66 protein-coding genes and 3 pseudogenes (1 of these 69 only partly in view) are annotated in these 54480 nt (G+C 56.8%); 22 read left to right on the top strand and 47 right to left on the bottom strand.

The features are described 5' to 3' along the window. The 8 genes from K8374_RS26165 to K8374_RS26130 form a co-directional block, all read left to right on the top strand. Positions 1–752, top strand: the 3' portion of a protein-coding gene (locus K8374_RS26165) for a helix-turn-helix transcriptional regulator (protein ID WP_049275859.1). 91 nt of this gene lie to the left of the window's left edge; 752 of the gene's 843 nt are visible here — the last part of the coding sequence; its start codon lies beyond the left edge, outside the window; the stop codon is at positions 750–752. A gap of 398 nt (positions 753–1150) precedes the next feature. After that, the gene (locus tag K8374_RS26160) at positions 1151–1528 is read left to right on the top strand and encodes a type II toxin-antitoxin system RelE/ParE family toxin (protein ID WP_003151133.1); all 378 of its coding nucleotides are present in this window, start codon (positions 1151–1153) and stop codon (positions 1526–1528) included. Next, the gene (locus K8374_RS26155; RefSeq protein ID WP_001172026.1) at positions 1509–1844 is read left to right on the top strand and encodes a helix-turn-helix domain-containing protein; all 336 of its coding nucleotides are present in this window, start codon (positions 1509–1511) and stop codon (positions 1842–1844) included. Before K8374_RS26160 ends, K8374_RS26155 begins: the two co-directional genes overlap by 20 nt. Before the next feature lie 14 nt (positions 1845–1858). Further along, entirely contained in the window at positions 1859–2194 is a 336-nt protein-coding gene (locus K8374_RS26150; RefSeq protein ID WP_000741275.1) for a hypothetical protein, read from the top strand. Between the two features lie 23 nt (positions 2195–2217). Beyond that, positions 2218–2544, top strand: a complete 327-nt coding sequence (locus tag K8374_RS26145) for a hypothetical protein (protein ID WP_000091614.1) — start codon at positions 2218–2220, stop codon at positions 2542–2544. Then, positions 2541–2921: a hypothetical protein gene (locus K8374_RS26140; protein WP_001054412.1), complete on the top strand. Its 381-nt coding sequence runs from the start codon at positions 2541–2543 to the stop codon at positions 2919–2921. The genes K8374_RS26145 and K8374_RS26140 overlap by 4 nt, the downstream gene beginning before the upstream one ends. A 156-nt stretch (positions 2922–3077) precedes the next feature. Then, complete coding sequence (locus K8374_RS26135) at positions 3078–3425, top strand: DUF3391 domain-containing protein (protein WP_263498547.1); 348 nt, start codon at positions 3078–3080, stop codon at positions 3423–3425. A 91-nt stretch (positions 3426–3516) separates the two neighbouring features. Then, complete coding sequence (locus K8374_RS26130) at positions 3517–4386, top strand: HD-GYP domain-containing protein (RefSeq protein WP_223198360.1); 870 nt, start codon at positions 3517–3519, stop codon at positions 4384–4386. A gap of 773 nt (positions 4387–5159) precedes the next feature. Here the strand turns inward: K8374_RS26130 and K8374_RS26125 are convergent. The 7 genes from K8374_RS26125 to K8374_RS26095 all read right to left on the bottom strand — a co-directional run bounded on the left by K8374_RS26125 (position 5160) and on the right by K8374_RS26095 (position 10739). Continuing rightward, positions 5160–5567, bottom strand: a complete 408-nt coding sequence (locus K8374_RS26125; protein WP_023383747.1) for a hypothetical protein — start codon at positions 5565–5567, stop codon at positions 5160–5162. Positions 5568–5603: 36 nt separating this feature from the next. Next, positions 5604–6296: a hypothetical protein gene (locus K8374_RS26120; RefSeq protein WP_023383746.1), complete on the bottom strand. Its 693-nt coding sequence runs from the start codon at positions 6294–6296 to the stop codon at positions 5604–5606. 1088 nt (positions 6297–7384) lie between these two features. Continuing rightward, positions 7385–8806 carry a group II intron reverse transcriptase/maturase gene (gene ltrA, locus K8374_RS26115; protein WP_024718247.1) on the bottom strand — a complete coding sequence of 474 codons (1422 nt, stop codon included), beginning with the start codon at positions 8804–8806 and terminating at the stop codon, positions 7385–7387. Positions 8807–9273: 467 nt separating this feature from the next. Then, complete coding sequence (locus K8374_RS26110; RefSeq protein ID WP_023383744.1) at positions 9274–9456, bottom strand: hypothetical protein; 183 nt, start codon at positions 9454–9456, stop codon at positions 9274–9276. A gap of 20 nt (positions 9457–9476) precedes the next feature. After that, entirely contained in the window at positions 9477–10058 is a 582-nt protein-coding gene (locus K8374_RS26105) for a hypothetical protein (RefSeq protein WP_054895136.1), read from the bottom strand. 137 nt (positions 10059–10195) lie between these two features. Continuing rightward, a complete protein-coding gene (locus K8374_RS26100; RefSeq protein ID WP_023383743.1) occupies positions 10196–10462 on the bottom strand; it encodes a hypothetical protein in 267 nt (88 codons plus the stop codon). 1 nt (position 10463) lies between these two features. Beyond that, complete coding sequence (locus K8374_RS26095; RefSeq protein ID WP_135002417.1) at positions 10464–10739, bottom strand: hypothetical protein; 276 nt, start codon at positions 10737–10739, stop codon at positions 10464–10466. 422 nt (positions 10740–11161) lie between these two features. On the opposite strand from K8374_RS26095, the gene K8374_RS26090 reads away from it, so the two are divergent. Continuing rightward, a complete protein-coding gene (locus K8374_RS26090; RefSeq protein ID WP_023383741.1) occupies positions 11162–11599 on the top strand; it encodes a hypothetical protein in 438 nt (145 codons plus the stop codon). Between the two features lie 128 nt (positions 11600–11727). On the opposite strand, the gene K8374_RS26085 is transcribed toward K8374_RS26090, so the two are convergent. The 6 genes from K8374_RS26085 to K8374_RS26060 form a co-directional block, all read right to left on the bottom strand. Continuing rightward, positions 11728–12357 carry a hypothetical protein gene (locus tag K8374_RS26085; RefSeq protein ID WP_224459415.1) on the bottom strand — a complete coding sequence of 210 codons (630 nt, stop codon included), beginning with the start codon at positions 12355–12357 and terminating at the stop codon, positions 11728–11730. Between the two features lie 157 nt (positions 12358–12514). Then, positions 12515–13003 (bottom strand): hypothetical protein, encoded by a 489-nt coding sequence (locus K8374_RS26080; RefSeq protein WP_023383739.1) that lies wholly within the window; start codon positions 13001–13003, stop codon positions 12515–12517. Continuing rightward, the gene (locus K8374_RS26075) at positions 13000–13692 is read right to left on the bottom strand and encodes an N-6 DNA methylase (protein WP_023383738.1); all 693 of its coding nucleotides are present in this window, start codon (positions 13690–13692) and stop codon (positions 13000–13002) included. The genes K8374_RS26080 and K8374_RS26075 overlap by 4 nt, the downstream gene beginning before the upstream one ends. A 115-nt stretch (positions 13693–13807) precedes the next feature. Next, positions 13808–14662, bottom strand: coding sequence for a hypothetical protein (locus K8374_RS26070; protein ID WP_023383737.1), 855 nt, complete (start codon positions 14660–14662; stop codon positions 13808–13810). Between the two features lie 105 nt (positions 14663–14767). Then, the gene (locus K8374_RS26065) at positions 14768–15067 is read right to left on the bottom strand and encodes a hypothetical protein (RefSeq protein ID WP_023383736.1); all 300 of its coding nucleotides are present in this window, start codon (positions 15065–15067) and stop codon (positions 14768–14770) included. Between the two features lie 13 nt (positions 15068–15080). Continuing rightward, positions 15081–15479 (bottom strand): hypothetical protein, encoded by a 399-nt coding sequence (locus K8374_RS26060; RefSeq protein WP_060495350.1) that lies wholly within the window; start codon positions 15477–15479, stop codon positions 15081–15083. Between the two features lie 210 nt (positions 15480–15689). Here K8374_RS26060 and K8374_RS26055 point away from each other — a divergent pair, with 210 nt between their 5' ends. Continuing rightward, positions 15690–18032: an autotransporter domain-containing protein gene (locus K8374_RS26055; RefSeq protein WP_054895137.1), complete on the top strand. Its 2343-nt coding sequence runs from the start codon at positions 15690–15692 to the stop codon at positions 18030–18032. Between the two features lie 112 nt (positions 18033–18144). On the opposite strand, the gene K8374_RS26050 is transcribed toward K8374_RS26055, so the two are convergent. Next, positions 18145–18801, bottom strand: coding sequence for a hypothetical protein (locus tag K8374_RS26050; RefSeq protein WP_060495349.1), 657 nt, complete (start codon positions 18799–18801; stop codon positions 18145–18147). Between the two features lie 25 nt (positions 18802–18826). Beyond that, positions 18827–19075 (bottom strand): hypothetical protein, encoded by a 249-nt coding sequence (locus K8374_RS26045; protein WP_224459414.1) that lies wholly within the window; start codon positions 19073–19075, stop codon positions 18827–18829. Positions 19076–19229: 154 nt separating this feature from the next. Here K8374_RS26045 and K8374_RS26040 point away from each other — a divergent pair, with 154 nt between their 5' ends. The 4 genes from K8374_RS26040 to K8374_RS26025 all read left to right on the top strand — a co-directional run bounded on the left by K8374_RS26040 (position 19230) and on the right by K8374_RS26025 (position 22329). Then, a complete protein-coding gene (locus tag K8374_RS26040; RefSeq protein ID WP_224459413.1) occupies positions 19230–19781 on the top strand; it encodes a site-2 protease family protein in 552 nt (183 codons plus the stop codon). Positions 19782–19840: 59 nt separating this feature from the next. After that, positions 19841–20254 carry a hypothetical protein gene (locus K8374_RS26035; protein ID WP_023383730.1) on the top strand — a complete coding sequence of 138 codons (414 nt, stop codon included), beginning with the start codon at positions 19841–19843 and terminating at the stop codon, positions 20252–20254. 123 nt (positions 20255–20377) lie between these two features. Continuing rightward, complete coding sequence (locus K8374_RS26030) at positions 20378–21190, top strand: hypothetical protein (RefSeq protein WP_023383729.1); 813 nt, start codon at positions 20378–20380, stop codon at positions 21188–21190. A gap of 152 nt (positions 21191–21342) precedes the next feature. Continuing rightward, positions 21343–22329: a ParB/RepB/Spo0J family partition protein gene (locus K8374_RS26025; RefSeq protein WP_023383728.1), complete on the top strand. Its 987-nt coding sequence runs from the start codon at positions 21343–21345 to the stop codon at positions 22327–22329. A 416-nt stretch (positions 22330–22745) separates the two neighbouring features. Here the strand turns inward: K8374_RS26025 and K8374_RS26020 are convergent, their stop codons facing one another. The 29 genes and pseudogenes from K8374_RS26020 to K8374_RS25880 form a co-directional block, all read right to left on the bottom strand. Next, positions 22746–23387 carry a helix-turn-helix domain-containing protein gene (locus K8374_RS26020; RefSeq protein ID WP_023383727.1) on the bottom strand — a complete coding sequence of 214 codons (642 nt, stop codon included), beginning with the start codon at positions 23385–23387 and terminating at the stop codon, positions 22746–22748. A gap of 5 nt (positions 23388–23392) precedes the next feature. After that, a complete protein-coding gene (locus K8374_RS26015; RefSeq protein WP_023383726.1) occupies positions 23393–24187 on the bottom strand; it encodes a hypothetical protein in 795 nt (264 codons plus the stop codon). Positions 24188–24531: 344 nt separating this feature from the next. Beyond that, positions 24532–24936 (bottom strand): hypothetical protein, encoded by a 405-nt coding sequence (locus K8374_RS26010; protein WP_023383725.1) that lies wholly within the window; start codon positions 24934–24936, stop codon positions 24532–24534. A 10-nt stretch (positions 24937–24946) separates the two neighbouring features. Beyond that, positions 24947–25444 (bottom strand): hypothetical protein, encoded by a 498-nt coding sequence (locus tag K8374_RS26005; RefSeq protein ID WP_054926275.1) that lies wholly within the window; start codon positions 25442–25444, stop codon positions 24947–24949. A 203-nt stretch (positions 25445–25647) separates the two neighbouring features. Continuing rightward, positions 25648–26280, bottom strand: coding sequence for a hypothetical protein (locus tag K8374_RS26000; protein ID WP_224459412.1), 633 nt, complete (start codon positions 26278–26280; stop codon positions 25648–25650). Between the two features lie 105 nt (positions 26281–26385). After that, entirely contained in the window at positions 26386–27006 is a 621-nt protein-coding gene (locus tag K8374_RS25995) for a hypothetical protein (protein ID WP_054895178.1), read from the bottom strand. Continuing rightward, the gene (locus tag K8374_RS25990; RefSeq protein WP_135002420.1) at positions 27007–27252 is read right to left on the bottom strand and encodes a hypothetical protein; all 246 of its coding nucleotides are present in this window, start codon (positions 27250–27252) and stop codon (positions 27007–27009) included. Between the two features lie 141 nt (positions 27253–27393). Next, on the bottom strand, positions 27394–27924 hold the full coding sequence (locus K8374_RS25985; RefSeq protein WP_023383720.1) for a hypothetical protein: 531 nt from the start codon (positions 27922–27924) through the stop codon (positions 27394–27396). Between the two features lie 115 nt (positions 27925–28039). Then, entirely contained in the window at positions 28040–28981 is a 942-nt protein-coding gene (gene lepB, locus K8374_RS25980; RefSeq protein WP_023383719.1) for a signal peptidase I, read from the bottom strand. Beyond that, positions 28978–29238, bottom strand: a complete 261-nt coding sequence (locus tag K8374_RS25975) for a hypothetical protein (RefSeq protein WP_023383718.1) — start codon at positions 29236–29238, stop codon at positions 28978–28980. Before K8374_RS25975 ends, lepB begins: the two co-directional genes overlap by 4 nt. 2 nt (positions 29239–29240) lie before the next feature. Beyond that, a complete protein-coding gene (locus K8374_RS25970) occupies positions 29241–29981 on the bottom strand; it encodes a hypothetical protein (RefSeq protein ID WP_023383717.1) in 741 nt (246 codons plus the stop codon). Positions 29982–29989: 8 nt separating this feature from the next. Continuing rightward, entirely contained in the window at positions 29990–30229 is a 240-nt protein-coding gene (locus K8374_RS25965) for a hypothetical protein (protein ID WP_023383716.1), read from the bottom strand. Positions 30230–30377: 148 nt separating this feature from the next. Then, on the bottom strand, positions 30378–30626 hold the full coding sequence (locus tag K8374_RS25960; protein ID WP_023383715.1) for a hypothetical protein: 249 nt from the start codon (positions 30624–30626) through the stop codon (positions 30378–30380). A 320-nt stretch (positions 30627–30946) separates the two neighbouring features. Then, entirely contained in the window at positions 30947–31423 is a 477-nt protein-coding gene (locus K8374_RS25955) for a hypothetical protein (protein WP_023383714.1), read from the bottom strand. Positions 31424–31651: 228 nt separating this feature from the next. After that, positions 31652–31810, bottom strand: a complete 159-nt coding sequence (locus tag K8374_RS25950; protein WP_023383713.1) for a hypothetical protein — start codon at positions 31808–31810, stop codon at positions 31652–31654. Next, the gene (locus tag K8374_RS25945) at positions 31807–32076 is read right to left on the bottom strand and encodes a hypothetical protein (RefSeq protein WP_023383712.1); all 270 of its coding nucleotides are present in this window, start codon (positions 32074–32076) and stop codon (positions 31807–31809) included. Before K8374_RS25945 ends, K8374_RS25950 begins: the two co-directional genes overlap by 4 nt. Before the next feature lie 158 nt (positions 32077–32234). Continuing rightward, on the bottom strand, positions 32235–32558 hold the full coding sequence (locus tag K8374_RS25940; protein ID WP_041925835.1) for a hypothetical protein: 324 nt from the start codon (positions 32556–32558) through the stop codon (positions 32235–32237). Positions 32559–32660: 102 nt separating this feature from the next. Next, entirely contained in the window at positions 32661–32819 is a 159-nt protein-coding gene (locus K8374_RS25935; protein ID WP_156342200.1) for a hypothetical protein, read from the bottom strand. Between the two features lie 151 nt (positions 32820–32970). Then, complete coding sequence (locus K8374_RS25930; protein WP_054895177.1) at positions 32971–34446, bottom strand: DNA cytosine methyltransferase; 1476 nt, start codon at positions 34444–34446, stop codon at positions 32971–32973. 166 nt (positions 34447–34612) lie between these two features. After that, positions 34613–35533, bottom strand: coding sequence for a recombination-associated protein RdgC (rdgC, locus tag K8374_RS25925; RefSeq protein WP_023383708.1), 921 nt, complete (start codon positions 35531–35533; stop codon positions 34613–34615). Positions 35534–35644: 111 nt separating this feature from the next. After that, positions 35645–36433 carry a hypothetical protein gene (locus K8374_RS25920; RefSeq protein WP_054895176.1) on the bottom strand — a complete coding sequence of 263 codons (789 nt, stop codon included), beginning with the start codon at positions 36431–36433 and terminating at the stop codon, positions 35645–35647. A gap of 183 nt (positions 36434–36616) precedes the next feature. Continuing rightward, positions 36617–36766 (bottom strand): annotated as a pseudogene (locus K8374_RS26650) (Arc family DNA-binding protein); the annotation flags it as partial. Between the two features lie 50 nt (positions 36767–36816). Next, positions 36817–37221, bottom strand: coding sequence for a TraR/DksA family transcriptional regulator (locus K8374_RS25910; RefSeq protein WP_023383705.1), 405 nt, complete (start codon positions 37219–37221; stop codon positions 36817–36819). A gap of 248 nt (positions 37222–37469) precedes the next feature. Continuing rightward, complete coding sequence (locus tag K8374_RS25905; protein WP_023383704.1) at positions 37470–37976, bottom strand: hypothetical protein; 507 nt, start codon at positions 37974–37976, stop codon at positions 37470–37472. A 112-nt stretch (positions 37977–38088) separates the two neighbouring features. After that, complete coding sequence (locus K8374_RS25900; protein WP_176483548.1) at positions 38089–38634, bottom strand: hypothetical protein; 546 nt, start codon at positions 38632–38634, stop codon at positions 38089–38091. 10 nt (positions 38635–38644) lie between these two features. Beyond that, positions 38645–39520 (bottom strand): SprT-like domain-containing protein, encoded by an 876-nt coding sequence (locus tag K8374_RS25895; RefSeq protein ID WP_224459411.1) that lies wholly within the window; start codon positions 39518–39520, stop codon positions 38645–38647. A 605-nt stretch (positions 39521–40125) separates the two neighbouring features. Beyond that, on the bottom strand, positions 40126–40350 hold the full coding sequence (locus K8374_RS25890; RefSeq protein ID WP_041925831.1) for a hypothetical protein: 225 nt from the start codon (positions 40348–40350) through the stop codon (positions 40126–40128). Between the two features lie 46 nt (positions 40351–40396). Beyond that, complete coding sequence (locus tag K8374_RS25885) at positions 40397–40750, bottom strand: hypothetical protein (RefSeq protein ID WP_023383699.1); 354 nt, start codon at positions 40748–40750, stop codon at positions 40397–40399. Positions 40751–40947: 197 nt separating this feature from the next. Then, positions 40948–41163, bottom strand: a complete 216-nt coding sequence (locus K8374_RS25880) for a hypothetical protein (RefSeq protein ID WP_224459410.1) — start codon at positions 41161–41163, stop codon at positions 40948–40950. A 221-nt stretch (positions 41164–41384) separates the two neighbouring features. Between K8374_RS25880 and istA the strand changes: the two are divergent. Then, positions 41385–42898, top strand: a pseudogene (gene istA, locus K8374_RS25875) (IS21-like element ISPpu23 family transposase). A gap of 17 nt (positions 42899–42915) precedes the next feature. Next, positions 42916–43669, top strand: a pseudogene (istB, locus tag K8374_RS25870) (IS21-like element ISPpu23 family helper ATPase IstB). Positions 43670–43847: 178 nt separating this feature from the next. Here the strand turns inward: istB and K8374_RS25865 are convergent. Next, positions 43848–44198, bottom strand: coding sequence for a mercuric transporter MerT family protein (locus tag K8374_RS25865; RefSeq protein WP_003089115.1), 351 nt, complete (start codon positions 44196–44198; stop codon positions 43848–43850). A 74-nt stretch (positions 44199–44272) separates the two neighbouring features. Between K8374_RS25865 and merR the strand changes: the two genes are divergently transcribed. Beyond that, positions 44273–44671 (top strand): Hg(II)-responsive transcriptional regulator, encoded by a 399-nt coding sequence (merR, locus tag K8374_RS25860; RefSeq protein WP_003089120.1) that lies wholly within the window; start codon positions 44273–44275, stop codon positions 44669–44671. A 165-nt stretch (positions 44672–44836) separates the two neighbouring features. Here the strand turns inward: merR and K8374_RS25855 are convergent, their stop codons facing one another. Continuing rightward, a complete protein-coding gene (locus K8374_RS25855) occupies positions 44837–45862 on the bottom strand; it encodes a DNA-binding protein (RefSeq protein ID WP_023383815.1) in 1026 nt (341 codons plus the stop codon). Positions 45863–46824: 962 nt separating this feature from the next. Between K8374_RS25855 and K8374_RS25850 the strand changes: the two genes are divergently transcribed. From K8374_RS25850 to K8374_RS25835, 4 genes are all read left to right on the top strand, one after another. After that, on the top strand, positions 46825–47493 hold the full coding sequence (locus tag K8374_RS25850) for a hypothetical protein (protein WP_023383816.1): 669 nt from the start codon (positions 46825–46827) through the stop codon (positions 47491–47493). Continuing rightward, positions 47490–48641, top strand: a complete 1152-nt coding sequence (locus K8374_RS25845; RefSeq protein ID WP_054893896.1) for a tyrosine-type recombinase/integrase — start codon at positions 47490–47492, stop codon at positions 48639–48641. The genes K8374_RS25850 and K8374_RS25845 overlap by 4 nt, the downstream gene beginning before the upstream one ends. 382 nt (positions 48642–49023) lie before the next feature. Beyond that, entirely contained in the window at positions 49024–50145 is a 1122-nt protein-coding gene (locus tag K8374_RS25840) for a ParA family protein (protein WP_023383511.1), read from the top strand. Beyond that, on the top strand, positions 50142–51179 hold the full coding sequence (locus K8374_RS25835) for a ParB/RepB/Spo0J family partition protein (RefSeq protein WP_023383512.1): 1038 nt from the start codon (positions 50142–50144) through the stop codon (positions 51177–51179). The genes K8374_RS25840 and K8374_RS25835 overlap by 4 nt, the downstream gene beginning before the upstream one ends. 1603 nt (positions 51180–52782) lie before the next feature. Here the strand turns inward: K8374_RS25835 and K8374_RS25830 are convergent. Next, positions 52783–53043, bottom strand: a complete 261-nt coding sequence (locus K8374_RS25830; protein WP_023383513.1) for a xenobiotic compound monooxygenase A subunit — start codon at positions 53041–53043, stop codon at positions 52783–52785. A 356-nt stretch (positions 53044–53399) separates the two neighbouring features. On the opposite strand from K8374_RS25830, the gene K8374_RS25825 reads away from it, so the two are divergent. Continuing rightward, positions 53400–53867 carry a hypothetical protein gene (locus tag K8374_RS25825; RefSeq protein WP_023383514.1) on the top strand — a complete coding sequence of 156 codons (468 nt, stop codon included), beginning with the start codon at positions 53400–53402 and terminating at the stop codon, positions 53865–53867. Positions 53868–54480: the final 613 nt, after the last annotated feature.

Raw genomic sequence — 54480 nt, 5'->3', positions numbered from 1 at the left:
CGGCGCCGCATGGCTATATCCATCTGGTGCGGCGCGGCCCGATTACGGTGCGTTCGCCCGTGCATGAAGATCTGCTGGTTACCGAGCCGAGCCTGCTGTTTTATCCGCGCGTGGCGTCGCATCGTTTTGTCGCCGCCCCCGGCGATACCGCTGAGCGGTTGTGTGCGGAGGTCGACCTGGGCGCTTCGACGGGCAATCCGTTGGCCATGGCCTTGCCGTCGATGCTGCTGATTCCGTTGGCGGACTTGCCCGGCCTCGGGCCGACGCTAGAGTTGCTGTTTGCCGAAGCCGAGCGCGACCAGTGCGGTCGGCAGGCCGCCATCGACCGCTTGTGCGAGTTGCTACTGATCCAGTTGCTGCGTTATCTGATGGATGGGCGGCTTGGCGCCACCGGACTGCTGGCGGGCCTGGCCGACCCGAAACTCGCGCGCGCCATAACCGCCATGCACGATGCGCCGCAGACCGCGTGGTCGCTCGAGGCGCTGGCGGCGAAGGCGGGCATGTCACGCGCGCGCTTCGCCGCCGCGTTCAAGGACGCGGTGGGCGTCACGCCGGGCGACTATCTGGCCGACTGGCGGATGAACGTCAGTTGCACCCTGCTCAAGCAGGGGCGGCCGGTGGCGGTGGTGGCCGACCGCGTCGGCTACGGCAGCCCGAACGCTCTGGCGCGCGCCTTCCGCGTGCGCATGGGCTGCGCCCCGCGCGACTGGCTGGCGCAGCAGCGCGGTGACGCGGCGCTCAGCGGTTCGTGAGTTTGAGTTCGATTCGCCGGTTCTTGGCGTAGGCGGCGCCGGTGTTGCGCTCGTCGAGCGGGTGAAATTCGCATCACGCCGGAACAACTGGCGGAACTCCAGGTGGCGATCCGTCAACGGCTGGTCAGTCTGTTCGTGCGGCGCGGCCGGCTGGACAAGGCTGAGTCAGTGGCGCAGGTAGCTGGATGACGCTGTCCCGCCCTGAGCCGACGCTCACAGGCGGGGATTTCCAGTGTCGTCATTGTCGGCTATTGGCCGGCAGCAGCCCGTCGTTGCCTGATGGATCCAACCCCTCCGCTGCTATAGTGCAGTCGGCTTCTGACGTTCAGTGCAGCCGTCTTCTGAAAACGACAGTTGCCGCGTTTACATCATTACCTGAACAGGTATAAAATTCCGTCATGACAAACAAAGAAAAACCGCTCGAATGGATCGCGAGCAGCCACAAGGATTTGATGGCGTTGCCGTCCGACGTGCGTCGCCGTTTCGGTTACGCGCTCTCGTTGGCGCAGATAGGCGATCAGGATGACGCAGCAAAGGTGCTCAAGGGGTTCGGTGGTGCCGGCGTGCTGGAGGTCGTCGAAGACGATGCCGGCGGCACCTATCGAGCGGTATACACGGTCAAGTTTGCGGAAGCGGTGTTCGTCCTGCACTGCTTCCAGAAGAAGAGCAAGAGCGGAATCGCCACGCCAAAGGCCGACATGGACATCATCCGCGCTCGGCTGAAGGTGGCCGAGGTATTGGCACAGGAGCTACGAAATGCAAAAACGAATCATTGAAGGCGTCGAGGTTCAGCGCAGCTCGGGCAACGTCTTTGCCGACCTTGGACTGCCTGACGCTGAAAAGCTCAAGATCAAGACCGGCCTGGTGGTCGAGATCAGGAGGGCCATGCGCGCCCTTGGGCTGACTCAACAAGCGGCGGCCAAACGCATGGGCATCCCGCAACCGAAGGTGTCGGGCATGATGCGCGGCGACTTCACCAATCTATCCGAACGCAAGCTGATGGATTGTCTGAATCGCCTCGGCTACGACATCGAAATCAAGGTACGGCCAGCAGCCGAGCCGATCGGGCATCTAACGCTCGCAACCGCTTAATCGGAGCTCTCCTGATGGCAGCCCGCATCACCGACGACGAATGGGACGAACTGACTCCCGAGAATTTCGATACCACGGCACTGCTGCGTGCAGTCGATGCCGTGGACGTGCTGCGCGGCGATTTGAATGACAGCGCAGACGGCGCACCTCCGCAACTGCGCACCGACCTGTTGAAGCTGCATCAACTGGCAATGGCCGCGTTCAACGAGGGATCACGCAGCCGAGTGGCTGAGCTATTTGATCTCGCCGTGGATCTTCAGGATCAGGTTGATCATCTGATGACCTCGCTGGAACAAGTGCAAGAAACCCTGTCCCGGTTGACGGCGCTCTACCCAGAAAGCCTGTCCTGAATGTTCTTGGAGACAACCACATCATGAGCCGCAGCCGCCGCAAAACGCCCATCGTTGGGCACACGACCTGCCGTAGCGAGCGCGAGGACAAGAAACTCTGGCATCAGCGCTGGCGAACCCACGAGCGCACCGCGCTGGCCAGCGCGTCGCCGGAAGCTCTATGCGCCCATCTGCCTCTACTGGAAAACCAGGTCAGCAACGTCTGGTCGATGGGTAAGGATGGCCGCTCCTACTGGCCCATCAAGCGCCAGGCCGCCACGGCGGATCGCATTGCCAACCACAAGGGACGCAATCCGCAAGAGCGCGCCTCCCTGAAAAAGCGTCTGCTGCGCAAGTGGATGAGCAAATGAACCTGTCCACCATCGAGGCGCTGGCTATCGCTTGGGCGCGAATCGCTGAAGAAGCAGAACTCCCAGCCGGCTACGAGGGCACGGCGACGCCAGAGGCGCATCGGGCCTGCGAGGTGATCCAGGAGCGGATTCGAGAGCACGTCGTCGCCACCAATGACATGCGGCTGTTCGGCCTGCTGCACCTGCTTGGGCAGGCGTCGCTGCGCATGGAGCAAGCGCTGTGGCCGGAAGAATATGCGCGGATGACCCGCGAGGTCGAGGAAGCTCTCCGAGAGGCCGACGACCCCAACGCCAAGTCGTACACCCACGAAGAAGTCATGCAGGCGATGCAGGAACGCATCGACCGAGCGCGAGACAAAGCCATGTTGATCGGCTGACGGAAATTTCGGCGGTTCCGGCTGATCCAAGAATCTTGGCGTGACCTTACCTCCGCTCTACCGCTGGGTGCCAGCCTCGGCGCACGCCTAACCACCCAACTCAGAAAGGAAAATAAGTTGGTAAAACGCATTCCCGTATCCGAGCTTCGTCTCGGCATGTACATCCACAAGCTCGCCGGCTCTTGGGTTCGACACCCATTCTGGCGCGGCAGCTTCCTGCTGACCGAGCCTCAGGATCTCTCTGCCATTCGAGAATGTGGCGTCGGGAGGTCTGGGTCGACTTGGCCAAAAGCCAAGTCGACCCAGAGAGCCCAGAGAGCCCAGAGCCCAGAGCCCAGAGCCCAGAGCCCAGAGCCCAGAGCCCAGAGCCCAGAGCCCAGAGCCCAGAGCCCAGAGCCCAGAGCCCAGAGCCCAGAGCCCAGAGCCCAGAGCCCAGAGCCCAGAGCCCAGAGCCCAGAGCCCAGAGCCCAGAGAATTGTCGGAGGAGCAATCTCTGCCGTCTAGTCCACTAAGCAAGAAAAGTGACGGCGCAACCTCAATGGAGAGCGAAATGTGTTATGCACGGAAACTCTGTCTTGCGGCCGAGTCCCAAGTCATGGACATGTTCCAGGAAGCCCGGCTTGGCAAGGCCGTCGACCCAAGCACGACGTTGCCGCTGGTCGGAGAAATCGCTGCCTCGGTGCTGCGCCAACCTCATGCCCTCATCAGCGTCGCACGCATCAAAACGCACGACGATTACACCTACCTGCACTCGGTTGCCGTCTGCGCCCTGATGCTATCGCTGGCCCGGCATCTCGATCTAGACGAGGAGCAAACGCGCCTGGCTGGCATCGGCGGACTGATGCACGACCTAGGCAAGGCCGCGATGCCGCTGGAAGTGCTTAACAAACCAGGCAAGCTCACCGATGCCGAGTTCGCCATCATGAAGCGCCACCCTGTGGAGGGCGCAAAGATGCTGCGCGCAGGCGGGGCCGAGCCCGGGGTGGTGGACATTGCCCTGCACCATCACGAGAAGATCGACGGAACCGGCTACCCGGATCGCTTGGCCGGTGACGCCATTTCACTCCTGGCCCGCATGGGCGCAATCTGCGACGTCTATGATGCCGTGACGTCGGAGCGAGCCTACAAAAAGCCGTGGGACCCGTCCGCGGCGATGCGGCAGATGGCCAAGTGGGAGGGCCATTTCGACAAACGCATCTTCCACGCCTTCGTCAAGGCCGTGGGCATCTACCCCGTCGGCTCCTTGGTTCGCCTGTCCTCTCAGCGTCTGGCCGTTGTCGTTGAGCCGGGAATGGAATCACTGCTGACTCCCAAGGTTCGCGTGTTCTTCTCGCTACGCTCGAGAGAGCCGATCCCGATGCAGACCATCGACCTGGCGGCCACGAGTTGCAAGGACAGTATCACTGGCCCCGAAGACCCGACGCTCTGGAACTTCAAGAACCTCGACGACTTGTGGATGGAATAGCCCCCACAAAACGACGGCCCCGTGAGGGAGCCGTTGAACATCGTCGAGCGATGCCCGTCCAGGGAGGGATGGCCGAGCTCGATTCTCCAGAAGGTAGCTGGTGACACGAGTGTTGAGCCCACCCAACTAGGGTGACGGAAATTTCTGGGGTTCCGGCTTACATCCCCTGCATGACTCTCCTGAAAGGTAAGCCAGGTGTTGCGAAGACCTGGTACCGCAGGAATGCGTCACACGGGTGTGGAAGGCGGCAGGCGGGGCGGCTTTATCATTTTCACGATAGTTTGAATTTTTTTCAGGCTTTCTGAACCGGGCACAGGTATGGTGCGCCGGCTTGCATGTGGACCTGCAATTCAAGAGGCCCTTGGGTGGTTATGTCCTCTGCTCGGTAACCCGAGAATCTCGATGTTCCGAGGATGAGATACCCCCTTCGACACGGTGTTTAGACCGTGCCGGTTTGCTGCATTCGTTGGGCCACCTGGGCCTCTTCTGGAATGCACCACGTGCGTTCTGAAAGCGCTGAAGTGCCGGTTAGGCGTTGGAAGATTGGCCTTCCTGAAACGGAGGTCAACGATTATGAAGCGTATGCTGAATATTCTGAGCCACGTACTGACCATCTACCGGCTTTTATCGGCCGTGTGGGGGTTGATGCGTGACCACTGTGATGCGGTCTAAACGCCCGTCCAGTGTTGAGATGTAAAAAGGCCACCCGAGCGTAAGCAGAGGTGGCCTTTCTGTTTCCGGAGTGCAACTCAGGAAGGCAGGCCGGGTACGACTTACGAAGGTGCGTACCAGCGACGTTCGATGTTCAGCTGATGCTCACGCTCGTAGACACTCACGGTTCCAGCATGCTCATGTCGACCGCCCTCGTACTGGTCCGGATCGCTATCCAAAAGCTCATCGAGTATTCCCTTGACCCTGAGAGCGTGAGCTGCGCGCTTTGCTTTGATCGCCTTGCACACGTCTACAAAATCGGGATCAGCTTCCCCATGGCGGCGGTAGGAAGCCGCCATCTTTTGAAAGATCTGCATGTGCTGGTCATCCAGGTTACGCAGGCCATTGGCATCCATGGGGTAGGCAGCGCCGGCGTACATGGCCATCGCGAACGACTGAAGAAAGCCCGCGGCCGCATAGTCGCTGTCGACCAACACTGCCCGGTGGGTGGCGAATGGAGATTCTGTCATCTGTAGAGATCCTGGAAGGTGGCGTGAGGTCGATGATTACCAGCCGGCATAGTGGGACACGAGGTGGCCCCAGTCAGCGAGAGCCGAGTTATCGCGCAGGATGGTCAGCGCCTCGGCAGCGAGAATTTTCGTTGGGCAACCGCCGGTGAGGAACACGTTGTCCTTACCTTGGTTGTACAGATGCATAAGGCTCAGAGTCATCACCCTCTGAAGCGGGGTCATGGCCCTATACGCCTTACGCATCGCAGTTAGCTTTTCCGGGATCTCAGCGTAGTCCCTTGCCCAATCACACCCCTTGGGCCGGAGACTGTAATGATCGCCTATAGCCTGGAACGGCTTGTTGTGGCGCTCAAAGCACCCATGCAGCTGATACTTCTCAACGATAGCCCAGGCGGCCTCGCCGAAAATGCGTGCCCGCTCATCTGAACCCTTGAAAGAAGGCAGCTCAGCCCCGCACACGATCGCCAGGGCAGCATATTCCGCATAGTCCAGGCTCGGGATCTTGTCGACCAGGTCCACCAACGTATATCCAGGAAAGCGCCCGGCTGCGAAGGTAGGGTTAACCGCAGCATATGCTGCGAGGGCTGCGGGCTTCTGCGAGTGGTGGATATAGCCGTGACTGGCCGTTCCCACATCACTCAGCGACCACGTGCTCAGTGCACCTTGGTGGACGCCGAAGGCGGTCAACAGCTCTGTGGCTTTCACGTGATAGTGGGCTGCATCAAACATCGTTCGTCCTCTGAAACAGTTGATTGCAAAGCTTGTGGTGGATGGGGTTCTGCACCGCCAGATCTGCGGCTATGCATTCCTCTGCCAGGTTCGGCCTCGCTTCATCACTGCAACCCTAGAACGTCGGTGTGGGCTTCGCAACCCCTAGAAATATGGCCGAACAAGGCTAAATCGCAGGCACAAAAAAAGCCGCCTGAGAATGGGCGGCTTTCTTAGGCCAAATGAGCTGAGAGGATCATCTGGCATGCGCGTACTGAAACGGTCGAACCTCAAAATAATATCCGAATTGCAATCTAGTGGGCAACCTGACCTGCCCCACCTTTTCACTAATGAAAAACCCGACCACTAGGGCCGGGTCTGTGCTGCGTTTGGAGATGATCCAGCCTAAGCCGGCAGATACTTGACCTCGGTCTCCGACCTCACCAGCTCTTGGATCACTGGGCACGTGGAAAGGCCGGTATTGACCATGTATTTCGCTGCACTCAACAGGTAACGTCGCTCTGCCAGGTACTCGCAAGGCTCAAGACCGTTGGCTCCATGACATTCGGAGAGGAAGCATTGGTAGAACACGACCTCACGCATGTCAGGGTCAGATTTGAACTTCGGTTTCACACCTACGACACGTGCTAGGTGGAATCCTGTTGGGATCACCGAAGCCCCGTGGGCAGCAGTAAGGGTTTGCAGCATGGTGGCCCCCTGGGCATTGCCTGTGATTGCGATCAAGCTTCTGAACAGGTATCTAAGCGGCTACATAGGGCACGCCAGTAACGGGCATCCTGCATCGACTCCCTCCTCATACGGCGGTATTCGGGCCTATAGCGGTGCGGTTCTGTACGAGCGGAGAGCGAGTTTTCCTTTGCCATTCGTAGACAGAAATTCAACTTGAACAGGGCATGTGCTTTCGGTCGGGTTGACTGCTGTGTTGTTGCGGTGGTCATTGGAATTGCTCCTTTGATTTTTGGCCTAGTGCGTGGAGATGGCGCACATCGATCACCACGCAAGCAGCTCGGCCGCGGGATCGAGTAGGAGGCGGCTTCACAGCCGCCGTCCTCTCACACCACCGTGCGTACGGTTCCGTACACGGCGGTTCAGGTTATACGGCTAAGCCGGTTTATCGTATCCAGTATCGAGACCAGTCCGAACCTATCCCATAGCCTCTTCGGTAGCGCCTGATTCACATGAGATGCTCCCGAGTTCCACCACGGGCCTCGGCCATTAAAGGCCGATTTACAGGCACGTTCTTCGCTCAGGCCCAGGCGCATCAGGTTGCGCGCCCTCGTTGAGGGCCGTTTCCATTGACGCCAGATGACGCAGCGAAGTTTATGCCTGACCCAACCATCCAATTTCTCAAGTGGGCGTTTGCTCTGGCTGAGCTTGAAGTAGCCAGCCCAGCCTCGCAGGACAGGGTTGATTCGCTCAATGACAGTCGCCACTTTGCGGGCCCTTACACTGCGTAGCAATATTCTGAGTCGGTCGCGTAAGCGCCCCAGGCTCATCGTTGCCACACGCAGCCTTGGTTGCTGGTGCCTGCTCATCCCGTAACCCAAGTAGTCACACTTCCAAGCCCCTGCTACTTGGCTCTTCTTCCGGTTCACCGTCAGTTTCAAACGATGGCACAGGAAGCGCTCGATACTGGCCAACACCCGCTCGCCCGCCCGAGGACTGCGCACATAAATGTTCGCATCATCGGCGTAGCGCACGAAGCGATGACCCCGCCGTTCCAATTCGCGGTCGAGCTCATCCAGAAGGATATTCGACAGCAACGGCGAGAGTGGGCCGCCTTGCGGTGTCCCCTCTTGCCGTTGGCTGACGATACCGCCCGACATGGCCCCAGCTTCAAGGTAGCGGCGGATGAGCCTAAGCACTCGCTTGTCTTCGACGCGACGCTGCAAGCAGGCCATCAGGATGTCGTGGTTGACCCGATCAAAGAACTTTTCCAGATCAAGCTCCACGCACCAGCGATGCCCCGCCGCCACATGGGAGCGGGCCAGTTCAACGGCTTGGTGAGCGCTTTTGCCCGGACGAAAACCGTAGCTGTAGTCCGAAAACAGCGGATCGAAGAGTAGCGTGAGTTGTTGCTGTAATGCTTGCTGGATCAGGCGATCCACGACGGTGGGGATTCCCAGTTGCCGTGTGCCGCCCTGCGGCTTGGGAATTTCAACCGCTCGCACTGCTTGGGGATGGTATTCACCGGCCAGCAACCTGGCCTTGAGGGTTGGCCAATACTGTTTCACGTAGCCCGCCAAGTCAGCGACCGTCATGCCATCGGCACCCGGAGCCCCCTTGTTGCTAACCACGCGTTGATACGCACGCCTGAGGTTGGCCGGTGCAAGCACCCGCTCCATCAGCGTGTCCGGCTCCGCGTTCGTCCACGTCGCTGACGCCGCCGGCACCTTTGCACTGTCAGGCATCACCCTCGGCTTCTGGCCGGGATTCGGAGTGACAGATTCCGTTGTAGGAAATTTCTGCATTACGGCTACCAACGAGACAGTGACGCCTACTGGCGGCATAACCTGTTCGGCCCTTGGTGGCGCGGTTAACCGCCACTTACTACGGCCTCGGCTGACTTCTGCACGCTCGTCCCGTCGCCTCTCGACGCTCGGTAGCACAGTGGCAAACGTGCAGATCTCCCAGGGTAATTCGCGTGACCTTCCTGCTTATGCCTGTCGGATTTACGTCACAGCGTCCCGTGCAAGTACTGGGCTTTGACGATTTGGGCCGCCTCACCCCGCTGTGCCGCCTCTATCCGCTTCCTGTTCGTCAGGCCAGCAGTTTGCCTCGGGCTTCCTTCAGATTCGCGGTCGCCCACGACACCCTTGCCTCTGGCTAACACTTCCCCTTGCCGGGTGTGTAGAGGACTTTCACCTCCAAGTCACCCGCTTTGGCCACCACAACCAAGCGGGTTGCGCTACGCGCAACGCGCCATGCCTGGCGCACCCAAAAAAAAAGCCCGACTAGGTCGGGCGTGGGTGTAGCGTTAAGCGGTCTGGTAGATCAGTTCCGCCGGGTAGACGAAGACCTGAAGTTTTCCCTGCAGACATGACAGCTCATACACCTGCTTCGCTGGTGTCCGGCCGGGGCCTGGCAGATGACGTTTTCCGACTTCAGACCAGCCCAAGCGTTTCAGTTCAGCAACCTTCTGCTCCTGGTAATGCGACATTGATGGATCCCCCTTCGTGATCACAGTCGACCAGCTGGTTCCATCTCACCAAAAATCCCGAACTCAACAAGCGTGCTGAATGCGATTTCGAGGGCCGGCTTTTGGTGGGCGAGATCCAATGCTCTCTCCCCTGCAGCTTTCCCTTTCTCCGCCTGCCAATCACACAGGAAGTCGGAGAACCGACGGTATCTGTGGAAGTCGATAAACCGGTCGAAGCAGACCTCTTCTGAGGCTGCCAGGGCGGTCATCGCCGTGAGCAGATCTTCAAATGCAGGGAGTTCACTACGTTTCAATGTGCCATCAGCTAAGAGCTGGTCGACCGTGGCTTCAAAGCGTTGCTGGTGTTCTTCCAGGCTACCGCTCACGATCCGAAGCGCGTGATCCTTCGCGACAAACTGATTTCGCCCATCGCGGTGATAGCGCGGATCGAACTCAGCGAAGCTGGTCTGCTTGAGTGAAAGCCCAGAGGTGACTCCCTCACGATCTGTTTCGATGTTCAGGCGATCAACGAATGGGGTCGACCACCGGATGCCGGTCAGCCCCTGGCGACCAGTCTGGACCATCACCATCATTCCATCAGTCAGTTCAAGTGTTGCGAGCATGAGTGTGTCCCCTTAGAACGTTGATCAAGTCCAGGGGGATGAGTCACATGAACCACGAAACTCACCAATTTTGTCTGATCGGGCACACTCCCGGGGCACCGAAAAAAACCCGGCACGTGGCCGGGTTGGGTGTAGCTTTAGGATACAGAGGGCCTGGGAGCGATAGCAGGCTCACAAGCGCGGACCACCACTTCGTAAACCAGCTTCGGCCGAGGGCAGTTCCACTGGTTTTTGAAGAAGACCCCGTTGGCGTTGTGACACCCATAGCTGGCCGTCAGTCCATCGAGCTTGCCGAGCTCCTCCAAACGCTTAGTCAGGTCGAAGGCTCTCTTACCGGTGACATGCCAGAAGCCACGCCTGGCCACCGTTTCCCGCATTTCCTGCTCAGTCTTGGATACAGCCATTTCAGCACCCCTTCCCGGCCGCAATCTGGCGCTTAACAGGCACCTTGTAGGCGTAGTGGGTGACCACGTCGCAGCGCCGCATTCCACGTCGAAGCATGTTGAGTGCAGGCTGATGCTCACGAGTATGGAGGCAGTAGCGTGTGCCACCCTCTAGTCGACGGAGCTCGCCCATTTCATGATTGATCAGCGCAATGTTCAGCTCATCCTGCAGCTGTTCCCGCTCCGGGCCTGTGGCGTTATTGACGCGATTCTGCAGAGTTTCGATGATAAGGCTCATGGTGCTCCCCATAGGTGTTGGTCTAGTTCTGGGATATGCATCACAGGCAACTGGAACAGCACCAATCGAGGAGATCCCATGGCTTGGGATGTTGAGGTAGACGCTAGCGAACGAGCGCCAGGCTCATTGAAACCGGTAGATGATCTTCTCTGTTTTGCAGAGGGGGCATCGCTTGGCGATCCTCACCACCTCGCCAGAATACTCCCGTGTCACGATACGCCCAGGATGGCCGCGCAATCTGCAGATTGCTCTCCTGAATTTCTGATACAACCCACTCATCAAACGACAACCGTGCCCGCACTTTATGGATGGCACAATCGTATCATGTACAGCCCGACTGCCGGCGGTGCACCTCATTGACGACGTATCATCAAGGTCCAAAAATGGGGCCTCGAACACTGCCCTCCTTCGAGACTCAACCCATGCAAGCAAAAGCGAAGATCGACCGCGCAGCTCTTGAGGCAATAGCCGAATCAACCCGCCGCGGGCTGTTGCTTCTTGTCGACAAACCCGGTTCTACCTTCAATGGTTTTCCGCGAGGAACCTGCGGTCCTGCCTCGGACATCCTAGGTCGACTCATCAAAGAACAACTCGGTGCTGATGGTGTGTATGTGTGGGCTGAAGACCATCCGAACCTAAAAAGGGAGCAGTCTCACGCCTGGTTCGAGGTCGACGGGTTCATTATCGACCTCACCTATGATCAATTCCCAGATACCGGGCTTACAGGTTGGGTCTTCGATCAGGGCAACGAGTGGCACGCCAAGTTCGCCGAGCAGGAACGTCGGCAGGGCTTCTGTCCTCCCAGCGGCTGGCCTGAATATCCACTCGATGGTTATGCCGCCGCTAAATCACAGATCTGAACAGGCAGGTCCCGGTACGGTCCACATGCACTGGTCCCAGGCGAAAAAAAACCCGGTCTAGTGACCGGGTCATGTGCAGCGTTTGGAGCGCGAGCATCAAGCTGGCGCTAAAGCCTGAAGTGCAGCAGTCATGCCGACTCCAAGATTTGTTCACCGGAGTGACAAGTCGAGAGATCGATCTCTACTGGCTTTTGGTCAGATTTTGCGGTCACCACGAAGGTGCACGCGCTGTCCTGTTCACCGGCGGCAATGTGGCTGCGGAAGTACCGGTCTGCGACGGCCTGGGCTGCCGCATGGTGATCCCCCTCAACCTCAACATCAGCACTCCAAGTAACGAGATACTGCCGTTCACCGCCAGCTTCAAGTTCAGTTGTGCCTCCGGCCAAGTGGAAGTGACTCTGCAGTTCAGCGATCGGCTGACGTGCGCTGACAACCTCGACGTCAGAATGTCTGATGAATCCCGAGAACCAGAAGCTGGACGCATCCACATTTAGACAGCCGGCCTTCAGTAACACATCGTTGTCGCAGCCGATCTCCTCCGCCTCTTCAGTGCCAGGAGCGTACTGATGGAATGAAGCAGTGCTGTCAAACGTCTCCACTTTGTGAAGCCCATTCTCTTTAACCAGTCGAGCTAGATTGATGATGCGTTGAGTTGCAGCCAGATCGATGCTGAAGGATGCAAATTCTGGCGTATCTTCTGCGCCGTTGGTGGCGCGGGTTTCAACGATATAGGCCTTTGCGGTGCTGGACGAATTCATAGCGATACCCTCAGGTGTGTTGGTCTAGTGAAGGGAGATGCATCACAGCCAACATGAACCGAGGACCCCAAGGACTGAGACGCCCCGCAATGCGGCGTTGCCCCACTGAATGACGCCAAAAAGAAAACCCCGTCGCTAGGACGGGGTTTGATGGGGGTTAACGGCGATGAGAGCAGATGCTCTTCAAGGCCCTGTCGACCAGGTCACCTTCGTAACTCAAGATGACCTCCACGTTGCTGCACGAGCGCTGGGAAGGTCCCAGAGCACGTGCTGCGATCAGGTAACCGTTGGGGTCCACTTGCGATGCAGCGCCGAACAGAACCGCATTATCGACCACTGCGCGGAGAACATCCCCGGCGCCATCGTCTTCGGTCCAACTGGGTGACACGGTGTTGCGAGCACTGACCTGGTTACCGCATACACGGAAGTGCTCAAAGCGCCCGGGGGCATTTTGAATCGAGACCGAGTCGCAGCCTTCAAATTTACCCACGTAGATGACCGGCCGTGTGGCGCCGTTGATGCGAGCTACGGTGGACATTTTTGAGGCAGCAACCGACAGAACAGCATCTGAAGCCTCCGAAGCACTTGCCGCATGCGGTAGCACCTGGAAGGCTAAAGCCGCGGCGATCGTGTACCAGCGTTTCATGAGGCGACCTCAAGTTTCGGAATTGAATTTTGACGTGAACGCATCAGCGTCGGAGAGGTTGCGTGCAAGATCTGCTGCTTGGGGTCCGAGCTGAGCGTATCACCAAGGAGCACTATGATCTCCCCGATTTCGACTCTATGAATGGCACAATTCGCGGCCAGCTGAATCGCAACCATGCGAGCGCAAATGCCATCGATATCGCATGCGTGAAAAAGCCATTGCTGGAGCTCCCCAGGACCTTTCGTTTCGAGCAGGTAGTTTGCTTTTGCCAACAGCATAACTCCACTGCCACAAGCCGGATCTGAGTAAGCTTTGAGATCACCGGCGCGAGGCAGGTCGATGTCACCATCGCTCATCCTGACCATCAGGCTTGCCAATGACCAGGGCGTGAAGAACTGCCCCAGCATTTGCTTGCCGCCATGGCTGGCCAGCTCTTCGTAGAGTGGGCCTAAAATGTCCTTGAACGGTTCTTCATTGGCCACCGCCTGATCGTACAGCGTGATAACTCGTCCTATTTTACCGCGGACATCATCAGGTATGGGATACCAGGGCTGAAACCCCCAAAGCTCCATCACTGCCCCTAGGAAAAATCGAAACATCTCCGCCGGCGGATACCGGTGGCCATCACACAGTGCTTCTGCCAGTGGCTTGATGGTGGGTGGTACCGCGCGTGCTAGTTTGCTTGCCATGGGCAATCTCCAGAGAGGTTGGTCGTATGCATTGGGATGCATCACAGCGACCTACAACGCCGGCCGGCGCCTGGGCATAAAAAAACCGCTCCGGTTAGGGAGCGGTTGCGTAGCGTTAATCAGCGGACTCTTCCGGATCAGCAACGTCCGGAATGGAATCACGCGGCACCCATGTCCAGGTTGCGACAAATGCGCCATCTTCACACAGCGTTACCTGGGCATCTTCATTGACCTGCAGATCATCATTGGCGATGTTGTCCAGCGCCCATGAACGGTACCGGTCCTTGAGAGCGTTCGAGTCCACTGCCTGCTGATCCGGCTCTTCTTGCGCCAGCAGTTTCTTTTGAGCGAGCTCATCGAGCAACTGAGCAGAGGGAGCGCACTGCGACAGACCGAAGTGAACTCCCTGGAGCCCGTAGCGTTTGGAAAACTCTTCTGCCGTCATCTTGGCCAGCACCTTCTCGATGCAATCACTGCACAGACCGTGACCAGCATCTTGATTGCCCCATTGCCGACCTGTGGTACGAGCACCACAGCACGGGCACAACAAGCGCACTGGGGCATCAAGATGCCCGGTCAGGTCGACTTGTGCATATGGAACATCACGGAGCTCACAGTAGGCTTTCTCATCGCCATCGGCGTCATACAGGCCCAATGTGCACTCATCCCACTCCTCAGGTTCAGCGATGGACACCTCGATCGAAAGAAGCAGGTATTGACCGTTGCAGAACTCCTTCCGCAAAGCCATGCAACCGCCTCCGGTGTGATAAACCTCGAAGCCATACGCCTGTACGGGGTCAACAACAGTTGTTCCGCACGGTGAAAAGTAGGGGTTGCGAATCTCCACGTCGTTGAACATGAAAGCCATCTCCGACGGTGAATACGGCCGCTTGAGTTCCTCGCCATTCGGCAGGACCTCGGTCATGACCATTTCTTTGGTATCAGCTGCGTTGTTTGCAATTACGTCCATGGTGCTGCGCCTCTTTGGGTAGTCATCTTGGTCTGAGATGAAGCACAGCCAGCTGTAACGACAGGCAAAAAAAAGCCGCCCCATAGGGAGCGGCGGTACAGCGGTTTAGATTCGAGCAGAGACCTGGTAACCCTTGCCTCCTTCAGCCTGCGTCACGCCGGCTTCAAGAGTGATGGTCACATCTTGCAGTCCTGCATTCTTGAACATACTCGCCACAGTTTCGGCTACCGGCTGCATTTCAAACGGCAAGACGGTGAACCAAGCTTTCGAAAACTTGCACCATCGGCACCCGTATCCAGCGAACCAGCCATTCTCGCGATTTCCAGGAACCGGATCAGGCATTTCCAGAATCTTGTTGATGCGGGTGGCAAAGGCTTCCGGGAATTCCTTCAGAACTGAAGACATAGGAACCTCTCGATCAAGCGGCTTGGTTGTGCTGTTGCTGTTGCTGGCGCTTGCCCAGCTCATTAAGGGTGTCCAGTTTTGCGATGAATCGCTCAGCCGCAGTGGTGCTGGCCAACTCAGAGACCGACTCATAACGGTTCATTCCGCCTGAATAGTCCTTTCGGCCCTCACAGGATCGGTAGAGCACTTTGAGCACTCGATCTGAACCTAGATGAACCATCAGATAGAGATGATCGCTGTGCAGGATCACCTCCCCCATGACTGCGTTCCCGCCTTTACACGACCGAATTTCGTAGCTCGTTTCTGGAAGCTTCAAACGGCCGGCGATCTCTTTGAGCAATCGCTTGCCAGAGCGGTGAAGGCTTTCTTTGGTGATGCGTTTTTCGAGCAGCGCTTTAGGGATTTGCAGCATGACGTTTCTCCACAGGGAATGACGGTCTCTTGCGAAGACCTGGTGACGGGAGATGCGCAACACAGGCATGCAAAACAATCGCGGCCCTTTCCAAGAGCACTCAACAATCCATAACACGTATGTATGTTTCTATTGATTTGCTTTCAATCCTGACAGTATTATCCGGCCATCCAATTGATATCACCTAACAAGGTCAGGACGAATCAGCCCATGCACAACAATGCAACCCCCTTCAAGCCACGTCTCTCCCTGCTTGTCGCCTCCATCGCACTGGCCATGAACGCTGGCACTGCGCATGCCGCTTACGCCGGCATTGATGTCTACGCACCAACGCTGGGCTCCTCCAGTACCACCTATGATTCGCACATCGGCGGCTCTGGTGATGGCTCCACCCTGGTTGGCGCCCAGTTCAACCCGAGCACCGAAACTACCGAGGCCTTCAAGTGGACATTGCTGGGTGGCAAGCAACTGCTGGCCAGCCTTGGGACCAATGCCGCCGCCTACGCTGTGTCGAACGAAGCTGACGTCATCGTCGGTAGCTCTGTCGACAGCGTCACGGACAACGAAACCGCCGTGTACTGGAACAACGCCGGCATTCACAAGCTGGACTTCCTGAACGGCGGTGCCGAAGCTGAAGCACGCGCCGTTTCGGCTGATGGCAGCGTCATCGCCGGTTCTGCCGACGACGGTCTGACCGGCAACCGATCGGCAGTAACCTGGGACCTGGCTGGCGCTGTGACTCAGCTGGGCTACCTGAACGACGGCACCTACAGCTACGCCATGGGCATCAGCGCTGACGGCAAGGTGGTGGTGGGGTACGCACAGAACGGCGCCGGCAATGGTGATATCGCCACTCGATGGGTGGGCGGCGGTAGCGCCGAGAGCCTCGGCACCTTGGAGGGTGGTACGCAATCCATCGCCACGGCGACCAGTGCCGATGGCACTTACATCGTCGGTGCGAGTGACTCTTCGCTCGCCCTGAGCGAAGCTATGATCTGGTCCGAGCTGTCCGGCATGAAGGGCTTGGGCTTGCTGGCCGACGGTACCCTGTCCAAGGCTGAAGGCGTCTCCGCCAACGGCGCCGTGGTCGTCGGTATCGCGGACACCACTGGCACTGTCTTCTCCGGCTTCCGCTGGACCGCTGAGACCGGCATGCAGTCGCTGGTCGAATGGCTGCAGGATAACGACCCTTCCTACACTCTCCTGGCCAACAACACCCTGAACTCCGCCACTGCGGTATCTGCAGATGGCAACACCGTCTTCGGCCTGGGCTTCCTGAATGGTCGCTCGCAGCCGTTCGTAGCGCGTTCCTACGGCCCAATCTCCGAGCCTGTGGTCACTACCCCACCGGTGGTAACCACTCCGCCTGAAGAGACCATTCCAGAGGTGACCCCTCCCGTCGTCACCCCGCCTGTTACTGACCCAACGCCGCCAAGCACCGGTGGCTCCTCCAATGCAGGGGACACTTCTACTGGCGGCAGCGATGCAGGCACGGGCACCGGCGCCGGTGGTACCGAAACCGGTGCGGGTACCGGTGGCACTGGGGGCACTGACACGGGTACTGGTGGTACCGGTGGAACTGGCACTGGCGCGGGTGGCGCTGAGGCTACCACTCCACCGACTGGCGTGATCGGTTTGCTGGACCTCGGCGACTCGTTGCAGAATGCGACCCTGTACGCGCAAGCCATGCAGAATCAGCTGCAAGGCTTCGTCCAGGACCAACTGTCCTGCTCGACATTCGACACCAGCGGCATCTGTGTCAGCGTCAGCAGCCAGATGACTCATCACTCGGGTACTGTCCACGGTGACAACGTGTACGGCGGTGTTACCGCTGCATATCGACTGACTCCTGACCTGGTTGCCGGCATCGGCTACCAAGGCCCGAGCACCTCGCTCAAGATCAACGATGACCGCGTCGAGGGTGATACCAACACGATCGGTGCTTTCGTCGAGTACGGTAACCGTCTGCGCAAAGGCGTATTCGCCCGGGGCGCCGTGGCTGTTTCCGAAGGCGATGCCACCATCAAGCGCTCTTACAAAACCGGTGCCGGCGACGTCGAGTCGAAAGGCAAGGCCGATGTCAGCCAGCGTGCCGTATCCGGCCAGGTCGGCTACGTCTTCATCCTGCAGGACAACATCGCTGTCATGCCTTTCCTGGGCTTGGACTACCTCAACACCAAGCTGGATAGCTACACCGAGACCAGCGGCTCCTTCCCGGCGCACTTCGATAAGCGGACCGAAGAAAACATCTACGGTACCGCGGGCCTGGATGCCAGCATGAACCTGGCAAATAAGGCCATCGTCTCGGCGAACATCAAGCACGTCAGCCGCCTGAACAACTCGCAAGACGATCTGACCGGTGATGTGATGGGTGTGTCGCGCTTCGACATGAAGCAAGACACCACTGAGCGCTGGAACGAAGTGGGCGTTGGCCTGCAGGTTGCCGGCCCGTTCAAGGCCTCCCGCGTGGGCATCACCTACGGCCACCGCTTCGGCAGCGACAAAGCCGTTGCCTCGGACGTCGCTACGCTGTCCCTGTCGGTCGGTTTCTAATCGGAAACTGGTACACCAAGCGCCCCACTCAGTAGTGGGGCGTTTTTGTTTGTGGGCGGTTATCGGCAGGCAAAAAAAAGCCACTCCGAAGAGTGGCCGGGGATCATTGGTGTTAGGCAGCAGGCTGCTTGTTCTGTTGCTCCCACCAAGCGCGGAAGCTGGTTACCAGAGAGCAGCCATTGTCCTCAGGCAAGGCGATTACCGCCTTGTTCTGGAGACTGATTGCATGCTCTGGCTCACCATCACGTGAACAGTGGTAGAGCTTGAAGGTGTTACGTGTATCGAGCTGGAAGCAGCACAGAGTGCCCTTCGGCCGTTTGTAATAGACCCGGCAGAAACCCGAGTCAACGGAGTGGAAGGCCAGCTGTTCAACTGCTGGAACTTCAGCGGGAGGGAGCAGGCTGTTGCGATGCTCAACGAGCAGCACACGCAAGGCTTCCAAGTTGAGGGAGCGCTTAACTCCATCAGGGAACAGTTCGTCGCCAAACAAAGCGACCAAATCTGCCTCCAAACTCTCTTTTACCAAGTGGCAGTCTACCTGGTCCCAGGCACGACAATTGATCCATTCTCGCTTTTGCACAGGCGTTTCATTTTCATCAACGTAACCACGCTGATCAGCCATAGCCTCAGCTACTTTGACGCAGGCTTCAGCGTGGCTGGTAGCATGCACATAATCACTGTAGGTACCTTCATCCTCCTGAACCCAGTTCAGAGTAACAGCGTAAAGGTCAACGGCAGGTTGATTAACTCTTACTTTGGTGTCGCTCATGTTTAGTTTCCTTGATTAATTAGAGTTAGCCAGCGAGCTTCATATCTTGCTGAAGCGCAGTTTTGCCTTCATTGAAAGCGTTTAAGAGTTCCGGGATATCAGACAGGAGTGCATGAGGGGTTTCAGACGCCCCCCAGCCATATCCCCAGGCAGCATCCTTTGCATCTTGAAATGCATTGGCTGCTAGTTGAGTGGCTTCCGGCGATTTCATGAGTAGTACGGCTAACGCCCATTGAGATCGAGCGTAAGCCGCAAGCTGAAAACAGGTATTCATACGTTCACCACAGTAGTTTCATAACTATCTGTAATGACGCACACGGACCTGTATTGTAGTTGTACTGCGCAGTACACAGGCCAGGACAAATATCCGGATATTGACTTGAAGGTTTTGAAGCTTTGCTAAAGAATTACTGCATCATGTTCTAGGAATGAAAACCATGCTGCCTGACGCACTGGTAACCATCGGGATGTTCGCCATCGCCTTTTTCGTCATTTGGCTGATGCTGGTGTTCTTGCTCTTGATCCACGAAGCCGGGCATCTAATACCGATGCAGCGGTTTGGTATCAAGCCAGACAAACTCATTATTGGTGGATACAAGCTTTTCTCGTTCCGAAAATCCGGGATCATTCATGAAATTGGTCTGATTCCGCTGTGGGCATATGTGGTCAGCTCCGACTATGAAAAGGCGCCCTCAGACCGCCGGGCGATCATCGCTGCGGGCGGCCCTCTCATCTCACTGGCGACCGGCCTGCTGTTCTTCGGGATTAACTACGTCACGCCGAACTGGCCGACGCTTGTCGCGGCCCAGGGCTCGATCCTCCTGGCGGCGACTAACATCATCCCCCTGCCTCCAATGGACGGGTGGACGATCGTCGAGTATTTCTTGAACCGCCGCGGTATCTACTTTGATGACAGGAACAGGCGGCTCCTCATGGGCGTAGGGTTGGCGACCATAATTGCTATCACCCTCGCCCTCTAGAATTACAGAACTCTGCTCTTCATCTCCTGGTGCAAGTTCAACCCACCAGGAGATGACTCATGACCACTACTTCCCTCGACTGCACCTCACGGCTCCCAGCTGTGCGCCCAGGCTTCTTCGAGGAGGCCTTCCAGAGCTACAACGTACCGCCGAGAATCCGCGCATTTGCAGAAGCTTTCTGCATCCGCTTTGACGTTCGCGGCATCTGCGACCCGGCCTATTGTGCAAACTCTGCAGCCCTTAAGCTGAAGATCGGTGATGGTTGCGGGACCTTCGATCACGAGAAAGAACCCGTCGAGAACGGCATCCCCCTGATCGGTGAGCAACTGCTGTTCTCATACAGCACCTGCATCCAACGAGCAGAGCCAGGCACTACCGCCGACGTCATCAACAGCATGGTGAAAGCTGCTCTGGCGGGGGCAACCGTTGAGGAGCTCTTGCCACCGCCAGCAGCACCCGCTGCTACAAGCTGAACACACCCAAACCGCCTTTCGAGGCGGTTTTTTTTCGTCGATCAAATGCAGTTATTGCTTTTAGATACAGACGGCGTATGTGTTCATGTATTATTCACGCGCTAAAACCATGAAGGATCAACCATGCTCACGAGCCAGCCCCAGCAAGGCATTTCTTCTCCCGCCCACCTGCCGGCCGGCAGCACCTCAGCGGTTAAGTGGTTCTCCCAGGTCACTGTCGAGCTTTCGTATTGGCACGGGAATCAGAGACTGAAAAACCTCGATCAGTTCGAATGGCATGGTGATGCCGTGATGGCGCCAGCGCTGACCCACGCTCAAAGCAAATGTGATTTCTACCAGATCGACGAATCGTCCTCCCTTGAGCTGTGGGCGTTCCGCTCCCAGTGGCAAGTTGCGAAGGTTCGTGAGGGCGCCGACCAGCACTGGTCGTTTGCGGACAGCCTCGACCATGACGTGACAAGGGTCTTGGTCAGCCATCATCCAGTCTGGTCATCAAAACACGGGAAGATGTCCCCTCCTGACACCTGGCCAGGGTTCACCGCTACATTCCGGAAAATCATTTCGGTCGACGCTAGCCGGTCAACCGCTGAACTGGGAGGCTTGGTCACTGCGGCTCTGTGCGTCATCGAGCAAGGTCCTGAAGCTCTGGGGCTCGCGATTACCGATGGTGGAATTCGAGACCTGACTATTACACGCGTCGGAGCAAACACCCGTAGTGCTGGTTGCGAGTTGTTGATGGTGACGGGGGCAATCGCGGTGGCCATGTCACCCTACCAGGCTGAGCCCGGCTTTGACCAACTGGAAGCAGCCGTCCGCAGCTCAGTCGGCATCAAGCTATCCCTCGTCGACGGAGTCACTGCCTCGGGGCACCTCGATGCTGGGCAGCGCTCGACAATCTGGGTAGTCGAAGGACAAAATACACTAAATAATACCTAGCGCGTATGCGTACGCGTTATGTAATATTGCCGCGCCGGACAGATAGATACCCTGTCCGAATGGCTGGTGTCGGCAAATCTGGGTTATGCGCAGGTGTCAGTCATCTCTCTTAGCAAGTTCAACGATTTCTGACCCTTCAGGAGGGCACCGCCATGACCACAACCGTCGAAAACAGCAGCAGCGAACACCAGTTGGATCTGGATTTCCGCATGATCATCACCACTGGCAACATCAAAAAAGCGATGGAAAAGGGTGATGGCAAGAAGCGGTTCACCGCAGGCGACCTCTGGAACATAGCGCCAGGTACTATCCAGGTCATCCCGGGGTACAACGTAAGAGAGCGAAATGCTGACTACTTGGCCAACGTTCAGAAACTGAAGCAATCCATCAAGGACAACGGATTCAAGAAAGACTCGGCTCTCTCGGTCATCATCCGTCGCGATGAGAATGGAGAGCAGTCAATTTGTCTGAAGCGTGGCCATCAGCGTCTTGAAGCCACGATGGAATTGGTCGCCGAAGGTGAAAGCATCCCGACCGTCCCTTGCATCATTGCTGCAGATGATTGTTCCGAAGAGGACATGACTGCAGACCTTGTGCTCAGCAACAATGGTTCACCGCTTAGCCCATATGCAACAGCAGTTGTTTGCAAACGCATGACCCGCTTCCATCCCGATGACCATTCCGCGATCGCCAAAAAACTGAATCTCTGGCCCGCCCAGGTTTCGGACTACCTCTTGATGATCAACGGACCTATCGAGATCAGGAACTACGTCCGCGACGGAGTGGTTTCCTTCACGCTGGCTGTTCAGATCCTTCAAGAGCATGGCCCCAAAGCTCTGCAAGTGATCGAGCAAGGCCTTGCCCGCTCAGCTGCTGCAGGCGGCAAAACCGAAAAGCTCAGGCCAAGGTTTGTTCCAGGCAAGGTCATCAAGAAGGCAATTACCCAAGCAGCTCCAACGATGAAAACAGCCATCGAAAACATTAGACAGGATAAGGGCTATTCGCAGTTGAGCCCGGAGAATCAACAGAAGCTTGAGGAGATCCTGCAGCAATTCCGCCTGGCGGAAGAGGAAGAGGAAAAACTGAACGTGAACCCGTCTACTGAGCAACAGCTCGACCTCAAAGACACTGAGGAATAACCATGCCTTCCAGGCTGCCCCTACACTCGATGTAGGGGCTTTTTTTTGCCTACCGGAAAATGGCCTTCAACCTCGTCCTCCAAGTTGTATGCACCTCGTGCCGCTTCATTTCCCCGAAAGCTGACCACTCAAGCTGCACCGAACCGGATGAGCCCGTGCACATGATCGTGAATCGAGTGAACGATGCGCATGCCTCACAGGCAGCAAGCCCAGCCAGCTCGAAGCGATCGCCCGGCTGAGGTGTGACCTCCCCCCTCACCAACTCTCCGTTCAAACTACGCCGGCATTGGCCGCAGTCGACTGCGAAGCGGGCCAATTGAGTACCATCTGAAAAGACGATCGGGAGGCGAAGGTGCAAAGGCCTCACCTGCCGCCACCGGCTGATCGCTCCGTCAATTGTTGAAGTGCTACCAACCTCAATACTGCTTGCCACTGACACGGCCCTCATCGATCGCCTGCATGTACACCTGGACCCAACCTGGAATCCGCCGCTGCCCTCTTTCCCAATAGCCTACTGCGGCGTACGCCCATCCCAGTGCATCGGCCAGTTGTGTTTGTGTCCACCCTAGAACCTCGGCCCTGATGCGCCTGATGTCTGCACCGGCCAGGCTCGGTGCGTCGCCGACCAGCTCACCTTGCACTGCAGCTTGGAAGAGCGATCGAGCTGCAGCCGGTATATGGCCCCCTTTCTCCCATTTCGATACCAGCCCGGGTGACACGGACAGCATCGAGGCTATAGCTGCCTGAGTCAGGCCTGCTGCATGGCGCTGGAGGGCAAGATCAGTGTGCACGGTTTGGGTGAACTGGATCTGGTGCTCAGTGGCCATGTCGTCGCGATAGCATTGCGCTGCTCGCTTTGCGCGGGAACGGCCGTGGTAGGCCAAGTCGCGAAAATGGCGATCGGCGACAAACTTCCCATCCTTCATCAGTCGAACGCGCCAGCCGGCATCAGAAGGCTTCGATGGGCGGTTGTCCCGGGTAATGCCCTGCATGCTGGAGTCAGCGATGCGCCTGACAGCCGATACTTCGATGCCAGGTGCGGACGTGGAGGTATCCATAAGCCTCAATCATCCAGGGAGTCGTTCTGATCTGACTCTTGGGCATCATCATCACCCAGGAACAGCCCATTGCTGGAGAGCAGACCACCACCCAGAACGAGAGCTGACGTAACCGCCAGTGCCGGCACCCCATCCGACTCCCCTGCGTCAGCATTGGCGCCCTTCGGCCGCGGCTTCACCGGAATCGGGATACTCGCTGCCGCAGTTGCCGTAGGAGCTTGAAGTGTCAGGGGGGCATCAGGACGCTTTTGAGGTACCGGCTTTGGTAGAGGATTGCCCCGATCTGGCATGAGTAGTGGCACATCATCGTCCAGATTTATCGTGACCTCACTGGCCTGCGCTTTCTCCAGGCTTTTGAAAAACTCATCAGACCGCGCCATCAATTTGCGGAACTGCTTGTCGGTCATGAGTTCCCGCCGGCGCAGCCCACCCATGTTCCGGATGGTGTCTGTAGTGATGGCGTACAGGGCATCTTGAAGCTCAGTGCGCACCTGGTGCGTCATGTATTCACACTTCAAGGACAGTACTTGTTCCGCTCGGCCAACCTGGGTCTCCAGTTTCTCAAGCGCCTGAAGCTGGCGCTGGATCCGCAGTTCTGCCACTTGTGCCGTGGTTCTGGACCGGTTGAACCAGTACCAAGCACCGAGGAGGAAAAGGGCCCCCGCGGATGCAGCCAGGTACGTAGGCAGTTCGCTCGAAGGAGGGTCTGGCACAAGATTTAAACTGAACGAGTCGGCTGAGACCAGGGACAGTGAGAGCACCCCTGACAGAGACAAAAGCAATGGTCGTTTCGCAGTCATATCGGGCTCCAACGCTGACAGCATCAATAGGCATATTTGATACATAACGCGTACGCGTACACGCATAGTATCGCCTTGGATTTAATTGTCACGCTGAAAGAATGAGCTGCCAGGGTTTCCCCTACGGATGACCTATTTTCGGGGTGCAGCTGGAGTACTGCTGATACGGCCGGCAGTGGAAGCGCATGGGCACCCAGGCTCTTGCAAGGATGGTCAACAGCTGTGGCCGATGGGTAGGAGTGAACTTTTCTGTGAAACGCCGCCCCGCTTCACAAAAAAAATGACCAGGCGCCGATCAAAACGGGGCCTGGTATGTCATCTATTTTGTGAACCTACACCTGGCATTACATCTGATCGAGCTTGAATGAACTGGCGCCAGCCACGAGGTCACTTCCTAGGTTGCCGAGGATCGTATCCTGAGAAACGGCTACACCGTGGCCCCTGACGCCGCCTGTGCTAACCCAGTAGACCTTGCCTGTGCCAGCCTCCACCACGCGCTTGTGGAGCTGCACCGAATAGCTGAAAAGCCGCTCACCTGGTTGATAGTCGGCCGTTTCCAGGTAGGCGTAAAGCTTGTAGCCGCCATCCAACTTCACAATCTGCTCTGGCAAGTGGGATGAAATCGTCTCCTTGACCAGGTCCTGAGGGATTTCATTGGCATTGGAAGAAAGCACAAGCTCGACAGCAGAGGCACTGCAAGCGCCGAATGCCGCGATGGCGAAGATGGCCAGTTTTGTCAGTCTGATCATGGGGGCTTACTCAAACAGGGTCGTTTTGGGTTGATGCGTGAGTGGCGCAATCTGCTGGAGAGATGACCTCCCCGCGTAGGTGCAACATCATCGCGTAGATAGCGACATCGAGCGGGTCTCCTTTCTCGACGTGCTCGCGCAGTTCTCTCGATAGGAAATCAGCAGGGCATGTATCGCCTTCATTCCAGCCAGCACGGCCTTTCGCCCGGCTCCTGGCCATCTTCACCTTCATGCTGAGCGCGATGGCGTCGACGGCCGCATCATCGAGCTCTGTCTCACTGAGCTGGTAGGGGGCGTTGTAAATACGAACAACAACGGCCGATCGATCAGGCACCAGTACCCGGACTTGCACCTCACCGACCTCTTCCAAGGCCGCGTGCACGCCACCGGGGTTCTCCCGATGAGCTACCCGGAGCGCATCCAGCCAGATCTGTTCTGTTGCCATGTCGCTGCCGGCTGCGCCTGCAGGCGCAGAGGCCTGGTTCTTCGCGTTGGCCAGAAACAACACGGTATTGCATGCAGGGCAAGGGGTCATCTCGTTATGGCCAATAATGGCCCCCTGGCTCGCCAGGAAGCCATATCCAGCGCATTGAACCGCCCCCCTTACTACCGCGCAGCAAGGGGTGTCGGATGGAGCTGGCCCTGGAAACGCTCCTGAGTCTTGGTGCGCTATTGAGTTCTCTACTTGCACGAATTCACCTGAGGCACCGATCAGAGGAACACCGAAGTGCTGTCCGCTGGGGGTTGTGCTTGGAATGGTTGGACTGCCGGCGATTCACCCGTCGACACTGGAGTCGATGACAGAAGCGCAGACGCTTCCTGCCGGGCTTGGTGGACGACTGCGGGATTGATTGCCTTCCAGTAGCAATAGGCTGATCGGGAGTTCTCGTGCATGGAAAGGTCACGCTTGCGCATCAAATGCTCGATCTCCGAAACCACCCAGTGGCCAGCGCCAAATGCGTGCTCCTTGCCACCGATCCAGTACTGAGCATCAGTGATCTTGAAGAGCATCTCGAAGACGGCCAGCGCCGCAACCGCCACTGGATCAGTCCTGCCCTTCAGGTGAGCCATGATCGGACCGAGAGAGCGTATATGGCCCAGGCGGAGCGAATTGGCCCAGGAAACTGCACGAGTGTGGCCCACCAGCTGGGGCAAGCTGATCTGATAGAAGCCCTTTGCTTGGGGCTTCACCAGGTCGCGGATATGGGCGCTACAATCCCCGCAGAGAGTGCTATTGGCGTAGAGGCGATCCTGCCGGCGCCCGCCCATCCCCGGAGAGGAAAAGCTGAACAGATCAACATGCCCACAAAGGCACTTGGTTGGAGCAGTAATGTGAGCCGCCATAGACACCTCCAGAAAATGCACCGGCGACAACCGCCAGAATCTTTCCGAAGCATAACACGTATGTATAATATTGGCGTTAGCGAATGCTGTGAAAATTCCCCTTTCCTAGGCCGCCGGCAGCAGCGATAGGATCAGGGGACCAAGCTCCTTGGACGTGTAGGCACCAGAGATAGCCATCTTGACACGAAACGGGATGGGTCTACGCCCTGTGCGGATCTGAATGAAATCCTCCAGGGACAGGCCGATACGGGACGCTTGCTCACTGTCACTCAGCCCCGAGATCGCTGCCAAACCATCGAAGAAGGCACTGACCAGGTCTGGTGATCCGCCGGCGTCCAGGCGATCGAAGAAACCATACACCAATGTCTCGCGGACCACCTGTGACTGTTGATTGGCCGCCTCCACTGCCTCTCGAATTGGCTCTGGCAATGCTGCGAGCAGAGTCGACAAGGTCACCTCCACACCCATCGCGCCCAGCGTGCGTATGCGCGCTGGAGGCGGCAAGGGGCGCATGTGCACTCGGCATTGGCGGATCATGGAGATGCTGATGCCAATTTCTTTGCTAAGCCGGGTATCCGCCCAGCCCTGCTCGTCGCGGAACTGGTCCATCAGCTGGGCCCAGGCAACATTGCTCAAACCGCTATCCGCCGATTCGAAAAAGAGATTGCGAGAGCTCATATTGGCTGACGCTTCGGGACTGCTGCCCCCTTCATGAAGGTCGAACATCTATTTGCTTCCGTTAGCATCTGCAGCAGCCTGGTCATCCAGCTCCACAGGAGCGGCCACGTAGGCGCGAATGATGAGGAGCAGCGCTCCACCGACAAGGCAAAGGAATACTCCCTTGAAAATCAGCTTGGGGGAGATCTCCACCAGGCCGGCGCCAACAGCCATGGTAGCCAGCAGGCCCATGACTACGACGACAAGAGCAACCACGACGCGAATGATCAGAGAGTGTGAGGAACGGCTATCCATGACTAGAGCCCTATCGATACGTAACGTGTACTGATAATACTGGATGAGCATAGATCAGCACAACGCCACGTGCGACCCCATGGAACCCATACTTCCGAGCGCAAAAAAAACCCGGGCACTTGGCCCGGGCATACAGCTGGTTTACAAACTGGCCATCCCATGCGGGATGATTGGCGAGGTAACGGTATGCAGTCCGAAACCGTTGCCCTCGATGCTTACCGAAGCAGTCTTGATGCGTATAGCACCCAGAATACCGACATCGGAATTGGAGACGATACGCTCCTGGCCAGTCTGCGTGACCGAAACAGGTTCGAAATCGGCGCCCATGTCATTGGCCAGCAACTGATTGATGCGTTTAGCCATTTCGGATGCAGCCTCGTCGGCAAGACCTTCTGCCGAAGCGGAGTCAAAGCAGATACCGATCACCTCTGCATCCGCACCAGACTCCTCGTCGTCCTGGGACAACACGACGTGGGCCGTGGCCTTCAGTTCACTGGAGCTCACCACCTCGGCGATGACTGTCGATCGATACGCTTGCTCAAGCTCAGCGAGCTCAGCGTCACGTACCGTTCCTGCAGGGTACGATCCCACCTGGTGCAGCAGGTGACCGCGGGAATCGACTGCAGCTGCTGCGAGTTGGGCGTATTTGATTGCTGTGTTATGGAAGTTCATGCGTTTCTCTCCTGAAAGGTGGGTGCAAGGCCTTGCGTTGCCTTACAAGCAGGTAATGAGAAACACGGCGTTGTATTCTTGCGTCGGTCCATGACAGGCGCTCCTTGGTTGCGAATCAGCGAGTTACTCGGCTTATATCCAATTTGCCGCTAGTGAAATCAAGATCAAAAATGGCACGACCTATGATTTCCTTATCCGTGACAAACCCCCAGTAACGGCTGTCCAGGCTATTGGGTCGATTGTCACCCAGTACGAAATAAGAATCGGCAGGAACAGTACATGCCAAGCCTGACAGATTTCTCTCACAACCGGGAATAGCAGGAAAATCAGTACTTACACCAAAGTCACTGATACCAGGGTCTTTGATCGTGCCGATTTGTAAGTCGTGAATATTCTCCAGCGCATAATCGACCTGCTTGAGCTTCCCGCTAGCTTCATCTTCGTAAGCATATGGCTTCTCGCCCACATGTACCGCCGGTACATTATTAATGGCCAATACACCGCCTTGATAAGTGATGTGGTCACCTGGCACTCCCACCACACGCTTGATGTAAGGCTTAGACGGATCGAGTGGGAATCGGAAAACCAGAACATCGCCAAATTTCGGGGGTCGACCTTGCGTGATTGGCTTCGGAACGAATGGCAATCTCATCCCGTAGGTGAACTTATCGACTACAACGACACTCCCCACCCCAAGCGTGGGGCGCATCGATGACGACGGAACAAGGTATGGTTCGGCGACAAAGGATCGGAATAGGAGCAGGAAAACGGCAACAGGCGTCAACTCCACCAGAAAGGCCACCACGCCTTGCGTGTAGTGATGCCGGCCCCTAGCTCCCCGATACCGTTCATAGACCCAGAACGGCAGGCCAAGGACTGCTGCAGTCGCGAGCAATGTCGCCATGTCCAAAAATGTGCAAAGCAAAATGTAGGGGCCGAGCACCGCGGCGGCGCACCCTAGGGAGTAAATCCAGGCTGGCCCGTGGGCCTGATACTTTTTGCGACAGAGCGCCGGAGCAGCTACGGTCAAGCCAACTCCGATCAAAAACAGGCTCATAAGTATTTGCCCATCTTTTTATGGTAACGATAGATAGCCAAGCGGCTTATGAACAGAGCAAAAAAGATACCGCCCACTGCCCAGCCAACCACCTTGACCCAGAAGCCGTAGCTGTAGGCAGGGGTGACTTTGAACTTCTCCAGGAGGAATTCAATTAAGGATCCAACCGTCCACAAGAGCGCTGCAACCACCCATCCGTTCATGAGGAGTTGGATATTGTACTTCACGCCTTTAGGCTGCTTCTGTGTAGCGAGCATGTTTACTCCGCGGCTATGAACGACCACCCTGCCCGGCTTAGCGCGCATTTGTATCCGCTCAGCGGCTTGATCAACAGAGTTGACTCAAGTGACGCAGCGATACAATCAAAGTGATAGCTGTAATATGAAGAGAGCTTTTCCACGTCCGCACTAAGGGCTCGCCAGTATGGCTCGTAATGCCGGCTGCCTAGAACGGGTGCAGTATTTTCGTATTGGAGAGGAAACGGCTGCAGGGTAAGAAGCGCCAACCGGCATTTCGAACGAAGCCAGGTACATGAAACTTCGACGATAGACTGACTCAGCTCTGACGACCTGAATTTATCGCGAACTTCCAGCCGGGTTATAACAAAGACGCTGCCAGCTTCCAGCACAGCGCCGAAGTCCTGATGGCAGGTCCTGACCAGCTCGTGAACCAGCGCCTGGACGGCCTCGCTGACCAGATCGCAAGCATCAGCCAAGGAGTATCGCTTCCCCTCTCCACTGGACAACAAAACCCCGTCCAGGATAGCGACCGGAACAGCCTCTGACTTCAATAGGAGCCAGGCTGTAACCAGTCGCACTTCACACACCGCAGAGCCATCAAATACATCCCCTGAAAGGCTCAGCTCCACGGTATAGCCACCTGCGAGCTCCACGCGCTCAACCACCCCGCGATGCATCGGAATCTCGCTGTAGAAGCCGGTATCGATCAGGCTTCGCACATACGGACGGCACCGAGTGATTTGCGTCAGGCTGGCAGACATGGTGCAGCTCAGCGCAGACCGGCGCCAGCACGAGCCTGCTCAGCTTTGGCTTTTTTACGATCGGCCATTTTCATCAGCTGTACGAAGAGCACTGCCATCACCAGGACCGCGATCAGCACGAAAGCGAGTGTGGGGGTGATGTGGCCAATCTTTGCCCACACAAACACGAAAGCCGCGAGTGCTAAGGCTGCCGGCACTTGGCCAACAATGTTCAACGTCCGCATGGCCCAGAATTGGATTTGCTGCATCTCAAGCTCCTAGATTTGATTTATAACACGTACGCATAATACTGGATGAATCAAAATACTTCTAGCCATTCGATGTCATGATGCCGCCACAAAAAAGGCCTCAGTTCACAGATATGAACCGAGGCCTTGGCCATCGACCAGGACAGGCTTACAGCGGGATGAAGATCGAGTAGAAACACACGGCCAGTGCGGCTGCGCAGAGGGCCGAGCACAGCCAGATCAGGATATTGACATCGCGCAGCGAACGGTCAGCAAAGCCCTGAATGGCCTGGACCTGCTCAGGGCCAGAGGCGTTTTTCACAGTGAAAAGAGCTTTGCGGCGGTTGATAGCGATCGAAATGATTACGGCCAGCACCACAACGGCGATACGAGCGAGCATGTCGGTAGTGATTGTCATAGCGGTTCCTCAGGTTGGGTTGGATACAGAACAGGTAGTACGATTTGACTGGCGAGAGGTGGCATCACGGCCGCCCCCCTTGTTGAGACATGGTTTTGATGGCTGCTAATACTGGGTCCCTGGGGCCGGTATCCTCGCCCTCGCAATGGGTCCGGTGCTCACCTGGCTTGATCAGGCAGTACCGCCCCACCGGCTTAGCTGCTGCTACCTCGAAGCCACGCTGGGCCCAAGGTTTGAACAGGATCAGGCCGACAGCAGCAACAGCGCAGACAGTGGCAACGGCAGCTATAGCGATGCGCAGAGAGAAGAATCGCCCTCGACTATTCACCGACAGTAAGCTCCACCCCGGTCGACAGGCTGATCATCTGAACTGCAAGGTCTGGGTTTATCAGCCCTTTGGAGGCGAGCCCCCTGATCTGGCCGGAGAAGAACTGCACGAAGAATCGTTGCGAGGCGTGCACGCTTTGCTCAGCAGCACCGTGCTCCTTCACCTGGTCACGGCGCTCGATGGCAGCGGCGGCTGAGGTAGCGATAGCGTTGGCCAAGTCCGCAGCTCCGGCCTCACCTCGGGACGGCAGCCTCGTCACGTCAAGCTGCGCAAGGACATCATGCGGGAGATGCAAGCTCGAAAAACCCTCACCGTACCACCCGTCATACACCGACACCCCGTGCTCGTCGGTGGCCAGCACAGTGAAAAAACGAGAGAGCTGGTGGTGCTGATCGTCACCAACAGCAAGCTTGGGTGGGTTGGCCACCTCGTAGCCGGCGCCGACCTCGAATTCGAGTGTGTTGGCCAAATTGAACGCTCCTATCGGTTCCAAGAAATTACCAGGTACAAGAATACATAACGCGTACGCATACGGCTATAGAGTCGGTGCAAATCTACCAGCCTCTTGCCGCTCATTGCCCGCAAGCAGCGCCTGGGAGGACACGGCGGCACCGAAAATCAGAACCAAAAAAAAGACCCACCATCTAGGATGGTGGGTCGGATTTAGCGTTACTTTATAGGTAGCTCTGCTGAGCGTTTATTTGGATTGCAGCGGCTTGCTGTTTTGGTCTGCACCGTACTTCACGCGCCTGAACTCATCTTTGATGGCAGCTACAGCCCCCATCAATGGCGCGAAGAAGATTCGTGGTGCCTGCCTTGCAGCGTTAGCGAACTCAGACCCAAATGATTGATTCATTCAGCAAACTCCTTGATTGCCCGGGCTGCCCCAATGCAAATAAAGACGAAGAAAAGACCAGCATCTACAAGCACAATGGCATGTTCGAGAAGCCCGAGAATTAGCAAGGTGAAATCGCTTATCCCAAACTTAGCCAAGTATTGGACCAAATGGTTGAGCAAGACTGCTGGCACCATGATGATCAAGAAGATGATAGTACCGACGAAGCCATGGGCTCCGAAGTGAGCGATCGGGCTCCACCAAGGTTTTTTGTGCGTTTTGGACATCTGTTACTCCTGAAAGGACCTGGGGCGGTCGTTGAGAAATCCCATAGGCCTTCTTGCGGTAGACCTAGCCCCTGGAGATGCGTAACGCGGGTCTGTAATCGGCAGGCACAAAAAAGCCAGGCATAGCCTGGCTGGGTTGATGGGTGGACACATCTCGATCAGCTCTGCCGGGCCTGCCGCAGCCGACCTGGTGTGAATTTGCCTGAGAACGAGAAGCCGAGATCCCTAACTCTCTCACGGACCTTCAGCTTGTTGGATTTGTCACCCCGCTCCTTGTGGAGCTCGACATGCTCTGCCTCCACCTGGAGTAAGAATTCGACGTCCTTCTGACACAGCTCCAAGGACTGCTCCAGTTTTTTTCGGTCCGAAAATTTCTTTCCGATCAGAGCGGCCGAGGCAGCAGCCAGGACAGTACTGGTGACAGCTGCAAATGCATTTATCAAAGCGGATTGAACTGCAGGATCGTTGATTGCGAGAAGCATGATGGCCCCCTGAAAGTTAACTTGCTCCAAGGGGATGCTTCACAGAAACCAGTAAACCACAGGCACAAAAAACCCGCTCGATCGGCGGGTTCTTTGTGAAGGTCAGTGCTTGGGGGTGGTCTTGGTTGAGCGGTCGCCTCCGCCGGCCTTGGCCATTTCAGCCTTGATGGCTTTATAAGCACCCACCAGAGGCGCAAAATAGATGCGCGGAGCCTGTTTTGCAGCACTCAGAAATTCAGAAGTAAAAGTCATCGATTTCATGTTCGCCCCCTCTCTGGGAAAACTAGTGACTAATGTATAGCAAATTAGGTTGACGGCATCAAGCGCCTGAAACAATTTCATCGAGCAAAGAAAAACCCGATTCGCCTAAGCGAACCGGGTTTGAGTAGCGTTTAAGGCGGCACCTCACCAATCAGATCAGTAAAGCCAGTGATCCAGTTTGGAATTTCTCGGGTTCCGCGCAAACCGCCTCGTCCATGCTGGCTTGAGCTGATCGCGACGGAAAGTTAACCACGTTATTGCGGGATGACATGAGTGCCCGCCCTATTTCCTCACCCACTGAAACAAACTTAGGAAAGCAGACGCTCTGACCACATATTTCATGACCAATCGTTTCAGAAACCCCATCGGTTAACCCTGCAGGAATGCCTTTGAGCCTTTCATGTTCCGCTTTAGTAAAGAGCCTGCTGAGTCCTGGATTTTCGGGATGCAATATGAAGGGTTCGGTACTTCTGCCCTTCTTGTAGCCCGTCCCAAGCGTGCCACAACCAGATTCATTTCCTGTTAGTAATTGCCTCGCGAAACCCTTGCCTTCAGCCTTGTCTCTTTTCTCCTTAGTTGCCAAGTATTCATAGGATTTCCAAGATTCGTCGTCGAGAGGAATGTCATCAAGTATTGCATTGATGCATGTCTCTCTCACCTTGTTCACCTTCAGATTTTCAAACGAGAAAGAGTCCCCAATACCGGGAGTTATTGCCACAACGACCAAGCGTTTCCGGTGCTCCAGCGTCCCGTAGTCCCATCCATCAAGGACTGCTTCATGAACTCTGTATCCGAGGTAGATAAACACACTTCGGATAGCCGCCATGGAAGCTGTATTTGCGTACTCCCCAACATTTTCAATCAGCGCAATACAAGGGTTGACATGACGGAGCCAGTTGAGATAGTCCACGAAAAGCGCGCCTGCGTCAGCATGCTCCTCTGCAAAAGTCAGTTTATTTTTAACCTTACCGCTCTTTGACGCTGCTATACAGGGAATCCCTCCAAGCAAAACCTCACATTGCGGCGTATTTTCACTTAGATACACATCCCGAACATCAGAGTTGATCGCAATTGAATCCTCTGTCCAAATTTCAGTGTTATTCCGCATTGAGCAGTCGAGATACTCGCTTTCTAGCTCAACACCGACTTGTAAGAACGAGCCTACACCCGACCGCATTAAGCCAGAGTGCACTGCGGCATCTAAGATCCCACCGCCATGAAAAAGACTACATACAGCGAGCTTCTGGCCACGGTCCAACTTTTCTTTCATGCGCTTGAGGCGCTCGCGGATCTTGGTTTGAATCTGCAAAGCAGTGATCACAATCCGGCCACGACGAATCGCAACGCGGACCTTATGATCATCTTCAAAGACTTCACGAATTTGCTCTGAACGCAGGTCGATTACTGGATGAACAACCCCATTGCGCTCACGTTTTGATACGCTGATGCACTTTCCGGCGAAGCCGAATTGAACCTCAATTAGCTCTAGACGTCGGGCAACCTTGTCAGACTTAATCGAGTATTTATTGCCAATCTGAACACCCGCTGTCAGCAGGTGACGGCCCTCCATGAAGACACGTGAAACGCCTTTCGATTCGCCAATTGTTGCGTTGATGATGGTGGTCATTGTGCTGCTCCAAGTAGTCGACACAGCTCCCCTGACGGGGACTGAGCCCGATCGGGGAAATGACAAACTGGTTGTCCGTACACACCTGGAATGCGGAACAAGGCTCCATACTTTTTCGAGCAATAAAAAGCCCCCGCCACGGCGGAGGCTTGATGTCCTGCTTGATTCAGATGGACGCCGGCACTTCCTCCCCACCCAGCGCGTCGTACAGAGCCGGGAGGAATTCGGCGAATGTCATCATCATCAACACGAACGTGGCGTCAGCCTCAGCCAGGGCATCCTCTCCCCCTTCCTGGGCAGCCTGCTCTTGAAGCAGCTCTTCGAACTTCAAGCGCCTGATCACAAGCTTGTCGTCCAGGACGAAAGACAATTTGTCCTGCCAGGCCAGCGACAGCTTGGTCGCGACCTTGCCAGTGGCCAGGTGATTTTTGATTTCGTCGCTGGTGAGATCCTGCCGTTTACAGCGAACTGATCCCCCATCTTCATGTGTGTCTTGCAGTTCACATTCGTCCAGGACGTGGAAGCCTTCGCTCGCCTGGCCGGTCTTAAGCCAGTCAGTGAGGGTCGCGCTCGGGGCAATCTTCACAGTCACCGGGCGCACCGGCAGGGACCCCATTACTTCACGGAGCGTGGAGAGCAGATCCTCTGCACGTTTGGCGCTCGCATTGTTGACGATGATCAGCCCGAGCTTGGGCGCGATGGCCGCTGTGATCACACCCCGACGGATAAACGCCTTCGGCAGCATGGCCTGGATCGTATCGTCCTTGATCTGGTCACGCTCTTTCTTGTAGACCTTGCGCTGCTGGGCGCTCTCGATCTCCTCGACCTTCTCCTTCACAGCATCATTGACCACGCTTGCCGGCAGGATGCGCTCTTCCTTCCGAGCACTGATCAGGAAGAAATTCCCGCTCTGGTGAACGAGTGGAGCATCCTCCCCCTTGCCCAGCGGCGCGATGAAGCCATAGGTGACCAGCTCTTGCGAACCGCACGGCCGTGCCGGCTTCGACGCCAGGGCGGCTTGGAGCGTATCCGCGGCGAATTCAATATCTTGGGTCAGACGGTAAACGGTCAGATTCTTAAACCACATGGTCATGCCTTGTTAGGTGATGTCGGTGATGACAGCGCCCCTATGAGCGCAGTCTTGAGTAATTGAGGTTGAAGCAGCTGAGCGATATCTGCCGGGAAGGTGGGCTGTCGATCAGCCGGCAGCCGCGTAGCGGAGGCAATCGATCTCTTGAGCTGGGTTAGGCCGGTCGAGCCCTGCCCACCATCCTCCCCACTCCTCACAACTGATCGGTCGCGATGTACCAGGTGCCCCTTCTACGCAGAACTTGCCTAAGTCCGACGACCAGGTGACCACCAACAAGGAGGCATCGATGCCCTCCTTCCCGCTCCAGTTCCAAAAATGGCCGGCACTTTCGGGTACCGCCTGTGACCAGATGCGCGGCGTACTGCCCTCAGTAGCCCGCTGGCGCTCAGTAGGCGCATTTTCAAAACGGTTGGATGGTGAGCTGCCGAAAGTCGCGAGAGGGCCTTCAATGGCCGCCTGCTGCAGCCAGGGCATCGGAGAGTTCATGTACGCGATGTAGTTGGCAAAGAGATTCGCGGTGTCACGCACCCCTACCGCGGTCGCGTACTTCAAGAGTTGGGCCGCCTGCGCTGGTTGTGGCGCTGCGAGCAGCTTTCGCAAAAACACCGCTTCTGCCGCTGAGAACTGATGGCTGCCGGCATGGCCGCTGGCTCCTGGTGGAACACTGAGCCCCGCGGCATGCGTCTCGATCATGGCCCGGTCGACCTCAGCATCGAGCGATTCGCCGCTCAGCAGCGCGTCTATGCCGATACGTACCATTGGGGTATTGGCTTTCCCGGTTCGGAGGGCAGGGCCACGCAAGTAGAAATAGCGCTGGGCGGCCTTCAAGAGCAACGCCGCAATGTCGGCAGTGCCGGCGCCAGTTGCGCCAGGAGCTACATCAAGCAGGTTCCCCATGGCGGTCGTCCTTCACTGCGCGCTGGCGATCGACAGTCGCGGCAGCTGCTGCAGACCTGCCTTCGGTGTTTCGTTGCCCTGAGCTGCCTTGATCTGCGCCAGCTCTTGCTCCAGCTCCTCGCAACGCCGAGTTACCTGCGCCAGCGTGCGCACCGTCAGGTCGCCATGCTCATCCTGCTCGATGCTCAAGTCCAGGCGGGCAATGATTTCCGAGTTCATGCTGCGGTGATTGTCTCTCGCGATTTCAGCGATCTTCTCTCGCATGCCGTCAGGCAGGCGCACCACGAACTTATCTGCTGTGCGGGATGTATTGCGGGGCTGGGACTTTGGCATGGGGAATAACCTCAATATGGCGAGCTGGCGATGTCTCAGGTGAAAAGTGATTACGCTGCGCGAAGGTGCCGGGATTTGTTTTCGCGGCTCTCCTTGGCCTCGACAGTCAAGAGAGAGCGCGGTGAGGAGAGTAAGCGACGGAGGCCGATCGGCTCGCCGGTGTCTTCGCACCAGCCGTAGCTACCGTCTGCAATGGCAGACATCGCCTGTTTGATATCGCGCAGACTTTGGTTCTCGCGTTCGATGCTGCCCAGGATGGACTGGCGCTCTTGCTCGATCAGTGCTGCGTCGACTTCATCAGGAGCTTTTTCCAAGCCCGTCAGGTCGATGCGCAGCTGCTCGATCCGCCCCGTGGCGGTAGCGCTTTCGCTCACCAGCAGGTTTTTGAAGAACGCTACTTGCTCAGGGTTCATGTACTGGTCGTCGGGCTGTTGCAACAGTTCCTGAGGGGTCATCGATTGGGCCTCGTGATTGGTTGGGTCAATGTGCCTGGCGCCAGCGTCTCGACGATCGATACGGCAGGTTGATGGCACCATGCTGTCATTTTCACACGCACCGATATTAAGGCCAGTATCCGAAACGCACAACAGTAAAATTACACATACGTGTTATGCATGCGGAAAAATATTTTCTGGCCGAACGTCCGGGTATTCTGCAGGCGTAAAAAAACCCCAGCGCTAGGCGGTGGGGTTTGGGTGAATCGTTATGCCGCTTCCGGCTGAAGGCTTCGTTTGTCCACAAAGATCTCCTGCACGAGCTGAACTCGGTCAGGATTCTGCTGCGCGAATTGAGCAAGAGCGGCGCCCGGGCTACCACCACCACAGCGGAACGTCTGGAGCCCATCTTCGTTTGGCATCGAGTAGACCAGCAAGAACGCGGTGTCCTCGTGATAGCGGTTGGCTGCGTAGTCGACAGCTTTCCCTGTCAGACCGGCCATTTCAACAACCCACTGCAGGGTTTGAGCTCGAACCTCAAGCTCGATCATCGCCTCCTCGCCAGTGCGGGGGAACTGAGCCTGCGACAAATCGCGGCCCATGTAGGCTGTCTTCGCTTTTTCGAACTGACTGAGCACAAGATGTGCGAAATCACCGAACTGGAACGCCAGCTTGGCCCGCAGAAGGTCCAATGGCTGATAGAAGTCAGGAGCTTTCCAATCAGCTGGTACACGGCCTTCAGTGGAGACTGCTACTGCTTGGTTTGGGTTAGTCATGGTGCGGCACCTCATGTGCGTTAAGTTTGTAGGTGGAGATGGCCCACACGGACATGTATGACGTGAGGCCTCTCCCCTGCCGCTGGGTGCATGGTGCCGGCATGCAAAAGGCTCACGCCGCTTGCACGTCCAGGATATGTAGATCTGCAGGGACGCTCACGACATCCCCAAGCCACCGCCGTACGGCGTCCCTCTGAGTGGCGACTGGGCAGCCAGGCTCAGCGCTCATCATGAAACCAAATGCCTTGAAGCTCGCTTCACGCATGGCCCATTCCAAGCATCGTCCGCTCAGATCTTCGACGAACACGGTCTGGTAGGAATGGTCTGTTCTGCAACGACCAAGCAAGCCCGGTGCGGTAGCCCGGGCGAGTAGCGCCGAAGCGCCGGCGGCGAGCTCAACGCCATTCTCATCGGTTACCACCCAATCCCAGTGGTTCGCCGCGACGACGTCACGCAGGCTGAGCTGGGGCTGTGAGAGGTGCGATTTGGCCATGTCGAGCGCATGCTGCGCATTGGCTGCAGCGAACAGTTCGCCGGTGACGACTCGGAATGCTTTCAGGCGGAAAGTGTCCGCGGCATCGGGGTATTGCTGGGTAGGTTCGGTATGACGCATGGTGGGCTCTACGCAAATTGCTTCAGTGGTAATGGGCGCTTTCATAACCGCCACCTCAGCCAACACCTGCTCGCACCATCCGTACCTTCACCCCTCGCTGCTCGAAAGCCTTGGCTACGCGCCCTTGGCGATCGTCTTGGCCATCGCCGAAGACGATGGCGTGAGCCACCCCGCCTGGCAGGGTGTCGGGGGTCGGATGCCTAGTCACCGAGGCCAACGGGACATTCAATTTCTTGCTTATCAGCTGGCGGTAGCGCTCACCCGTGATTGAGCAGTCAATGACGACCTGGTTCACCTGGTGATCAATGATGAGCTTGGCGATCCGGTCAGCTTGAGCAGTGTCGATCGCGGGGCCCGGGGTGCTAATGAACAGCTTTGAGATGACCTGGGCCGCAGCCTTATCAGCCTCTCGGATGAAAGCCAGGAGCTGACCGCAAGCATTGCAGCTGTATAGGGCCGTCCGCCTGACCATGCTGTTGTGCCTTTTGGTCGATAACCGGAATGTTCTACCTTCACACCCGCACTGGTACAGGAACTCCCTCTTCACCGATCTCGATGTGTCAAGCTGGTGACATCTGTCGGCCTGGACCTTGAACACCTCAACCATAATCTGAGTCCATTCGGCCCCGTGCGGATCGACCTCTGCCCCCCATACCAGGTGAGTGACATAGTGGGCGACCTCATGCGGACAGATTTGATCGAGGTACTCTGAGAGATTCTCTCGCGCCAAAATGCGGTTGAACCGGAACTGCAGGTCGTAGCACCGGCCAGTTCCCTTGTCTTTGCGGTACCTGAACATGCCACCGGATTTACCAGTGAGGTTAAACAGGACCGGTATCTCTGGAATGTCACGGGAAAGATGAGACGCCGCCAGCCCCAGGCACTCTGTGACACGGGCCCTGACAGCCTTCAGTTCGTCGACGGGGAGCATCAGGCTTCAGCCTCTGGCAGCACCTGGATACTCAGCTGGGTTTTACGAGCAGAGGAAGGTGTATGCATGGCTGAGGGGGGCTCCTGGATATGAGTCGCTGATATTACACGTACGCGTTATGTATCGTAAACGCACAGATGAGATGAATAAGCCAGCTCGCCGGCTCCCTGCAGCTGCGCCGATCGCCTTTCAGCGGGCAAAAAAAAACCTCAGCATGGCTGAGGCTTTTTGATGGTCGTGATTCTTCCTTGCTACCGAGGCACGAGCTTTACGGCGGCGAGAAGTATCCGGTCATAGCGCATGACCAATTGTTTGAGACGGCGGCTAGATACGTTGCCGTTGATCGCCTTGGCTACCATTCTCTCGTGACGTGCCTGGGCGCGACGCAGCCGCTGGCCTTGTTCTCCTCCCCACAATTTGAGAGGCATCTCCGGACCAGTAGGGGTCGAGTTGAGTGTTCCCATGTGCAATCTCCTGAGGCTTGCGTTGCATGACTCAGGGAGATGCGGAACGCAATTACATACGCCTCATTCGACTTTCATTCTGCCAGGAGTATAACGAGCCAGACGGCCAAGACCTGCGCGGATCCTCGGTGCCGATCGCGCCTACTTCGCCTTTGACTTCTTGGTGATCACAATTTTTGGCAAGCCGCGGACCGCGTCATCCCAGTGCGGATCACGGTCTGGATCGTTGACCACCTTGCTGATCCATACAGCTGTTTTCTTCCAGCGAATGGCAAGCATACGGCCGTTCCAGCCCCGCTTCTTGTAATGGTTTCTGAACTCGTCTGGCGTCAATGGACGATCTTGGAGTTGAACTTCGTTTTCCAAATTCTTGCACCCGAAATTGTGAAGGCCCGGCGGCATGCCGCCTGATTCAATCGATTATTGAAGCTGCTACATCATCCCAGTCACTAGGCGTTGCGGCTCCCGTAGCAAAAGCAAACCGCATGGCGACCGTGGGACTTCTATTCTTCATCAGGTAAGCCGCAGCACCAGCACACATGGCTTCATGGCCCGAGGCCTTGTAATTGCCGTCTTCATCCCATTCACCACCTTTTCGTGAGTGGACCGTCTTGTGGCACTGGAATGTACTCTGATCATCCTCCATCAGCCCTTCAATAATCCCGTCCAATCGCCCAGGCGCAAGCTCGATCGCTCCCTCCTTGAGAAATGGACAGTTCGCACATGGGCGCTTAAGCCGCAGGTGATGTGCGAATGGATCAGGCATGCAGAGTCCTCGAAAATTATGTATGGCAACAGTTGGTCATCCAGACCCCTTCCACCTTCGACCCATCCACGCAGGGCTGAGGGAAGCTTCTTTTTTAAACTATAGGACAACAATAATCAACAATGAACTACCTGCCCACCATCTACAAGGCACAAAAAACCCGGCCTCGTGGGCCGGGTGGATGAAACGTTATTGGTTCAGCAACCGAGTGCTTGGCAGTCGTCGCAAAGGCCAACCTGGAATACTTCAAGATCGGTGAAGCACCGGGGGCATTGCTCGACATCATGATCTGCCGCAGGCTTGCTGATTGCGTCGCCGAACTCGGCAACCAGTGCTGCATAGTGATCGCTGGTTGAGGCGTCACCGCGCAGCTCAAAATAGCGGTCCACGGTCTTCGAGTAGGCTTTGAACACTGGCTTTCCGTTGAACTTGCGGATTCCACGGTCATCTGGCCACCCATTCCATAAGCATCTGACCACCGATTCCACGGTGATCCGGCCACCCATTCCACGCGTATCCGACCACTGATTCCACGGTCATCCGGCCACTCAACCGGGCAGGCAGTAACGCAGGATTTCTTCACTACCATCGACCTCTTTTTCGAAGCAGAGAGGTCGTCGTGGAGCGTTTATCCATGCGTAAGATTCGCGAAGTACTTCGTCTCAAGTTCGAGGTCGGGCTATCGGCTCGCCAGATTGCCGTCAGCGTGCAGATCGGTCGTGTCACTGTCGGCGATTACCTCAACCGCTTTGCCGCCAGCGGTCTAGCCTGGCCCTGTTCGTTGTCCGATTCCGAGCTGGAGCAGCAACTGTTCCCACCGCCCCCTGCGGTGCCCAGCGAGCAACGGCCATTGCCCGATTGGTCTTGGGTGCATGCCGAGCTACGCCGGCCGGGCGTGACCTTGGCGCTGCTCTGGCAGGAGTATCGCCTGAGCCAGCCGAAAGGCTTTCAGTACAGCTGGTTCTGCGAGCACTACCGAGCCTGGCAGGGCAAGCTGGACGTGGTGATGCGCCAGGAGCATCGCGTCGGTGAGAAGCTGTTTGTCGACTACGCCGGGCAGACGGTGCCGGTGATCGACCGCCACAGCGGCGAGATCCGCCAGGCGCAGGTGTTCGTCGCGGTGCTTGGCGCGTCCAGCTACACCTTCGCCGAAGCCACTTGGTCGCAGCAGTTACCGGACTGGCTGGGCTCCCATGTCCGCTGCTTCGCCTTTCTCGGCGGCGTGCCGGAAATCGTGGTGCCGGACAACCTGCGAAGCGCGGTGAGTAAGAGCCATCGCTACGAGCCGGACATCAACCCGAGCTACCGCGATCTGGCCGAGCACTATGGCGTGGCGGTGGTGCCGGCGCGGGCGCGTAAGCCGCGCGACAAGGCTAAGGCTGAGGTCGGCGTGCAGGTGGTCGAGCGCTGGATCCTCGCCGCGCTGAGGAACCGCCAGTTCTTCTCCTGGACGAACTCAACAGCGCCATCGCCTTATTGCTGGAGCGGCTCAACCGACGACCGTTTCGCAAGCTGCCGGGCTCCCGGCACTCGGCCTTCGAAGCCCTGGATCGTCCAGCGCTGAGCCCACTGCCGGAGCAGCCCTACGTCTATGCCGAGTGGAAGAAGGCGCGCGTGCATATCGACTATCACGTCGAGGTCGATGGGCATTACTACTCAGTGCCCTACCAGTTGGTGAAGAAACAGCTGGAAGTACGGCTGACGGCGCGCACCGTCGAGTGCTTCCACGCCAACCAGCGGGTGGCCAGCCACCTGCGCTCGCCACACAAGGGCCGGCATAGCACACAGACCGAGCACATGCCCAAGAGCCATCGCGAGCATGCCGAGTGGACGCCGCAACGGTTGATCCGCTGGGCCGAGCAGACCGGGCCGCACACCGCCGGCGTGATCAGCCACATCCTCGAACGGCGCATCCACCCAACCCAAGGCTACCGGGCCTGCCTGGGCATCCTGCGCCTGGGCAAGACCCATGGCGAAGTGCGCTTGGAGCTGGCCTGCCGACGCGCCCTCAGCCTCGGCGCGTGCAGCTACAAGAGCCTCGAATCGATCCTGCGCCAGGGGCTGGAAAACCTGCCGCTGGCCCAGCAGCACCTGCCCCTGCTGCCGGACGACCACGCCAACCTGCGCGGCCCCGGCTACTACCACTGAACACAAGGAATCCCACCATGCTGCCCCATCCGACCTTGGACAAGCTCCAGACCCTGCGCCTGACCGGCATGCTCAAGGCACTCGCCGAGCAACTGAAAACCCCCGACATCGACAGCCTGAGCTTCGTGGAACGCCTCGGCCTGTTGGTCGACCGCGAACTGACCGAGCGCGACGACAAGCGCCTCAGCAGCCGCCTGCGTCAGGCCCGGCTCAAGCACAACGCCTGCCTCGAAGACATCGACTACCGCAGCCCGCGCGGACTCGACAAGGCGCTGATCCTCCAGCTGAGCAGCGGTCAGTGGTTACGCGACGGACTCAACCTGATTATCAACGGCCCGACTGGCGTCGGTAAGACTGGCTGGCCTGCGCCCTGGCCCACCAGGCCTGCCGAGAGGGTTACAGCGTGCGTTACCTGCGCTTGCCGCGCCTGTTGGAAGAGTTGGGCCTAGCCCACGGCGACGGGCGCTTCGCCAAGCTGATGAGCGGCTATGCCAAGACCGACCTGCTGATCCTGATGACTGGGGTCTGGCCCCGTTCAACGCGGAACAGCGCCGCGACATGCTGGAGCTACTGGACGACCGCTACGGCCAGCGCTCGACCATCGTGACCAGCCAAATGCCAGTGGACAACTGGCACGAACTGATCGGTGATCCGACTCTGGCCGACGCCATCCTCGACCGCCTGGTGCACAACGCTTATCGGATCAACCTCAAGGGTGAGTCGATGCGCAAACAGACGAAGAAATTGACGACACCGGGCACCTCAGACTAACAATGCCCCCCCTGCGTCGCTGCGCTCCGACTGCCCGGCCGGATGGCCGTGGAACAGGTGGCCAGATGGCCGTGGAATGCCTGGCCAGATGAGAGCGGACTGGGTGGCCGGATGGCGTGGAATCCGCAGGCAAGGCGAAAAGCACGGCGATCAGCAGTTTGCGCATGGTTAATCTCCTTCAGTAGAACAGCGGGGCGAGCCACGGCACGGCCAATAGGCCGAGCAGCAGCACGCTGACGATCCAGAACACGAGTCGCTGTCGCACGAGCGTGCGCGGATCGGCGCAGGGTGTACCTGGCGTACAAACCTGTGGCACCAGGTAGAGCTTGCGGAATGCCAATCCCAGGAACAGTAGAGTCAACCCGATGAAGAGGGGGCGTAGTGGCTCCATCATGGTCAGAGCGCCCACCCACGTACCGCCGACACCGAGTGCCAACAGCACCAGTGGCCCGACACAGCACACCGACGCACCGATGGCGGTCAGCGAACTCGCGACCAGCGAGCCTTTCCCGGTGAGTTGCATCCCCATTCCCATCTCCTGAGCCTGATTGCCTAGGTGCTATTCTAAACTCCGTACCAAAGTACGGAATCAAGGAGAAAGTGATGGCCACAGAGCTGACCATTGGCAAGCTGGCAGACGCCGCCGGGGTGAACGTCGAGACGATCCGCTACTACCAGCGACGCGGGCTGCTGGATGAACCAGCCAAACCCTTGGGTGGCCATCGGCGCTATCCGGTGGACATGGTGAAGCGACTGCGTTTCATCAAGCGGGCTCAGGCGCTGGGTTTCACGCTCTCGGAAGTCGGTGGACTGCTGACGCTGGATGAGTCGTGCGCCTGTGCCGAAACGCGAGCACGGGCTGCACGCAAGCTCGCGTTGATCGAGCAGAAGATGGCCGACTTGGTCGTCATGCAGCAACTGTTAGGCGAACTGGTGCAGCAATGTGATGCGGGAGACGGCGGAACGATCTGCCCGATCATCGAGGCACTGATCAGAGAGTAATGCCTGGCGGGTGAGCTGGAGATCGGAAAGCCCCTTTACGGTGGGATTCAGAGCTTACGTTGGTTTTTGGTTCCATTGCTCCCCAAACCCCTTATTAAACTACCACCCTTCATCCGAAAACCACAAGAAATACTTGACAAATTGACAAAATGTCAATTCAGCAAACTATTCATCCGTGCCAGAAGCTGCTGCTTTACCACCTCTAAAGCCTTCCAGCAGAGCGGCCTGCAGGGTTCTGTTCAGTTCACGCAGCTCCTTGTTCTGTGCTTCTAGGGCGCTCAGGTTCTGTTGGGTAACCTCCAGACGACCGCGGGTCTCAGCGGCATCGTCAGTGGCCTTCGAGCGCTGAATCCGCAGCTGGTCGATGAGCGTCAAAGCTTGCTGCAGCTCCTTGCCGACCTTCTCTGTTTTGCCTCTCTCTTCATCCCGAACCCTGGCGGTCTCCATCATCAGGTGGTTTTCGGTTCTCTCAAGGTGCTCCTCCGCGGCAATCCGCGCAGTCTCGGCCTTCGCACGTGCAGACTCAGTCGCATCGTTTGCTGATTGGAGCTGCTGCTGAAGGCGCTCAAGCTCTCCGCGATGCATGTCCTGGGCACGCTCAACTACGCCACTGTGCACATCCTGCAGGCGCTTGATTTCCTCACCATGAGCCTGACTTGCGGCAGTGAGTCTCTTGTTGAGATCTGCGACCTCAGCTTGAAGTTGCCGAATATAAGCACTCGACTGATCCAGCTGATCGGTCAACCGCTCCTTGTCCGCGATGAGGCCAGCGAGCTCTCTGCTCTGGGATTCAAGGCTAGCAGTAGCTGCCCGCTCATTGTCCTGCGCCGCCTTGGCGGCATCAACGGCAGCCGCTGTCGCCGTCTCAAGCGCTTTGCGCTCAACCGCATGAGTCTCCTCGGCCGCCTTTAGAGCGACATCCCAGATCTCATCAAGCTTTTCGCACACTGCGTTTGGAACACCAGGTCTTCGCAGCCTGGCGCTCAGAATAGGGCCGGTCTCACTCCAGAACCTTTTGATTTCCTCGTTCACCAGATTGGGCGAGGCTTTGAGGTCATGGTGAATGTATATGCACTCGCGAATTTCCGCCTGGCGAACCTCGCGACCCGCATCAAGCAGCTCTCTCGCGTAAAGGTGGACAAGATCTCTGGTGCTCAGCCTTTTGTCAGATGGGAGTCCGGTGTTGGCCATGAGGCGTATCCTTGGAGATAGGGTCGGGAGACTAGGAGCCGGCGACCTCGGCGAGGGGCCAGTACGTGCCTTGGCCGCTCCTCACAGGGAGGGGGCTGGCCTTAGAGGGGAGCATACACTCACGTCTCTAAAACAACAAATTCGTATTGGATATCATACGTAACGTATCCGAAAAATGAAAAACTCGTGAATATCTCCGATTATCACGAGTTTTTTCAAGCAAGAAAAAACGCCCCTTCAAAAGCCCATCGCTATCAGTAGCTGGCTTTTCAAAGAGGCGTTTTTGATTACTCGTTAACCCCTATGAACAAAGGGGTTCTGACAAATTTGCTTGCGCTGGAGATCAAGCATCAACGTCAGCCATAAATGCGAAGCCACGGCCAAAAATGCGAAAGCAAGGCAGCACCGGATCTGCGGGGCACCATAGCTGAAACGAACCATGGACACTTTTCAAACCCTAGCACAGAGCGGCCGCAACCCGATCATTGCCCGATCAGCTGCAGAAAACCTGCTGTATTGGCAAAGCCTCACTGATGCTCCTGGGTCAAACGCCCAGGCAAAACCGTCTTGTTGAGCAGTCTGGCGCCGGCGGTGATCCAGACGTCTGAGGCATGGCTGCCAACGGCGGGAAGTAATTCGTGAACTTGGAGGATGAACGCAACGGTCCAGGAATCAGTTCCGGAAACGTCCTCAGTATTACTTCCGAGGACAGAGCCCCACGGTACCTTGCTCATAAGCCGCGGCGACCACTGGGATGTACGGACCCCGAAGACGCTCCTACGTCGATTCTGATCAATTCGCAGGGGCTAACATCACCAGATTTCACACAGGAGCACGTAAAAAATCCATCTTCTGGGCTCATCTCAGGATTCAACGGGCGCAGCCAACCTGGCTCATCCAACTACTTGATTTCATCGTTAATGCCCCTAAAATCAGGGATTTCACAACAAAAGACTTGCGCTGTGGATCAAGCCAAAAATGCAAAGATTTCTCGTGGGCTGCTGCTCCTGCGCCCTGGGAAGCTGTCCCGAGATGACTTCAAGCAACTGATCCTACATAAGGGTTGGCGCATGGCTGATGTGGCATGCCGTTGGTCAATTCGTCCAGAGCACATGAGCCGCATCGCTGCCGACGAGGACAGGGACTTCAAATGGGACGACCTGGCCCGGGCTTTACCAACGCTGAGCCCAAACGAACAGGCTGCGGTGAAAGCAGCTCGCATGGTGCTGGCGCCACCAGCCAAACGGCAGCGCAAGATCACTCAGGTGCAAGATGCACCGATCGAGGTGCCAGTAGCGGTCGCAAGCTCTGCAGCTGCTGATAAGCCCTTCACTTGGAATCATGATGACGACGAAGATGACGAAGAGTTCGCAGGGGTCGCCACAGACGGCTATCGCTGGAGGCGCTACCTATCCCGCGGTGCCGAGCTGGTCGTCGACAGCGAGATCGACAACTTTGCGACGTTCGGGTCCATTCTGGTAGTGGTTGCAACACGGGAAGGTGTCGATTCGGCTGGAGGCGTACAGGAAGAGTACCAGTGCGAAGCACCATCAGGCTCGCAGCGATGGTTCGAGCCCGATGAGATTGACGACTGGCTTGTCTACAACGGCAAAACGCGAGACTTACGATGAACACGAACACTCCAGCCATACACAGAATTCCGTACCTCCAGGCCAAGTCAGAAGTTGCGCTGCTTGATCGCGAGCCTGTCGACGTCATTGACCAGGTCGATGTGATCCAGGCAGATAACGACATCGAAGCAGCTTGGATGTGGCTCCATGCCAAAGGAACGAACCCTAAGACTAAACGGGTTATGCGGAAGGAAGTGGAGCGGTTCATCCTCTGGGCATTGCACACCCTGGGTAAACAGCTCTCCCAAATAACTGTGATGGACATCACCCAGTACATCGGCTTTATGGCTGACCCACAGCCGGCTGAGGTTTGGGTATCGCATACAAAGCACAAGCGCTCTCATCCAGACTGGAGACCGTTCGCTGGACCACTTAGCAAAGCGTCGCAGCAGTACGCCCTGATCCAGATCGGCAGCATGTACAAGTGGATGATCCAGGGTGGACGCCTTAAAGCGAACCCAGTGTCGCTCGTGGCCAAGCCCCAAGTCGACGTCGACTTGACGATCAAACGGCTGCTTCCCGAGGCAGCCATAGGCTTGGCATTTGAGGCTATCGCAGCTACAAAAAGCCCACTCAAACGAGCTCGCGACCATTTCATGTTGAGCTTGTTCTACATGACCGGCGTGCGAACGTTCGAAGCGACCGGCGCTACCATGGGCAAAATCCGGCGATCAGCAAGCGGTACTCTGTGGTTGGAGGTGCTGGGCAAACGAAACAAGGTTAGAGATGTGCCGATATCCGAAGACCTCTATGAGGACTTGTTGCAGTATCGCCACGCGTTCGGGTTGTCACGTGAGGTGCCAGTGAAGGACACAACCCCCCTCCTCCTCGCCTCGAACTCAAAGCTCAAACGCGCGCATAACGACACCATTTTGAAAGCAGTCAAAGAGATCATGCATCGTGCTGCAGCCCTGGCAATAGAGCGCAGCCAGTTCGATTTGGCCGATCGACTTGAGGAGGCCTCAACGCACTGGCTCCGCCACTCGTGCTTCAGTCACCTTGCCAAAGCTACTGGTGACCTGGTGATGATCAAGGCTCTGGCTGGTCACAGCAAAATCGAAACCACCAGTCGTTACCTGCATACGGAGGACGACGCTTTGCATGCGGGTGTCGTTCAAACCCTAAGCACCCCTCGACTACACCGGTAAATATCTCCAGGCCTCAGTGTTGTTGAATCAGTGACGGTGGCTGCCAAGGCCACCCTTCGCTGATGGCCCGGCTGCTGTGAGGGATGAAGCATCGTCCGACCATTTTCGACGAACAACTCTCATACCTGCAGTGTACGTCCTCCGCATAGAGCCCTCTCCGTTACGACGGACATCTGAGCGCCCTACCCTCGATATTTTTGTCGCTAAATCAGTTAATTACCCAAAATCATCTGGTTGACAGCGTTTTAACCCAGACACTACCAGATGACAGATTTCAGTAAGTGTTCTATCTCTATCAGGTAGAAATGCGTTTTTTCTTGTCTGACCGTATGGATTCGTATGAAAATGCGGCCATCCTACCTACCTGACCTCGGTAAACCACATGACTTCAGCTGCTGCGCCACTCGATCAGTACATCTTCACTGATTTCACTCAGCTAACCTTCACCCCACAATTTGTGGCTGAACGCTTGATGATCAGCACGCAGACACTCAAAGCCATCGAGAAGGAACACGACCTCAACATCGCACGTGTCGCACGCGGATCCGTAGAGGTCAGGAGCTACACGCTAGCTGACATGTTCCTGATTGCGTCGATTCGTCGTGCAAATGGGAACACTAAAGGGTTTTCGAGACCAATCACCTGCTCGACTTACGTCCAAAAAGGTGGGACCGCGAAAACTACCACCACTTGCAATATCGGCATCGAGTTCGCTTTGGCAGGTTTCAAGACCCTGATCATTGACAACGATCCTCAAGCCGACGTGTCCAGCATGCTGGGCTATGACCCTGACCAGACTACCGAGGAGCTTGTAGAGCTTGGCCTTCCTGCTGACAGAGCAGTAGAGGGCCACCTCGGGAACCTGATCCGTCTCGGAAACTTCCCAGAAATGACCCTGGACCAAGTGATCAAAAAACCATTTGGCGAGCACGGCCCCCACCTCATCCCAGCTTACGATTCCTTGGACGATATGGACGTTGTGCTCCGTAACGCCCAGGGTGCCGACTTCCGGTACTCACTGTTCATCGAACGAGCTCGCAAAGGTCAGCTCCCTCACTGCGACTTATCAAGCTATGATGTGATCATCATGGATAACGCACCTTCTGGAACCATGCTATCCCGGAACAGCCTGGCCGCAGCTGATTTCCTGCTGTGCCCAATCCGTATGGACAAATTCTCCTTCCGTGCGCTATCTCGACTGGCCCACAAGATCAATGAAATGAGCACCGATTTCGGTCGGGCTCCAGAGATCGTTGCAGTTCCCACCATGTACATGCGCAACCGCCCCCGCCTACAAGCGAACCTCGCTCGCTTGTCCAGTTTGTTCCCAGGGAAGGTTACGGAACAACCGCTCTTCCACTCCGAGGACTACTCGAAAAGCCTGGAAGACGGCGTACCTCTTTCCCTCTGGAAACAAGGTGGTGAGAACTCTTTGGTCGCGTTCCGCAATGTGTTCGAGGAAATGGTTGGCCGAATCAAAACAGTCCTGGAGAAGGGTAAATGAGGAGTTCTAGCCCGATCGGCAAGCCTACTGTGATCGCGCCGGCGGAGGGTTCGTCTAGCATCCAGGGCGTACATGTTCCGAAGGTTATTCCGGAAGCTAACCTCCGGCCGATGAGCGAGGTGCTCAGTTCTTTGCACCTTGATGAAGAAAGGGACAGTTCAGCGGAGCCGCTGGAACGTGCACCGGTTTCTGATGCTGATCACGTTCACCAGCCGGGCTTGGATGACATTTTCTTGAGCGGCGAGCGCTTGCCAGGCGAGGCAAAGTTCTTGCAATTGACGCTCATACGCCGCGGGAAGTATCAGCCACGCCGCAAATTTGACCCCGAGAAACTCGGCCTTCTCGCGAACACGATTGAAGATAAAGGCCTCAACAACGCGATTATCGTTCGCCCTCTTGCTGACGGTACTTACGAGCTTATTGCTGGTGAGCGCCGGTTCCTGGCTCATGAGCTGCTCCGAAAAGCCTACATCTACGCGCTCATCCGGAATCTGTCGGATGCGGAAGCGGCGATCTTGTCCGTTACGGACAACGATGCCCGGGAAGACCTTACTGAATTCGAGCGTGGTGCAAGTTACAAGAAGCTTCTCGATGACAAGGTTGTACAGTCCCAGGCGGAGTTGTCCCGCCGTGTCGGTCGAAGCATGGCCACGATCAGCCGCTGCCTTGCTTATTTCAAGTTGCCTGAGGGTGTCATTTCACTGCTGGAAGAAGATCCTGACCTGATTGGTAACAGGGTTGTCTCCGATATGGTTGCTTTGGCTGACAAGGGACATATTGAAACCGTTCTGGCCGCCGCAAACCGTATTAAAGAAGGTGCATCCCAGGACAGCGCAATCAACTGGGCCAAAGGTGAGATTCGGCGCAAGACATCACCTCAGGCCCCTGTTCCTCCGCGGCAAATCGATTACAAGGAACGCACCCAGCTGGATGCCCGTATCGATGGGCGCAAGTTGATTCTCACTCCTCCCAAAGGCATTGATCCCGCAGAGGTCCTCGCATACATCGAGGAGATGCTCAAAACGCGTAGTTAAAATCCCTTCCGCCGCCGGTCCCTCCGGCGGCAAGGCGCCCTCGCCTTTCCTTTTTTAATCCACTGATATTGTTGAGTTTTTCGTAGTTTCACTGTGAAAAGCTCGGTCTCGGATCACATCACTTCTTGTCCTCCTGGCTATTTTTCACAGTGAAAAATAACGCCCCCTCCTAGGCGTTTCACTGTGAAAAACTAGCCCCTATTCCCATCTCAACTATGTAGCAGCTCCCTCCATCAGCGCTCACTACCAACTGCGCACTGTGCAGTGTTTACTATGCAGTGCACACCTCACACTGCTCACTGCTCACTGCGCACCGCATAGCCAGCTCATTTGCTGGATGAATGAAGTCACGCCGTCATGCTTTTCACTGTGAAACGCTCTAGCAGCCCTTCTCCTAGCCAAACCATTTCACAGTTCGACGCGCTCCCGCCGATTGCTGTAATGCGGGTCGTTTCACAGTGAAAAGGTAATCGGCTTCCACCTGCTCTCTTCCTTCTCCGAGTCGTGCCCAGAAGTCTCGTTCTGCTCCTGCGATCCAGACATCACCGGCGCAGCTGGCAAGTTGCCGAGCACCGACCCATCCCCACTTTTCACGGTGAAAAGTGCGCTCGGGCACTTGGGCGGAACTCCTTACCAAGCCGGGTGCTACCGGACATCTTCTAGGAGACTCAAGTTATGAGCAGCCGACTGCCGAGTTGAATAGCCAGCGTCCAGGAATGTGCATGTTGTGAATGCCCATAGATTTCCGCCTCCCTTTTCACGGTGAAAAGACTACGGGTTGCTGGTCTGGGGTAGTGCCTGCAGATCCAAAGGAAATGGACATGAGTGATCCGACTTTGCGCGCCTGGCTTCAATCTGGCATCGAGCTTTTCACGGTGAAAAGCCGCGGCCCCCTTCATATACGGACAGGTTCCGGGTTTCTATTTCACTGTGAAAAGCTTCACCTCGGTGAGGGAACTCATGGATTCAAAACGCAGCTCAGTACGTAAACAGGTATCGAACTGTCCTGGCTTAATCAGCTCCGTGGTGCAATTCGCGCCACTGGCGGCATTCCGACGTTTTCACAGTGAAAACCCGCGGGGTGGCACACCATTACGAGCGGTTACCGCGAACTGCTCTCCACCATGCCCAACGGTCATAGGGGATGCGAGGATCGACAGGGTTAACGGCAGTGCATTAAATCCGTGCCGGCTGCTGGATCAAGCTGTGCGTTTCACAGTGAAAACACTCACAACCAAGAGCCCAGATAACGGGCCAGCTTGTTAAGAACCTGCTGCTTTTGGGTTCATACAGCGAGGGTCCCGAGTCGATGGTCATGCCATTGAGCTGTGCCCCGCTGCACGCGGTGACCACCGCCGTTGCCCGTAGCGTACTGCCCCAGGCAACGGCGGAAAGAGGCGGATCACCGGCTACCTTTGATACCGGGGCGGGTTCGGTTTGAATCAAGGCCGGCGACATGATGACGACTCTCCGGCCAGGACCAGGCGAAGCGGCTTTAAGGCACGGTCAGGGCTGTTTTCTCGCGCAGCGTTCTGCCTTCGTATTTCTCGCGGAAGCGGATCCGGCCGGCGGCGCAATTCGGGGCAGCACGTACTCGACGAAATCATCGATGCCATGGGTATAAGTGAGTGGGCGCGATGTTGACGCTATCGGCGGGTTCCTCTTCGACCCAAGCCTCCATCTTGTCGCCCACGTCCTGACCGGTGCTGACGATGGCCAGGTGCTCCTGGGCCTTCCAAGCGATGCGCTTGCACAGCTGAAGAATGCTCAGGCCTTTTCGCTGGGCGGTCTCGTAGTACATCTGCGCGGTGCTGCGCAGCCCGACGATCTCCAGGTTCGATTCCGGTACCGGGCCGTCAATCAACTCGCGTGGTCATTTCACTGTGAAACGTAGGGATGAAACGAGCTCATAAATTAGCCATTTCACAGTGAAAATCAGGCCCCCGGTCATCAAGGACTTTAGGTGAAGTGCATAGATGAACCGCCCAATTGTTCTCGCCTGCCCAACGTAACCAGTACATAGACGGTGCGTATGCTTGGCCTGGCATGGGGTCCTCCTTTGATTTGTAGAGTAGAGGGCGTGGGGCAAGCAGATCAATCTGTTACCATAGGATTCAATAAAAGTACGTTTACGTGTTATGCGTCGAATACAAAACCATGTGCTGCATAACAGCAGTGCAAGCTATGGCGCATACGCCCCCAAAAGATCAGGAGAAACGCATGTCTATTGCACTGGTATTGAGCGAAGGCTCCGGAACCATCTTCGAGAACAAGAACCGCACATCTGATGCAGCACCCGTGATGATCGGCTATATGGAGTTCCCGCTGAACAAGGAGCGCAGCCATAAGCTGAAGCTTGAGGTAGCGGTCTGGCTCAAGCAGAAGAACGGCTCGAACGAGAAGTTCTACTCACTGTCAGTAGGCGGGATCAATGCCAGCCTGTTCAAGGAAGCTGACAAGAAGGAAAAAGGTCCCGACTACGCGGGTAGCTTCGGCTTCAACCACGAAATGCGCATTGCAGGCTGGCGCAAAGACGGCGTGGATGGTGGTGCACCATTCATCAGCCTTTCGGTTACACCAAAGGTTAGACCGGTGAGCCAGCCGTCGCCAGCAGCTGACGCTGCTGCGCATGCAAACCCAGCTCAGGATGGTCTAGTGGATACAGGTGATCCTCGGTTCCAATTCTGATAACCCCAGACCCCGCTTAGCGGGGTTTTTTTTTGCCTGTTCATTTCCGCAGGCAGCTTCGAAGTCGAATCACGAGGTACTGGCCCTTCATCTCAACGGCAATGGACCTCAGCTTACTACCCAGGCTTAACCGCTGTAGGAGGGTGACTTCCGCGAAGCGGTCGAAAGCTCAAACTCTGACTGCAATTGGGCCTTCACAGCGTCATTGGCGCTCTCTGCCATATGTGACCAGGCCGCCCACAACATACGGCCCACATAATCATGCAGCCCTTCATTACTGGTCTTGGGTACCGTGTAGGCAGGCACTGCCGGCGCGAGGCCAGTCAAGACTGCAACCGATCAAGACCAGGGCCATGCTGCCCATACCCATAGAGAGAGCGTGTTCTGCGCACCTGGTTACCGCCCGGGCTTTAGCTGCGTGCGGGCTCGCTCGGTCCGACTGCCATTTAGGAGGCCTTGCCAGGCCGAGCAGATACATTATTCCCGCCAATTAGGCCGGCAACACGGCTGTTCCCGATAAGGCCACGGGCACTCTGGCAATGGTGTCCTATTCCCCCGTTATCGCCCATGCTCGTTCCATCAGACGCAGCATGAGCCTGACATCTTGTTTCGT

The sequence above is a fragment of the Pseudomonas sp. p1(2021b) genome (genome assembly GCF_020151015.1).
GTDB classification, from domain to species: Bacteria; Pseudomonadota; Gammaproteobacteria; order Pseudomonadales; family Pseudomonadaceae; genus Aquipseudomonas; species Aquipseudomonas putida_K.
This window is presented reverse-complemented; position numbering and strand designations above follow the sequence as displayed.

Bases quoted from the DNA above. Each gene is read 5' to 3' on its own strand.
- K8374_RS26160 (WP_003151133.1), top strand. From the start codon at position 1,151: ATGACAAACAAAGAAAAACCGCTCGAATGGATCGCGAGCAGCCACAAG.
- K8374_RS26155 (WP_001172026.1), top strand. From the start codon at position 1,509: ATGCAAAAACGAATCATTGAAGGCGTCGAGGTTCAGCGCAGCTCGGGC.
- K8374_RS26150 (WP_000741275.1), top strand. From the start codon at position 1,859: ATGGCAGCCCGCATCACCGACGACGAATGGGACGAACTGACTCCCGAG.
- K8374_RS26145 (WP_000091614.1), top strand. From the start codon at position 2,218: ATGAGCCGCAGCCGCCGCAAAACGCCCATCGTTGGGCACACGACCTGC.
- K8374_RS26140 (WP_001054412.1), top strand. From the start codon at position 2,541: ATGAACCTGTCCACCATCGAGGCGCTGGCTATCGCTTGGGCGCGAATC.
- K8374_RS26135 (WP_263498547.1), top strand. From the start codon at position 3,078: ATGTACATCCACAAGCTCGCCGGCTCTTGGGTTCGACACCCATTCTGG.
- K8374_RS26130 (WP_223198360.1), top strand. From the start codon at position 3,517: ATGGACATGTTCCAGGAAGCCCGGCTTGGCAAGGCCGTCGACCCAAGC.
- K8374_RS26125 (WP_023383747.1), bottom strand. From the start codon at position 5,567: ATGACAGAATCTCCATTCGCCACCCACCGGGCAGTGTTGGTCGACAGC.
- K8374_RS26120 (WP_023383746.1), bottom strand. From the start codon at position 6,296: ATGTTTGATGCAGCCCACTATCACGTGAAAGCCACAGAGCTGTTGACC.
- ltrA (WP_024718247.1), bottom strand. From the start codon at position 8,806: ATGCCGCCAGTAGGCGTCACTGTCTCGTTGGTAGCCGTAATGCAGAAA.
- K8374_RS26110 (WP_023383744.1), bottom strand. From the start codon at position 9,456: ATGTCGCATTACCAGGAGCAGAAGGTTGCTGAACTGAAACGCTTGGGC.
- K8374_RS26105 (WP_054895136.1), bottom strand. From the start codon at position 10,058: ATGCTCGCAACACTTGAACTGACTGATGGAATGATGGTGATGGTCCAG.
- K8374_RS26100 (WP_023383743.1), bottom strand. From the start codon at position 10,462: ATGGCTGTATCCAAGACTGAGCAGGAAATGCGGGAAACGGTGGCCAGG.
- K8374_RS26095 (WP_135002417.1), bottom strand. From the start codon at position 10,739: ATGAGCCTTATCATCGAAACTCTGCAGAATCGCGTCAATAACGCCACA.
- K8374_RS26090 (WP_023383741.1), top strand. From the start codon at position 11,162: ATGCAAGCAAAAGCGAAGATCGACCGCGCAGCTCTTGAGGCAATAGCC.
- K8374_RS26085 (WP_224459415.1), bottom strand. From the start codon at position 12,357: ATGAATTCGTCCAGCACCGCAAAGGCCTATATCGTTGAAACCCGCGCC.
- K8374_RS26080 (WP_023383739.1), bottom strand. From the start codon at position 13,003: ATGAAACGCTGGTACACGATCGCCGCGGCTTTAGCCTTCCAGGTGCTA.
- K8374_RS26075 (WP_023383738.1), bottom strand. From the start codon at position 13,692: ATGGCAAGCAAACTAGCACGCGCGGTACCACCCACCATCAAGCCACTG.
- K8374_RS26070 (WP_023383737.1), bottom strand. From the start codon at position 14,662: ATGGACGTAATTGCAAACAACGCAGCTGATACCAAAGAAATGGTCATG.
- K8374_RS26065 (WP_023383736.1), bottom strand. From the start codon at position 15,067: ATGTCTTCAGTTCTGAAGGAATTCCCGGAAGCCTTTGCCACCCGCATC.
- K8374_RS26060 (WP_060495350.1), bottom strand. From the start codon at position 15,479: ATGCTGCAAATCCCTAAAGCGCTGCTCGAAAAACGCATCACCAAAGAA.
- K8374_RS26055 (WP_054895137.1), top strand. From the start codon at position 15,690: ATGCACAACAATGCAACCCCCTTCAAGCCACGTCTCTCCCTGCTTGTC.
- K8374_RS26050 (WP_060495349.1), bottom strand. From the start codon at position 18,801: ATGAGCGACACCAAAGTAAGAGTTAATCAACCTGCCGTTGACCTTTAC.
- K8374_RS26045 (WP_224459414.1), bottom strand. From the start codon at position 19,075: ATGAATACCTGTTTTCAGCTTGCGGCTTACGCTCGATCTCAATGGGCG.
- K8374_RS26040 (WP_224459413.1), top strand. From the start codon at position 19,230: ATGAAAACCATGCTGCCTGACGCACTGGTAACCATCGGGATGTTCGCC.
- K8374_RS26035 (WP_023383730.1), top strand. From the start codon at position 19,841: ATGACCACTACTTCCCTCGACTGCACCTCACGGCTCCCAGCTGTGCGC.
- K8374_RS26030 (WP_023383729.1), top strand. From the start codon at position 20,378: ATGCTCACGAGCCAGCCCCAGCAAGGCATTTCTTCTCCCGCCCACCTG.
- K8374_RS26025 (WP_023383728.1), top strand. From the start codon at position 21,343: ATGACCACAACCGTCGAAAACAGCAGCAGCGAACACCAGTTGGATCTG.
- K8374_RS26020 (WP_023383727.1), bottom strand. From the start codon at position 23,387: ATGGATACCTCCACGTCCGCACCTGGCATCGAAGTATCGGCTGTCAGG.
- K8374_RS26015 (WP_023383726.1), bottom strand. From the start codon at position 24,187: ATGACTGCGAAACGACCATTGCTTTTGTCTCTGTCAGGGGTGCTCTCA.
- K8374_RS26010 (WP_023383725.1), bottom strand. From the start codon at position 24,936: ATGATCAGACTGACAAAACTGGCCATCTTCGCCATCGCGGCATTCGGC.
- K8374_RS26000 (WP_224459412.1), bottom strand. From the start codon at position 26,280: ATGGCGGCTCACATTACTGCTCCAACCAAGTGCCTTTGTGGGCATGTT.
- K8374_RS25995 (WP_054895178.1), bottom strand. From the start codon at position 27,006: ATGTTCGACCTTCATGAAGGGGGCAGCAGTCCCGAAGCGTCAGCCAAT.
- K8374_RS25990 (WP_135002420.1), bottom strand. From the start codon at position 27,252: ATGGATAGCCGTTCCTCACACTCTCTGATCATTCGCGTCGTGGTTGCT.
- K8374_RS25985 (WP_023383720.1), bottom strand. From the start codon at position 27,924: ATGAACTTCCATAACACAGCAATCAAATACGCCCAACTCGCAGCAGCT.
- lepB (WP_023383719.1), bottom strand. From the start codon at position 28,981: ATGAGCCTGTTTTTGATCGGAGTTGGCTTGACCGTAGCTGCTCCGGCG.
- K8374_RS25975 (WP_023383718.1), bottom strand. From the start codon at position 29,238: ATGCTCGCTACACAGAAGCAGCCTAAAGGCGTGAAGTACAATATCCAA.
- K8374_RS25970 (WP_023383717.1), bottom strand. From the start codon at position 29,981: ATGTCTGCCAGCCTGACGCAAATCACTCGGTGCCGTCCGTATGTGCGA.
- K8374_RS25965 (WP_023383716.1), bottom strand. From the start codon at position 30,229: ATGCAGCAAATCCAATTCTGGGCCATGCGGACGTTGAACATTGTTGGC.
- K8374_RS25960 (WP_023383715.1), bottom strand. From the start codon at position 30,626: ATGACAATCACTACCGACATGCTCGCTCGTATCGCCGTTGTGGTGCTG.
- K8374_RS25950 (WP_023383713.1), bottom strand. From the start codon at position 31,810: ATGAATCAATCATTTGGGTCTGAGTTCGCTAACGCTGCAAGGCAGGCA.
- K8374_RS25945 (WP_023383712.1), bottom strand. From the start codon at position 32,076: ATGTCCAAAACGCACAAAAAACCTTGGTGGAGCCCGATCGCTCACTTC.
- K8374_RS25940 (WP_041925835.1), bottom strand. From the start codon at position 32,558: ATGCTTCTCGCAATCAACGATCCTGCAGTTCAATCCGCTTTGATAAAT.
- K8374_RS25935 (WP_156342200.1), bottom strand. From the start codon at position 32,819: ATGAAATCGATGACTTTTACTTCTGAATTTCTGAGTGCTGCAAAACAG.
- K8374_RS25930 (WP_054895177.1), bottom strand. From the start codon at position 34,446: ATGACCACCATCATCAACGCAACAATTGGCGAATCGAAAGGCGTTTCA.
- rdgC (WP_023383708.1), bottom strand. From the start codon at position 35,533: ATGTGGTTTAAGAATCTGACCGTTTACCGTCTGACCCAAGATATTGAA.
- K8374_RS25920 (WP_054895176.1), bottom strand. From the start codon at position 36,433: ATGGGGAACCTGCTTGATGTAGCTCCTGGCGCAACTGGCGCCGGCACT.
- K8374_RS25910 (WP_023383705.1), bottom strand. From the start codon at position 37,221: ATGACCCCTCAGGAACTGTTGCAACAGCCCGACGACCAGTACATGAAC.
- K8374_RS25905 (WP_023383704.1), bottom strand. From the start codon at position 37,976: ATGACTAACCCAAACCAAGCAGTAGCAGTCTCCACTGAAGGCCGTGTA.
- K8374_RS25900 (WP_176483548.1), bottom strand. From the start codon at position 38,634: ATGAAAGCGCCCATTACCACTGAAGCAATTTGCGTAGAGCCCACCATG.
- K8374_RS25895 (WP_224459411.1), bottom strand. From the start codon at position 39,520: ATGCTCCCCGTCGACGAACTGAAGGCTGTCAGGGCCCGTGTCACAGAG.
- K8374_RS25885 (WP_023383699.1), bottom strand. From the start codon at position 40,750: ATGCCTGATCCATTCGCACATCACCTGCGGCTTAAGCGCCCATGTGCG.
- K8374_RS25865 (WP_003089115.1), bottom strand. From the start codon at position 44,198: ATGGGGATGCAACTCACCGGGAAAGGCTCGCTGGTCGCGAGTTCGCTG.
- merR (WP_003089120.1), top strand. From the start codon at position 44,273: ATGGCCACAGAGCTGACCATTGGCAAGCTGGCAGACGCCGCCGGGGTG.
- K8374_RS25855 (WP_023383815.1), bottom strand. From the start codon at position 45,862: ATGGCCAACACCGGACTCCCATCTGACAAAAGGCTGAGCACCAGAGAT.
- K8374_RS25845 (WP_054893896.1), top strand. From the start codon at position 47,490: ATGAACACGAACACTCCAGCCATACACAGAATTCCGTACCTCCAGGCC.
- K8374_RS25840 (WP_023383511.1), top strand. From the start codon at position 49,024: ATGACTTCAGCTGCTGCGCCACTCGATCAGTACATCTTCACTGATTTC.
- K8374_RS25835 (WP_023383512.1), top strand. From the start codon at position 50,142: ATGAGGAGTTCTAGCCCGATCGGCAAGCCTACTGTGATCGCGCCGGCG.
- K8374_RS25825 (WP_023383514.1), top strand. From the start codon at position 53,400: ATGTCTATTGCACTGGTATTGAGCGAAGGCTCCGGAACCATCTTCGAG.